This is a genomic window from Arsenicibacter rosenii, from assembly GCF_001870735.1.
In the GTDB taxonomy this organism is placed as follows: Bacteria; Bacteroidota; Bacteroidia; order Cytophagales; family Spirosomataceae; genus Arsenicibacter; species Arsenicibacter rosenii.
In genome coordinates this window covers 1-57,671 of the sequence record NZ_MORL01000006.1, presented here as the reverse complement: position 1 = coordinate 57,671, position 57,671 = coordinate 1, and the positions used below count along the sequence as shown (strand labels likewise).

At 51.1% G+C, this 57,671-nt stretch carries 44 protein-coding genes and 1 tRNA gene (1 of these 45 running past the window's edge); 22 read left to right on the top strand and 23 right to left on the bottom strand.

What is annotated here, in order from left to right; translation table 11 throughout:
- The 4 genes from BLX24_RS13210 to BLX24_RS13195 form a co-directional block, all read right to left on the bottom strand.
- Positions 1-1,912 carry the 5' portion of a tetratricopeptide repeat protein gene (locus BLX24_RS13210; RefSeq protein WP_083421958.1) on the bottom strand. It extends 26 nt beyond the left edge of the window, so 1,912 of the gene's 1,938 nt are visible here — the first part of the coding sequence; its start codon is at positions 1,910-1,912; the stop codon falls past the left edge of the window.
- A 66-nt stretch (positions 1,913-1,978) separates the two neighbouring features.
- Positions 1,979-3,322 carry a dihydrolipoyl dehydrogenase family protein gene (locus BLX24_RS13205; protein ID WP_071503631.1) on the bottom strand — a complete coding sequence of 448 codons (1,344 nt, stop codon included), beginning with the start codon at positions 3,320-3,322 and terminating at the stop codon, positions 1,979-1,981.
- 13 nt (positions 3,323-3,335) lie between these two features.
- A complete protein-coding gene (locus BLX24_RS13200; protein WP_071503630.1) occupies positions 3,336-3,707 on the bottom strand; it encodes a DMT family protein in 372 nt (123 codons plus the stop codon).
- Between the two features lie 95 nt (positions 3,708-3,802).
- A complete protein-coding gene (locus BLX24_RS13195; RefSeq protein WP_071503629.1) occupies positions 3,803-5,434 on the bottom strand; it encodes an ABC-F family ATP-binding cassette domain-containing protein in 1,632 nt (543 codons plus the stop codon).
- 420 nt (positions 5,435-5,854) lie between these two features.
- On the opposite strand from BLX24_RS13195, the gene BLX24_RS13185 reads away from it, so the two are divergent.
- The gene (locus BLX24_RS13185; RefSeq protein ID WP_083421957.1) at positions 5,855-8,140 is read left to right on the top strand and encodes an IPT/TIG domain-containing protein; all 2,286 of its coding nucleotides are present in this window, start codon (positions 5,855-5,857) and stop codon (positions 8,138-8,140) included.
- Between the two features lie 88 nt (positions 8,141-8,228).
- On the opposite strand, the gene BLX24_RS13180 is transcribed toward BLX24_RS13185, so the two are convergent.
- Together BLX24_RS13180 and BLX24_RS13175 are read right to left on the bottom strand one after the other, a co-directional pair.
- A complete protein-coding gene (locus BLX24_RS13180) occupies positions 8,229-9,332 on the bottom strand; it encodes a vWA domain-containing protein (protein ID WP_071503626.1) in 1,104 nt (367 codons plus the stop codon).
- A gap of 101 nt (positions 9,333-9,433) precedes the next feature.
- On the bottom strand, positions 9,434-10,780 hold the full coding sequence (locus BLX24_RS13175) for a neutral/alkaline non-lysosomal ceramidase N-terminal domain-containing protein (RefSeq protein WP_071503625.1): 1,347 nt from the start codon (positions 10,778-10,780) through the stop codon (positions 9,434-9,436).
- A 144-nt stretch (positions 10,781-10,924) separates the two neighbouring features.
- Between BLX24_RS13175 and BLX24_RS13170 the strand changes: the two genes are divergently transcribed.
- The 10 genes from BLX24_RS13170 to BLX24_RS13125 all read left to right on the top strand — a co-directional run bounded on the left by BLX24_RS13170 (position 10,925) and on the right by BLX24_RS13125 (position 21,912).
- On the top strand, positions 10,925-11,500 hold the full coding sequence (locus tag BLX24_RS13170) for a Dps family protein (RefSeq protein ID WP_071503624.1): 576 nt from the start codon (positions 10,925-10,927) through the stop codon (positions 11,498-11,500).
- A gap of 244 nt (positions 11,501-11,744) precedes the next feature.
- Positions 11,745-11,984: a YtxH domain-containing protein gene (locus BLX24_RS13165; RefSeq protein WP_071503623.1), complete on the top strand. Its 240-nt coding sequence runs from the start codon at positions 11,745-11,747 to the stop codon at positions 11,982-11,984.
- A 91-nt stretch (positions 11,985-12,075) separates the two neighbouring features.
- The gene (locus tag BLX24_RS13160) at positions 12,076-12,450 is read left to right on the top strand and encodes a YtxH domain-containing protein (RefSeq protein ID WP_071503622.1); all 375 of its coding nucleotides are present in this window, start codon (positions 12,076-12,078) and stop codon (positions 12,448-12,450) included.
- A 129-nt stretch (positions 12,451-12,579) separates the two neighbouring features.
- Positions 12,580-13,125, top strand: a complete 546-nt coding sequence (locus BLX24_RS13155) for a CopD family protein (protein ID WP_071503621.1) — start codon at positions 12,580-12,582, stop codon at positions 13,123-13,125.
- 653 nt (positions 13,126-13,778) lie between these two features.
- On the top strand, positions 13,779-14,456 hold the full coding sequence (locus BLX24_RS13150) for a response regulator transcription factor (RefSeq protein ID WP_177225842.1): 678 nt from the start codon (positions 13,779-13,781) through the stop codon (positions 14,454-14,456).
- Positions 14,457-14,462: 6 nt separating this feature from the next.
- On the top strand, positions 14,463-15,818 hold the full coding sequence (locus BLX24_RS13145) for a HAMP domain-containing sensor histidine kinase (RefSeq protein WP_071503619.1): 1,356 nt from the start codon (positions 14,463-14,465) through the stop codon (positions 15,816-15,818).
- Between the two features lie 106 nt (positions 15,819-15,924).
- Positions 15,925-17,178: a glutamate-5-semialdehyde dehydrogenase gene (locus BLX24_RS13140; RefSeq protein ID WP_071503618.1), complete on the top strand. Its 1,254-nt coding sequence runs from the start codon at positions 15,925-15,927 to the stop codon at positions 17,176-17,178.
- A 206-nt stretch (positions 17,179-17,384) separates the two neighbouring features.
- Positions 17,385-18,203: a sterol desaturase family protein gene (locus BLX24_RS13135; protein WP_229201795.1), complete on the top strand. Its 819-nt coding sequence runs from the start codon at positions 17,385-17,387 to the stop codon at positions 18,201-18,203.
- Between the two features lie 151 nt (positions 18,204-18,354).
- A complete protein-coding gene (locus tag BLX24_RS13130) occupies positions 18,355-20,298 on the top strand; it encodes an ATP-binding protein (protein WP_071503616.1) in 1,944 nt (647 codons plus the stop codon).
- Positions 20,299-20,400: 102 nt separating this feature from the next.
- Positions 20,401-21,912 carry a T9SS type B sorting domain-containing protein gene (locus BLX24_RS13125; RefSeq protein ID WP_310590779.1) on the top strand — a complete coding sequence of 504 codons (1,512 nt, stop codon included), beginning with the start codon at positions 20,401-20,403 and terminating at the stop codon, positions 21,910-21,912.
- On the opposite strand, the gene BLX24_RS13120 is transcribed toward BLX24_RS13125, so the two are convergent.
- Entirely contained in the window at positions 21,913-23,076 is a 1,164-nt protein-coding gene (locus tag BLX24_RS13120) for an acetyltransferase domain-containing protein (RefSeq protein ID WP_071503614.1), read from the bottom strand.
- 376 nt (positions 23,077-23,452) lie between these two features.
- Between BLX24_RS13120 and BLX24_RS13115 the strand changes: the two genes are divergently transcribed.
- From BLX24_RS13115 to BLX24_RS13105, 3 genes are all read left to right on the top strand, one after another.
- Entirely contained in the window at positions 23,453-24,124 is a 672-nt protein-coding gene (locus tag BLX24_RS13115; protein WP_071503613.1) for a hypothetical protein, read from the top strand.
- Positions 24,125-24,482: 358 nt separating this feature from the next.
- Positions 24,483-27,677 carry a SusC/RagA family TonB-linked outer membrane protein gene (locus tag BLX24_RS13110; RefSeq protein WP_071503612.1) on the top strand — a complete coding sequence of 1,065 codons (3,195 nt, stop codon included), beginning with the start codon at positions 24,483-24,485 and terminating at the stop codon, positions 27,675-27,677.
- 24 nt (positions 27,678-27,701) lie between these two features.
- Positions 27,702-29,348, top strand: a complete 1,647-nt coding sequence (locus BLX24_RS13105; protein ID WP_071503611.1) for a RagB/SusD family nutrient uptake outer membrane protein — start codon at positions 27,702-27,704, stop codon at positions 29,346-29,348.
- Between the two features lie 51 nt (positions 29,349-29,399).
- Here BLX24_RS13105 and BLX24_RS13100 read toward each other — a convergent pair whose 3' ends face one another.
- The 3 genes from BLX24_RS13100 to BLX24_RS13090 form a co-directional block, all read right to left on the bottom strand.
- Positions 29,400-29,816 (bottom strand): DUF1801 domain-containing protein, encoded by a 417-nt coding sequence (locus BLX24_RS13100; RefSeq protein ID WP_071503610.1) that lies wholly within the window; start codon positions 29,814-29,816, stop codon positions 29,400-29,402.
- Positions 29,817-29,831: 15 nt separating this feature from the next.
- Positions 29,832-31,100, bottom strand: a complete 1,269-nt coding sequence (locus BLX24_RS13095) for an asparagine synthetase B (protein ID WP_071503609.1) — start codon at positions 31,098-31,100, stop codon at positions 29,832-29,834.
- A 158-nt stretch (positions 31,101-31,258) separates the two neighbouring features.
- Positions 31,259-31,693, bottom strand: a complete 435-nt coding sequence (locus BLX24_RS13090; protein WP_071503608.1) for a DUF5990 family protein — start codon at positions 31,691-31,693, stop codon at positions 31,259-31,261.
- A gap of 254 nt (positions 31,694-31,947) precedes the next feature.
- On the opposite strand from BLX24_RS13090, the gene BLX24_RS13085 reads away from it, so the two are divergent.
- The 4 genes from BLX24_RS13085 to BLX24_RS13070 all read left to right on the top strand — a co-directional run bounded on the left by BLX24_RS13085 (position 31,948) and on the right by BLX24_RS13070 (position 37,419).
- A complete protein-coding gene (locus BLX24_RS13085) occupies positions 31,948-32,274 on the top strand; it encodes a PadR family transcriptional regulator (protein ID WP_071503607.1) in 327 nt (108 codons plus the stop codon).
- Between the two features lie 2 nt (positions 32,275-32,276).
- Positions 32,277-34,988, top strand: a complete 2,712-nt coding sequence (locus BLX24_RS13080) for an FtsX-like permease family protein (protein WP_218160692.1) — start codon at positions 32,277-32,279, stop codon at positions 34,986-34,988.
- Between the two features lie 92 nt (positions 34,989-35,080).
- Positions 35,081-35,428 carry a hypothetical protein gene (locus BLX24_RS13075; protein WP_071503606.1) on the top strand — a complete coding sequence of 116 codons (348 nt, stop codon included), beginning with the start codon at positions 35,081-35,083 and terminating at the stop codon, positions 35,426-35,428.
- Positions 35,429-36,162: 734 nt separating this feature from the next.
- Entirely contained in the window at positions 36,163-37,419 is a 1,257-nt protein-coding gene (locus BLX24_RS13070) for a hypothetical protein (RefSeq protein ID WP_143092664.1), read from the top strand.
- 60 nt (positions 37,420-37,479) lie between these two features.
- Here the strand turns inward: BLX24_RS13070 and BLX24_RS13065 are convergent, their stop codons facing one another.
- The 9 genes from BLX24_RS13065 to BLX24_RS13025 form a co-directional block, all read right to left on the bottom strand.
- Positions 37,480-38,508 (bottom strand): glycerophosphodiester phosphodiesterase, encoded by a 1,029-nt coding sequence (locus tag BLX24_RS13065; protein WP_071503604.1) that lies wholly within the window; start codon positions 38,506-38,508, stop codon positions 37,480-37,482.
- A 180-nt stretch (positions 38,509-38,688) separates the two neighbouring features.
- Entirely contained in the window at positions 38,689-38,946 is a 258-nt protein-coding gene (locus tag BLX24_RS13060; protein WP_071503603.1) for a type II toxin-antitoxin system RelE family toxin, read from the bottom strand.
- Entirely contained in the window at positions 38,939-39,145 is a 207-nt protein-coding gene (locus tag BLX24_RS32125) for a hypothetical protein (RefSeq protein ID WP_071503602.1), read from the bottom strand. Before BLX24_RS32125 ends, BLX24_RS13060 begins: the two co-directional genes overlap by 8 nt.
- Before the next feature lie 153 nt (positions 39,146-39,298).
- Positions 39,299-40,564 carry a dipeptidase gene (locus BLX24_RS13050; RefSeq protein WP_071503601.1) on the bottom strand — a complete coding sequence of 422 codons (1,266 nt, stop codon included), beginning with the start codon at positions 40,562-40,564 and terminating at the stop codon, positions 39,299-39,301.
- Positions 40,565-40,732: 168 nt separating this feature from the next.
- On the bottom strand, positions 40,733-42,193 hold the full coding sequence (locus BLX24_RS13045) for a SusD/RagB family nutrient-binding outer membrane lipoprotein (RefSeq protein ID WP_071503600.1): 1,461 nt from the start codon (positions 42,191-42,193) through the stop codon (positions 40,733-40,735).
- 5 nt (positions 42,194-42,198) lie between these two features.
- Positions 42,199-45,300 (bottom strand): SusC/RagA family TonB-linked outer membrane protein, encoded by a 3,102-nt coding sequence (locus BLX24_RS13040; protein ID WP_071503599.1) that lies wholly within the window; start codon positions 45,298-45,300, stop codon positions 42,199-42,201.
- Positions 45,301-45,763: 463 nt separating this feature from the next.
- Positions 45,764-46,966: a hypothetical protein gene (locus tag BLX24_RS13035; RefSeq protein WP_143092663.1), complete on the bottom strand. Its 1,203-nt coding sequence runs from the start codon at positions 46,964-46,966 to the stop codon at positions 45,764-45,766.
- A gap of 278 nt (positions 46,967-47,244) precedes the next feature.
- Positions 47,245-48,762: a PKD domain-containing protein gene (locus BLX24_RS13030; RefSeq protein WP_229201794.1), complete on the bottom strand. Its 1,518-nt coding sequence runs from the start codon at positions 48,760-48,762 to the stop codon at positions 47,245-47,247.
- Positions 48,763-48,893: 131 nt separating this feature from the next.
- Positions 48,894-51,056, bottom strand: a complete 2,163-nt coding sequence (locus BLX24_RS13025) for a T9SS type A sorting domain-containing protein (RefSeq protein ID WP_071503597.1) — start codon at positions 51,054-51,056, stop codon at positions 48,894-48,896.
- Positions 51,057-51,173: 117 nt separating this feature from the next.
- On the opposite strand from BLX24_RS13025, the gene BLX24_RS13020 reads away from it, so the two are divergent.
- Positions 51,174-51,923 (top strand): hypothetical protein, encoded by a 750-nt coding sequence (locus tag BLX24_RS13020; protein ID WP_071503596.1) that lies wholly within the window; start codon positions 51,174-51,176, stop codon positions 51,921-51,923.
- A 40-nt stretch (positions 51,924-51,963) separates the two neighbouring features.
- Here the strand turns inward: BLX24_RS13020 and BLX24_RS13015 are convergent, their stop codons facing one another.
- The 3 genes from BLX24_RS13015 to BLX24_RS13005 all read right to left on the bottom strand — a co-directional run bounded on the left by BLX24_RS13015 (position 51,964) and on the right by BLX24_RS13005 (position 54,473).
- Positions 51,964-52,716, bottom strand: a complete 753-nt coding sequence (locus BLX24_RS13015) for a response regulator transcription factor (protein ID WP_177225831.1) — start codon at positions 52,714-52,716, stop codon at positions 51,964-51,966.
- A gap of 493 nt (positions 52,717-53,209) precedes the next feature.
- On the bottom strand, positions 53,210-54,037 hold the full coding sequence (locus BLX24_RS13010; RefSeq protein WP_083421955.1) for a M12 family metallopeptidase: 828 nt from the start codon (positions 54,035-54,037) through the stop codon (positions 53,210-53,212).
- A 31-nt stretch (positions 54,038-54,068) separates the two neighbouring features.
- Positions 54,069-54,473 (bottom strand): hypothetical protein, encoded by a 405-nt coding sequence (locus BLX24_RS13005; RefSeq protein WP_143092661.1) that lies wholly within the window; start codon positions 54,471-54,473, stop codon positions 54,069-54,071.
- Between the two features lie 143 nt (positions 54,474-54,616).
- Here BLX24_RS13005 and BLX24_RS13000 point away from each other — a divergent pair, with 143 nt between their 5' ends.
- Positions 54,617-55,060: a hypothetical protein gene (locus BLX24_RS13000; protein WP_071503593.1), complete on the top strand. Its 444-nt coding sequence runs from the start codon at positions 54,617-54,619 to the stop codon at positions 55,058-55,060.
- Here BLX24_RS13000 and BLX24_RS12995 read toward each other — a convergent pair.
- Complete coding sequence (locus tag BLX24_RS12995; protein WP_071503592.1) at positions 55,050-55,592, bottom strand: PAS domain-containing protein; 543 nt, start codon at positions 55,590-55,592, stop codon at positions 55,050-55,052. The genes BLX24_RS13000 and BLX24_RS12995 overlap by 11 nt on opposite strands.
- A gap of 328 nt (positions 55,593-55,920) precedes the next feature.
- Here BLX24_RS12995 and BLX24_RS12990 point away from each other — a divergent pair.
- Both BLX24_RS12990 and BLX24_RS12985 read left to right on the top strand, forming a co-directional pair.
- Positions 55,921-55,994 (top strand) — tRNA-Asp (locus BLX24_RS12990).
- A 301-nt stretch (positions 55,995-56,295) separates the two neighbouring features.
- Positions 56,296-57,456, top strand: coding sequence for a tyrosine-type recombinase/integrase (locus tag BLX24_RS12985; protein ID WP_143092660.1), 1,161 nt, complete (start codon positions 56,296-56,298; stop codon positions 57,454-57,456).
- The last annotated feature ends 215 nt before the right edge of the window (positions 57,457-57,671 follow it).

Sequence of the window (57,671 nt, the reverse complement as noted above, 5' to 3'; positions counted from 1 at the left end):
ACCGGGCTTCGGCGTAATCCGGTTTAAGGGCAATGGCTTTGCGGATGTCGGCAATGGCCCCTACCCGGTCACCGGTATTGAAACGACAGACACCCCGGTTGTGCCAGGCCGTCGCATCAGCTGGTTTCGCCTGAAGCACGGTGTTGTACTCGGCAATCGACTCCGGATACCGTTTGGCCAGCAGTAGCGCATAAGCACGGTTCGGTCGGATCAGGGTATCATTGGCCGGATCAAGCTGCATGGCTTTGTCGAAGTTCAGCACCGCCTCTTCCGGACGCGCACGCATGATGGTGATCCCACGGTTGTAGAACAAATCGCTCCGGCTCCCGTTCATGCTGATGGCCTTGTCGAACATCGGAATGGCCTTGTCCAGCTCCCCTTTCAGACCATAGGCATTACCCAATCCCTCATAGACATGAAAGCGCTCTGTGCCATCGGCTAAAGCCGCCGAAAAGTGTTCAATTGCCTTGTCGATTTCATTTCGTTTGCCGTAGTAATCCCCCAGCCCTTCATGAATCTGGTCACAGGCCGGATACTCCGTTAAGGCATGGGTCCAAAGCGTTTCAGTATTCTGCCAGACGGCTACCTGCCGCGTTGTCAGATAGAAACACGCCACGGCAAACGCGCCGGCGATTAACCGGAACGGCGTCTGTCCTGACGGATTCGCCAGCAATGCATTCGCCAGAAACGCGATGCCACCGAACAGCAAACCAAAATAGGGAAGGTAGCTATACCGGTCAGCCATCATCGCCGTACCGACGGTCATGAATTGCAGAACGAGTATAATCGTTACCAGAAAAAAACCAAGGCTGAACACCAGCAGACGTTTTTGGGTAAGCAGCCCCCAAACGAGCAGCCCGAGCGCCGCCGCAAATACCACAGGACCGATCCAGTAAACGCCCTCAACCGGCACCAGCGCCACACGGTCGGGGTACGGATAGAAGGCCGATAAACCTACCGGTAACACCAGCCTGACCAGGTACATGACAAAACCATAGCTGCCGTATACCAGCCAGCGCCACGAAAACGGCAGGGCGCTGACGGCGCTTTTCTGTTCCAGAATCTGTAGCATGCCATAAAAATCACCACCTTTCTGCACATCAACAGCGATCCAGCCGAAAAGCAATGACAACCCGAAAAACGGGATCTTTTCAGCGAGGGCTGCCGGAGAAAAGGCTTTGCGCGAATGGCTGCCCTCCTGCCAGTAGTCAATCAGGATCAGCACCAGCGGCAACACCACAGCCATCGCTTTCGACAAACAGGCCAGGGTAAACAGGCCAAGGGTTACCCAAAGCCACGTCCGGACGTTTTCGCGCCGGTAGCGCAGGTAGGTCAGGCAGGCCAGCAGGAAAAACAGCGTATACAATACATCTTTCCGCTCCGAAACCCAGATAACCGACTCAACATGCATCGGGTGTATGCCCCAGATCAGGGCCGTAAAAAAGGCAACCCAGGGCGTTTCAGCTAGTTTGGGCAGCGGTCCGGTCTGGAGCAGCCGCTGCCCAAACCGGTAAATCAGCAGCGTATTGGCAATGTGAATCAGTACATTGGTAATAATAAACGAGGTGGCCGCCGACCCGAACAGCTTGTAGTTCAGGGCCAGACTGATTACCGTAAGCGGATGATAATTCAGGGCAACAACGGTTTTCCATAGACTCCCCCAGCCATACACGCCCGGGTACAGGAACAGCGGATTTTCGACCACATATTCCATATCGTCCCAATCGACAAAGTCATTTTTGAAACCAAAAGAAAATGCCGCCAGGACAGCGACGGCCAGTACACCCATCAACACATAGCCGAAACCAGCGGTTTTTTCGGGCAATGTGACAGGTAAAGGTGTTTTAACAGAGGCGGGTTGTGCTCGTTTTTCGGGTTGAACAGATGTTTTCGACGGCTTACGCTGGGCCATGTTACGAAATGGTAAAGTTAGGCGAGCTAATTTACAATTTCCTTACCGAAATCAGCACCCAACCAACTAAAACATATACCGGATATCGGAACTGCGCGTCGGATAAGCCATAATGGTCTTTTCGAGCTGGCTGGCCGGAATATCGAACTTCATGGCCATGGCAAACAGATTAATTACCTCATCGCTGTGATCGCCGAACAGGTGTGCCCCCAGCAGCAGGCCGGTTTCCTTGTCGACAATGGTTTTATAGCCGGATATACCTTCGTTGATCCGCTTTGAGCTATACCAATCGCTGGTTTCGGCGCATGTAACGGTAAGATCCTTGCCGGTTTCGCGGGCCTTCTCCTCCGTCATGCCCACCGATGCCAGCGGTGGTATTGTAAACACCACCGACGGCACCGGTGCGTTATTGAAGGTCTCCACGTTATTTTCCAGAATGTTTTTGGCCACCAAGCGCCCCTCATAACCGGCCAGTGGCGTCAGTGGCAGGCCTTTTTCGGCTACATCACCGCAGGCATACACCGCCGGATTACCGAGGCATTGCAGGTAGTCGTTTACCTTAACGCCTTTCTTGCTATGTTCGATACCCGCCCGCTCCGGATCCAGTTCCTCAACAGCGGGCGCGCGCCCTGCGGCGTGTACCACAAGTCCGGCCTGTACTGATCCGGTCTGCCCGCCTTTCCGGTAGTCTACCTGAAAGCCCTCATCCGATGGGGTCACCTGAGCGACTGCGGCCTCCAGAATCACCCGTATACCGGCGGCTTCGGTAGCCTTTACCAACATGGCCACCAGATCGGCGTCGAAGCCTTCGAGCGGGCGCCTGCCACGATGCAGAATCGTTACACGGGCCCCGGCACGGGCTGCCATGTGGGCAAATTCAAAGGCGATATAACCGCCCCCGACCATGACCATTGACCCGGGCAGCGACTCCAGGGCCAGAAAACCGGTGCTGTCGATCAGCAATTCCTCGCCCGGAATACCCAGCTTAGCCGGTTTTGCACCGGTGGCCAGCACGATATGATCAGCGGTCAGTTTTTCCTCGCCGATCTGAATCGTCTGTTTATCCAAAAAGGTTGCTGTACCATGAAACATGGCAATGCCGGCATCAGCAAATTTTTGCTCCGTATTGGCCGGAATCTGGCCGGTAAATGTTTTTTTGAACGCCATCAGCTCCTGCCAGTTGATTTCCGGCCGGCCGGTGATGCCTTTACCGGCCATATGCTGCGCACGGGCGATAATCTCTGCGGCGCCAACCAGCACTTTTTTGGGATCACAACCTCGCTGCGAACACGTACCGCCAAACGGCATATCGTCGATAATGGCGACCTTTTTACCGGCTTCGGATAAGGTAGTGGCAACTGTTGATCCGGCGGAACCGGTACCAATCACGATGGCGTCAAAATGTTTCATAATACGGAGTAAGCTACCATTTCTTAAAGATAAAAAATACAGCGATGACGAGGAAGACAAATCCGATAAGGTGGTTCCAGGCCAGCTTGTCGGATTTAAACAGGTAGACGGTCATCAGGGTAAACACCGTCAGGGAAACTACCTCCTGAATAATTTTGAGCTGGAACAGGGAAAACGGCCCGCCCGTCTCATCTGAGCCAATCCGGTTGGCCGGCACCTGAAACACGTATTCAAAAAAGGCCAGTCCCCAGCTCAGGGCAATCACCCCGAAAAGCGATAATTTGGCCAGTTGCGGCCATTGTTTTACCTGTAGATGGCCATACCAGGCCAGTGTCATGAATGTGTTTGAAATAACCAGCAGTAATACGCAGTAAAAGCCTTTCATACGTGTTGATTAGAAAAGTAGTCATAAAAAAGCCTGTACCTCAACTCTCCGGCCATCGGGTTAGTTAAGGTACAGGCTAAATTACGTGTTATTATCTAGGCTACGGCGTTATACAACTCTTCCCGCTGCGCTTTCACACGGCTATCGGAGATGTAATCGTCGTACGTCATCAGTTTATCGATCGTACCGGCCGGCGTAATTTCAATGATCCGGTTGGCAATTGTCTGTACGAACTGGTGGTCATGCGACGTAAAGAGCACCGGTCCTTTAAAGTCGATCAGACCGCGGTTTTCGGCCTCAATCGATTCGAGGTCAAGGTGGTTAATCGGATCGTCCAGTACCAGTACGTTGGCGCCCGACAACATCATCCGTGACAGCATACACCGCACTTTTTCTCCTCCCGACAGTACGGTTGCCTTCTTCAGCGACTCTTCGCCCGAGAACAGCATCCGACCGAGGAAACCACGGATAAAACTTTCGTCTTTTTCGACCGAGAACTGCCGCAGCCAGTCAACCAGGTTCAGGTCAGACTGGAAGAATTTGTCGCGGCCGTTATCGTTCGGGAAATAAGCCATTGTAATGGTCACACCCCAGCGGAACGTACCTGAATCAGCCTTACGCTCGCCAGACAGAATGTCGAACAGCGCTGTAACAGCCAGGCCATCGCGGCTGTAGAAAAATACCTTATCGTTGCGGTTAATCGTGAACGACAGGTTTTCGAACAGTTTTGTACCGTCTTCGGCGGTATAAGTCAGGTTTTCAACGGTCAGAATCTGATCACCGACTTCGCGCTCAGGCTTGAAGTTGATGTACGGGTACTTCCGTGACGACGGCTGAATATCATCAATTGTCAGTTTCTCCAGCAATTTTGCCCGGCTGGTAGCCTGCTTCGACTTCGAGGCGTTGGCCGAAAAACGGCGGATAAACTCTTCGAGTTCTTTCCGTTTGTCTTCTACCTTCTTGTTCTGATCCTGGCGTTGTTTCAGGGCAAGCTGACTCGATTCGTACCAGAACGTGTAGTTACCCGAATACATCTTCACCTTGCTGAAGTCGATGTCGACGATGTGCGTACACACCTGATCCAGGAAGTGGCGGTCGTGGGATACGACAATGACCGTATTCTGGAAGTTGGCCAGGAAGTTTTCCAGCCAGATCGACGATTCAACGTCAAGGTTGTTGGTCGGTTCGTCAAGCAGCAGGATATCGGGGTTACCAAACAAAGCCTGCGCCAGCAAAACCCGTACTTTTTCAGACCCGTTGAGGTCCGCCATTTGTGTGTAATGCAGGTCTTCGCGGATACCCAGACCCGACAACAGCGTTGCCGCATCCGATTCGGCATCCCAGCCGTTCATTTCCGCAAACTCGGCCTCCAGCTCAGCGGCGCGCTCCCCGTCGGCATCTGTAAAATCAGTTTTTGCATACAGCACATCCTTCTCCTGCATGATATCATACAGCCGCTGGTTACCCATGATGACCGTCTGCAATACCGGGAATTCATCAAAGGCAAACTGATTCTGTTTCAGTACCGACATCCGTTCGCCGGCGCCGATTGACACTGAACCGGTTTGTGCTTCTATTTCACCGGATAAAATTTTCAGGAACGTTGACTTACCGGCACCGTTGGCCCCAATCACGCCATAACAGTTACCGGGAGTGAATTTAATGTTGACATCGTCAAACAGCACCCGCTTTCCGTAGCGGAGCGAGACGTTGGATACAGTTACCATTCAGTAATACCGGCAATCCGGTTGTATTTCGTTGATAAATAATGCACAAAGGTACGGAAATTTATGCAGATTCGGGAAGCCGGGCGTTATGTTCCGGATACTGTTGTTCGGGATGTTCTGGATGCCGGATACTGGTTGTTCTGGATCCAGAATGGTTCTGATGATATCATAGATACCGGATGGTTGAATACCAGCTAATAGATACTGAGTGTATCCATCATCCGGCATCTGGTATCAAATATCTGACATCAAGCTCCCTATACAAAGCATCTGGCATCAAGTCCTTGGTATCAAGCTCCTGATATCAAGCATCTGGTATCAAGCTCCTGGTACCAAGCATCCAACATCAAAGCCATCCGTTCGGCTAAATTCCCTAACTTTACGACCCACACCGATTACACTGCTGGACGATTTGTGCTTATGAAATCTTTGTGTACGCTTTGTTGGCTCGTTTTGCTGTCAGTTTCTGTGCTGACTTGCCGGGTTAAACAATACCCCCCTGAATTAACCGCCGTAACCCCTAAAACGGCTACCATCGGACAAGACGTGATCCTGACCGGGTTTCAGTTCGGCAATGACCCCAACGTTACGTTCGGGCAAAGCGGAACGTTTGTCGCGGCTTCCATAAAAAACAATACCGATCAGGCCATGACTGTCACCGTTCCGCGCATGGAAACGGGAGCCACTCAGATACAGGTCATTAATCAGGAAGGTACGTCTGATCCGGTAGCCTTTACAGTCTTACAGCCGATGCCCGTCCTGACGCTTGTCACGCCGGCCAACGGATTACCGGGCGCGTCTGTTATCATCACCGGCGACTTTCTGGATCATCTGAAAGTAATCCGTTTCGGCGTTATTCCCGCCACGCAGACTACCGTTGTAAACCCGCAGTCGGTATCTGTAACGATACCGGCCAATGCACAGCCTGGTCTCCAGAAGCTGTATCTGGAAACAGAAGGCGGTTCGGTAACGGCCGATTTTATTGTTGCCGGTACGCCGGAAATCACGTCTTTTTCGCCCAAGCGCCCCCGCATCGGGCAGGAGCTCGTGATTCAGGGCAAAAATCTGGCCAACGGTGTCGTTAAAATCAACGGCGTTACAACGACTCAAACACAGGCAGGCGACACGGAAATCCGTACGGTCGTACCGGCCAATGCCTCGTCAGGTAAATTAACCATTACTACATTTGACCGGCTGGTCGCAACCAGTGCCGATAGTGTGATTCTTGCCTATCCACCCATTGTAGATGCAAGCGGCCTCAGCATAACCGAAGGTATTCAGGGGGATAAACTGCTCCTTACCGGCCGGAATCTGCGCGATGTCGCCGAGGTTAAAATCGGCAGCACCACCGCTTCCTTCCGGATCGTCAGCGATACGCAGCTGGAGGTCACCATTCCGGCCCTGGCCCAGTCCGGTGATCAGCCGGTAACTGTCAGCGGCATCGGCGGTACGACAACAAGTCAGCAGACATTTCTAGCCATCCTGACGCCCGGCAGCCTTTCGGTGAGTCCGGCCCGTCAGATCAGAGGACGTGAACTCGTTATTACCGGCCCCAATCTGCACCGCATCACCGAGGTAAAAGTCAACGGCAAAACCGCCGCTATCTCGGCCCGTACCGAAGGTTCGGAGGTTCGCGCCATTGTACCGGCCGACGCCACCTCCGGCCCTGTTGTGGTCAGCAACCGCGCCGGAAACAGCAATGCCCGGAATATCATTGTTGTGCTGCCGCCGGTAGTTACGTCATTCACAACCCGCCAGCAGGTTGCCGGACGGGTAGCCATCCAGGGCGATTTCCTGCTGGATGCCAGGGTATTTTTTACGGGCAGTGCGGGCGGTGCGGTAAACGACGGCAAAAATACCGACGAAGAAATCTGGGTAAAAGTACCATCGGATGCGCAGACCGGAGCTATCAAAATCGTGAATGATGCAGGCGAAGTATCAACTCCAACCGCCTTTACCGTTCAACGGGCGCCGTCGGCTATCACCTTCAGTCCTGCCAGCGGCAGCATCGGCAGTTCGGTAACCATCAGTGGCCAGAACTTACAGGATGTGACCGAAGTACGGTTTGGCAGTGGCAAGTCGGCAGCGGCGACGTTCCGCGTGTCGGGCAATACCCTGGTCGTTACGGTTCCGGCCAGCGCCACTGACGGAACCATCTGCGTCACCAACAGCGTCGGGACAGTATGCTCCGTAGCAGCCTTCAATGTGCTGCTGCCTCCTTCGGGAGTGGCCCTGGCTCCGGCCAGCGGGGCCGTACTGTCTAGTCTGACCATTACGGGACAAAATCTGGCAAGCACGAAAGAGGTGCGGTTTGGCAACGGCAAATCAGCGGCGGCCAGCTTCCGTGTGTCGGGTACTTCGCTGATTGTCACCGTACCGGCCGATGCAACGGATGGCCCGATCTGCATTACCAACGATGGTGGCACGACCTGTTCAACCGCTAGTTTCAACGTCACGATTTTACCGGCGGGGCTGAGTTTTGCACCGCTGACGGGCAAAGCAGGTACCGAAATCACCCTGACCGGTCAGAATCTCAGTACCGTGAAGACCGTTAAATTCGGGGGAGGGAAATCGGCCGCAGCCACGTTCCGCCCATCAGGTACCTCATTGATTGTCACCGTCCCCGCCGACGCCACCGATGGTCCGATCTGCGTTTCCAACGACGGCGGTACCGTCTGCACCGGCGACGATTTCAAAATTCAGTAGAGACGCAATATGTTGCGTCTCAGCATCGTCCGGAAAACAATAAATAACAGGGCAAAAAAAATGAGACGCAAGATGTTGCGTCTCTACGTTATTTGATGTTTTTCCGGCGGTTACGCTGAAAATCTTCGAACATCATGTTGCCCAGTCCCTGCAAACCACTGTAATAGGCACGGCCGTTGTTCACTTTCGTAAACTCCTGCACAAACTGCTTCAGATAAGGGTCTGTAGCAATCATGAAGGTAGTAATCGGAATATCCAGCCGACGGCACTGCGCTGCCAGTGTCAGGGTTTTGCCTACCACTTTCCGGTCAAGGCCGAAGCTGTTTTTATAATACCGGATTCCTTCTTTCAGACAGGTCGGTTTTCCGTCGGTAATCATAAAAATCTGCTTGTTCTTATTCTTCCGGCGTCGCAGCAGATCCATGGCCAGTTCCAGACCGGCCACCGTGTTGGTGTGGTAAGGACCGACTTCCAGATAGGGCAGTTCCTTGGCCTGAATCTGCCAGGCGTCGTTGCCAAACACCACAATATCGAGCGTGTCTTTCGGGTATTTCTGCTTCACCAGCTCCACAAGGGCCAACGCTACTTTCTTGGCCGGTGTAATCCGGTCTTCGCCGTACAGGATCATCGAATGGCTGATGTCGATCATCAATACCGTCGAGGTCTGGGTTTTCTGCTCCTTCTCGGTTACCTCAAGATCCCGTTCCATCAGCCGGAAGTCGTCAAGGCCGCTGTTAATCTGCGCATTCCGGATCGACTCCGTCATGGAAATCTGCTCCAGGGTATCTCCGAACTGATACGACCGCAGATCACTGCTCAGCTCGTCTCCCGACCCGGTATACGGCGTCTGATGATTTCCTCCGGCTTTTGACCGCTTCAGCTTACCAAAAATCTCATCCAGTGCACTCCGGCGAATCGTCTGCTCACTTTTCGGGGTCATTACGAGACGGCCCTCCTGATTTTCTTCCGTCAGATATCCCTTCTGCTTCAACTCCTCGAAGAAATCGCCCATCCCATATTTATCGTCAGTCAGGCTGTACTGCCGGTCAAGCTGATTCATCCAGGCCATGGCTTGCTCGACATCGCCGGAAGTAATCAGCAGCAACTGCTGAAATATATTCAGCAACTGATCGAATTTGCTGCCGCTCTTTTGCTCCGGCGGCACATACTGAGAAAAATGAAAGCCTTTCATAAAATCGCCAGGGTTATTGGTATTTACTGCTGATGAAGAAACAGCAACTTCCCGGGATTTGTTCGGTCTGAACAGCCCCGGCCTGTACTCTTTCTGTATGCCTAGAACTTCCGGATCAGACCCGACATCATCTCCACAAAATAATCACCGTTCTGCGGCCCGAACCAGTTCATGTCATTGGTCTCGTAGCGGCCCAGATGATAATACTGATCAGGCGTTATGTAGCCGATATAGCCCCCGTTAAAGCTCGTCACTACCAGATTCAGTTTTTTCTGGCGGGCAACCGGCTGCAAGGCAGGCACCAGCATGCCCGAAAAATCGCAGGGTGTGCCGACAAATACCGTTTTCCCGATCTGCAACGCCTTCAGCTCCGACGGATAGTCGCCGTAAACGGCATAAAACAGCCACGGCCGGACCCGCAGGCCATCACTGATCCGTACATGCGGGTCGCGCAGGGTCAACGGCAGGGTCAGCATACCCAGAGCCGAATCGGGGGCCGGCTGTATTGCCTTCAGAGCCGGTATAATCCGGCGGCTCAGACTATCAGCATATTGTGCCATGGCTGCAAGCCGGTCCGGTCCGTCAATTTTCGGGCCGGTACTCCCCACGGCACCGGCCACAAACAAGGTAAAGCTACCGGTTTCCTTTTCGAGCTTATCGACCAAAGCCCCCGGATAATCCCGGCTCAGGTACTGATACTGCTTCATATCGATCACCGTTGCATGGCCACCGTACGCGCAAATTACGGCCGACTCTCCCGATGGTTTCTGTAGTTTGAGCAACTGAATATCACCGAAAACCGGGCCGTTTTCAATCAGCCGGTTATACACCAGCGATTTGCCATCGGTCTGTGTATAGCCAACCGTTACGGGAGCCAGCTGCTTTTGCGCACGGTCAATGGCTTTCAGGATCCGGTCGGTAATCAGCGGCACAACGCGCTCGTCATACTCACCGGCAATGAGCCCCCCGACGAGGCCGGGCGCCCAGGCGCCGATCGTATTATGCGAGTGAATCGCTCCGGTAAAGACATTTTCCCACCGGAAGCCAATCTCCGGCAGGCGCTTTTTCAGCGCTTCGGCCACGGTCGGTGGTGTAATGAGCAGGTCGAGGGCCACCAGCGCGACCCGATTGGTACCGTTGTCTAGCACAATGGCTTTTACATAAACCGAATCGTGGACGCTGGTCCAGTGCTTTCCGCGCCGCGCTCCATAGCCCCCCGTCGGTGTCGTAAAGGAAGGCGTCAGGTTTTCGCGCGCCCAGCCTGCCCGTAGCGGCGTCTGCGCCGGTGCCGGTCCGGGCAGTGCCATGAGCCGGTTCCGGGTTTCGTTATAGAAGTCAGCCTGCTGATACGGGGTGTTATCGACCGGTATGATATTGAGCACCGTAAACAGAACAACCAGGGCAATCAGCCCAAGGCATATTTTCAGAAAAATCCGTACGTATTTCATAAGCTTGATCCATCAAACTTACGCGGATTTTCCGGTGGGTCAATGGCCCGGCCGGCTAAAAATAACTATCCTGCTCCTCCAACAATCTTCCATATTTACAGGTTATCTCTGGTGATTACTTATCAACCAGATTAAACTCACGATATGAAAACCCAGGAAGTAAAAATCGACGAAAAAATCAGAGAAGCCAAAGAGTATGCCGACAACCCGGTTGGTCTCAGCAAAGAGACCGCAACGGCCATGGCCAAAGAACTGGACCGGCACCTGGCTACCTTCATTACCCTGCATCAGCAATATCACAAACACCACTGGCTTGTTGAAGGACCGCAGTTCCGCGACCTGCACCTGTTCTTTGAGGGCAATTATACGGAGGTCCACGAACAATATGATAAACTGGCCGAGCGTCTGACAGTGATGGGCTTTGCACCAACCTGCCATCCCAACAATGTCTATAAACTGTCGTATATCGAACACGAAGAAGAGGGTGTATTCCGTATCCGGGAGTCACTGGAACGTGATATGGCTGCCGAGAAAAAGATTGCCATTGAGCTTCGGAAATCCATTAAAAACGCCACCGAGCGGATGGATTATGCGACTGAAACGCTGCTGAAACAGATACTGTATAAAGTCGAAGACCGCGCCCACCACATTGAGCATTTCCTTGGCGCAGACTCCGTTCTGCTGTCAGCACAGGAACGCGAAGAGCTGGTTAAGCACTAATGAGTTATTGACTAAGCAGTATACAGAAAAGGCTTGCCGAATGGCAGGCCTTTTCTGTTGCAGCCTGAGGAATAGCCGGGTATAAATGTGGAAAATTATACCCGGAGATCAACATATTAAATTCCACAATTCAAAATTAATTAACTGAAATACAAATACTTGAAAAATAATTTTGGTTGTGGTACGTTTTTTTCTCTGAGGTATTACGATTGATTGACACACAATCTTTTAAACAACAAGAACCATGAAATCATTACCAGGAATCATAATCGGTATTGCAGCCGGCGTTGCGCTGGGCGTCTTGATCGCACCCAAAAGCGGTAAATCAACACGTAAAAAAATTGCTGACGGGACAGATTCATTCTTTAATGATCTGCAGGATCAGTTGCAGGACGGCATCGAAAGCATTAAGAAGCAGTACAACGAGTTTGTAGATGCTTCGGCATCAAAGGCTAAGGATGTAGCCGGCAAGATCAGTAAATAATCAAATACATTAAACCGGAGCAGTGGAGAACCGATTGTAGCAGAGGGCTCCGGTTTCACATTCATCTTTCACAGTAAAACCAACAACCATTATGCGTAGTACAAGAGATTTTCTGACTGGTTTATTAACAGGTGTTGCTATCGGTATTTTAACTGCCCCACGTAGCGGTAAAGAAACACGCCAGCAAATTGCAGACGAAGCTAACAAACGCTCACAGGACCTCAAAGACCAGTGGGAAAAAGGTGTAGAGCAGGTTAAGCAAGGCTATGACCAGGCGAAAGCTCAGGTTAACCAGTACGCAGATAAGGCAAAAGAACAACTGGATACGATTCAGAACCGTGCCCAGAATAAATACGCTTACGACAAGGAAGAAGTACGCGAAAAATACAACGACAAAGTCGACGAACTGGCCGATAAAACCAAAGACGGTGTAGAACAGGCCAAAGATGCCTTTAAAGTAGGATAATATCCGCTTTTCTTTTCGATTGCACAGATTACCAATATACTCAACGCTATGAAACAAGAGCCCCGGCCTATCCACAGGTCGGGGCTTTTTTTGTAATCTTGCAGCTTATTTCAGCAACTATCCGGCAGTATGACTTTTTTATATTTCAAGGCGCTTCATATCATTTTTGTAGTTACCTGGTTCGCAGGTTTATTTTATATGCCCCGGTTATTCGTATATGTTGTCGAGTCGGCAGCGCTGCCCGAATCCGGGCAGACCGTGTTGCGAAACCAGTTGCTGCTGATGCAGCGCCGCCTCTGGTACGGTATCACCTGGCCATCGGCGGTTATCACCCTGATCATGGGCTTGAGCACGTGGTACAATTACGGCGCCACCCCGGGATGGCTGATCTGGAAACTCTGCCTGGTTGCCGGTCTCTACGTTTATCATGGCCTGACACACCTTATTTTTCGTCAGCAACAAACAGGAAACCTGCGATATTCGTCTAACCAAATGCGGATATGGAATGAAATTGCAACAATTTTTTTGTTCGGAATTGTTTTTTTAGTTGTCCTGAAAGACACATTAAGCCTGCTTTGGGGGCTACTCGGTCTGGCCATTTTTATACTTCTCTTACTCTTTTCTATACGATTCTATCGTACCCTACGGCTCAAAAAGCAACAAAAAAGAAAATAACTAACTTATAATGAGAACACTAACCTGGTTATCCACACAAAGTAACCGATAAGAAACCTTAAGAATACATAGTAAAAAAACCGACACTTATTCACATTTTTTATTAATCAAGTTTTTTTTTAGCAATTGGTCTGAAATTTTTTGATTTAAATTTCATGTTATATATTTGCATCATCAAACAGCAGTGATAAGTCGGGTACATTATTGTACTTTAAAGATATAGCGCTTCTGTAGCGCAAAGGCAAACAGCCAACAGGCTGTTTTAAATGGTGTGGATATAGTCGGAAAGCTATTCGGGTGTTCCCGGGTAGCTTTTTTGTTGTGCTTTATTATAAGCAAATTTTAACATACCCTTAACTTCGTTTTAATCTTACAGGCTCACCTTTGTACCATGCAAACGCACAAAAGACTACGTGCAGAAGCGTTAAAACAGACATTGAATACGTAATTCATAAAGATCCTTTACAAGGGAAGGTTGAACATCAAAATGGGTTTATCGCCATCAGATAAGCCGCATTTTGAAATGGTGTGGATAGAAGCAGAAAGCCGCTCCGATTTTCGGGACGGCTTTTTTGATACCAGCAGTCATTTTACAGGATAAGTAAATCAGTCAGTCACTTTTAAAATTTGCGCCAACGATGTATGTTGCAGATATGAAAATTCTGGTAGTAGAAGACGAACCAAAACTGGCCTCGTTTATCAAAAAAGGACTGGAAGAGCAGTCGTGTGAAGTTGATGTCGCATTTGACGGGCAAATTGGCCGCGCAATGGCCATCAGTAAACCGTTTGATGTGATTATCCTGGATGTTAACCTGCCTAAGATGAATGGATTTGATGTAGTCCACTCACTGCGGCAGCAACAGGTAAAAACACCGGTGCTCATGCTGACTGCCATGGGCTCTGTGGACGATAAACTGACAGGGTTCGACGCCGGTGCCGATGATTATCTGGTTAAACCTTTTGAGTTCCGCGAACTGATGGCCCGGCTGAAAGCGCTGCACAAACGCGGCAGCGACTCAGGACCGCAGGCCAATGTGCTTAAAATTGCTGACCTCGAACTCGACCTTAACGAGAAAGTTGCCCGCCGTGCCGGCAAACGCATTGAATTAACGGCCAAGGAATTTGGCCTGCTGGAATACCTGATGCGCAACCGCGGCCGGGTTGTTTCCCGGATCGACATTGCCGAAAAGGTCTGGGATATCCATTTCGATACCGGTACCAACGTGATTGATGTCTATGTCAACTTTCTGCGGAAGAAGATTGATAAGGATTTTCCTACCCGTCTCATCCATACCGTTATTGGTATGGGATATATGCTGAAAGAAGAATAACATTCCATGAATATCCGGACCCGGCTCACACTGCTCTTCGCTTTGCTGGTAGCATCCATCCTGTTACTGTTCTCGGTCTTTACCTACTACCAGTACAGCCAGTTCCGGGAAACGGAGTTTCAGCAACGGTTAGTCGAAAAAGCGACGACCACGGTACGGCTGCGGGATGATGTCGGGGAAGTTCCCGGAAAAGACCTTCCTGTCCTGTCAGACGAACAGGTAACGATCTATAACGAACAGAACAAGGTCGTTTATAACAGCAATACCGTCCGCAACATTGCTCATATCGGAAACCTGCTGACCTACATCCGGCAGCACAAGGTCTTTTTCTTCAAACAAAGCAGCTTCGAAGGCGTCGGCATCACCTTCCGCGACCACAACAACCAGTTGCTGGTTGTTGTGGCGACGGCCTATGATCGTTATGGGTTTTCAAAAATTGACCGCCTGCGGCAAATTCTCTTTCTGGGCTGGCTGGTAGGCCTTATCATCGTCGGAATTTCGGGCTGGCTTTTTGCCAGTGATGCGCTACGCCCCGTTTCCGAAATTATTACGCAGGTGAATGCAATTTCGGCAACCAATATACACAAACGGTTGCGTGTCGGCCGTCAGCGCGACGAACTGGCGCAACTGGCGCATACCTTTAACCAGATGCTGAATCGGCTGGAAGAAGCGTTCATCTCCCAGAAAAGCTTTGTTTCTCATGCGTCTCATGAGCTGAGGACTCCGTTGACGGTGATGATGGGACAGATCGACGTGACACTTATGTCGCCGCGTTCAACGACTGAATATGCGGCCACCCTCGAAAACGTACTGGAAGAGGTCCGGAAAATGATCTCCCTCACGAACGGGCTTCTTGAACTGGCCCATATTAATGCTGATGCCGCTACCATTGATATGCACGCCGTCCGCGTTGATGAAATGCTCTGGCAGGCCCGTACCAATATCCTTCATAAACAACCTGATTATCAGATTGATATTGAGTTCGACAATTTTCCTGAACAGGAAGAAGACCTTACCTTAACCGGCGAAAGTGCCTTGTTAACGACGGCCTTTCAGAATCTGATGGAAAACGGATGTAAATACTCGCCGAAACACAGTGTCCGCGTCGTATTGTCCTTTACGGCCGAAAAAATCAAACTCCAGTTTATTGACCAGGGATACGGTATTTCAGATGCTGATCTGCCCCATATTTTTGAAGCCTTTTACCGGTCCGAAAACACCATGCAGATTCAGGGACACGGGATTGGTCTGGCTTTAACCTACCGGATTATCCAGTTGCACCACGGTCAGCTACGGATTCATTCTGTCCTGAATCAGGGGACTACCATTACGCTGTATTTCCCTGTTCAGGCGCAGCAGTAACGACTCAGCATACGACGTTCTCCGTCAACAAAAACAACCGGCAGCAGACCAGATATTTATCCGTATATTTGGCCCCTTAAACACGACGAACGTTGTCGATTTGCCAATGACAAATACCATCACTCCTTTGCTACAGCAGACCCAACAGGCTGCTGCAACGGTTCGTCGACTGAGTGATTCGCAAAAAACAACCTTGCTGAATCGCCTGGCCGATGTATTACTCGCTCACACCAGCCAGATTCTGGCCGAAAACCAGAAAGATCTGGACCGGATGCCCGACACTGACCCCAAAAAAGACCGGTTACGCCTGACAGAGAAGCGCGTTGCTGACCTGGCGGACAGCCTGCGGGCCGTAGCCATTCTCCCGGACCCCACCGGTGAGGTATTGCTGGAGCGTACCATTGAACAAGGGCTGACACTACGGAAAATCGCTGTACCGCTGGGAGTAGTGGGCGTCATTTATGAATCACGACCGAATGTAACCGTCGATGTGGCATCACTTTGCCTGCGTTCGGGCAATGCCTGTGTGCTGAAAGGTGGCAAGGAAGCAGACTTGTCGAACCGGATTCTGGTCGGCCTGATTCAGCAGACCCTGGCGGAGTTTTCCATTCCAGCCGAGGCCGTGCTGCTGTTGCCGCCTGACCGTGCTGTCGTGAATGAGTTATTGACGGCCACCCGGTACGTCGACATTATCATTCCCCGTGGCTCCGACGCGCTGATTCAGTTTGTCCGGAAAAATTCGCTTGTACCGACGATTGAAACCGGTGCCGGTGTCTGTCATGGTTATGTCGAAGCCACGGCCGATCTGATCAAAGCCCGTGATATTGTTGTTAACGGCCGCGTGTCACGCCCTTCCGTGTGTAATTCACTCGACTGTGTGCTGGTCGATGCAGCCATTGCAGCCACATTCCTGCCCATGCTGATTCCGGATTTCACGAAGTGGAGCGTAGAAGTCTTTGCCGACGAAGCTGCCTATACGATACTGAGCGAGGCCGGCTATACCAACCTGCAGCCTGCGCAGCCGGGCGATTTCGGACGCGAGTTTCTGGACTATAAATGCGCTGTTAAGGTAGTTTCCGGTCCGGACGAAGCCTTGTCGCATATCCAGAACTATTCATCCCGCCACTCGGAGGCAATCGTGTCGCAGAATCAGGCTGTGATTGATCGTTTCTTAACAGAAGTCGATGCGGCGGCGGTATATGCCAATGCGTCAACCCGCTTTACAGACGGGGGCGTTTTCGGTCTTGGTGCCGAAATCGGCATTTCAACCCAGAAACTACACGCCAGAGGCCCGTTTGCGCTGGAAAAACTGGTTACCGAAAAATGGGTCGTTACCGGCGACGGGCAAGTCCGCTGGTAACCAGATAGCGTTAGAATTTTATTAAAATTGAGATATCTCATAGTCGGAGTCTGCAAATAACACTTATTTGCAGACTTTCTTCCACCAACTTGGCTATGGTCAGCGCGCGCGAATCTATACTAATGATGATCACGACGCCCGTTTATGCGCTTGTGATCGGCACTGAGATTCTTCTCAGCTATTTACATCACCGTCATCTGTATTCTGTGAAAGGAATTTTGCAGAATGTGTACTTAACGATTCTGAACGCCAGTCTTGATTTACTGGTACGCGGCTTTTACGTCGCCGTTCTGTTCTGGGTATGGCAGCATCGGTTAACCGAAATCAGTAATCCGTGGGCTTACTGGATCGGCCTGCTGCTGCTCGAAGATTTTGCGTTCTACTGGTTGCACCGGGTCGATCATTTCTGCCGGTTATTCTGGGCCGTGCATGTAACCCATCACTCGTCAGAAGAGTTTAATCTGACCGTTGGCTTCCGGTCTTCTGTTTTTCAGCCACTTTACCGGTTTGTTTACTTTTTACCAATCGCTCTTCTGGGTTTCCGCGCAGAGGACATTGTGTTTATGTACTCTGCAACCCAAATCTGGGGCATTCTGGTACATACGCAATATGTCGGCAAACTCGGCGTGCTGGAGTGGTTTATGGTAACCCCGTCGCATCACCGTGTTCACCACGCGTCAAACGTGCGGTATCTGGACCGGAATATGGGCATGTGCCTGATTATCTGGGACCGGCTGTTTGGTACATTTGCCGATGAGGCACCGGAAGATCCTGTCCGCTATGGACTAACCACAAACATTACGGATCAGTCACCGGGTAATCTGGTTTTCCACGAATGGAAAAAACTGGGTGAAGATCTGCGGAAACCCGGGCCGCTGGTGCAGAAACTCCGCTACCTGCTCGAACCGCCCGGCTGGAGCCATGACGGCTCGTCCCTCACTGCCGACGAAATGCGCGAAGTCATGGGATTGAGCAAGAATAATACCAGAGTAACCAAAAAAGATGATAAGCTCGTTGAGTACTGACATAAATTAAAGCAAAGCCCTCGCCAACCAACATGTGAGGGCTTTTTTGTGAAAATTGCCAGAATTTACCTACCTTATCGAACAACAAACGCACTATATCTACACTAACTTTATATTTTTACCTTGAAATAGTAACACTCACCGTATACCAATGAACTTGACAATGCACCCAAACAGTGTATTCGTACAACGCATCCTGGATGCGACACAGAATGGCATTGTTGTATACGAAGCGATACGATCTGAAACAGGCATACCGATTGATTTTCAGATCAGTAATGTCAATGCAGCTTATGCCAGGCTAGCCGGTAAGCCTGTTGATCAGCTCAGTGGTTCCAGCCTTCGCGACGCCTATCCGGTCCAGGTCTGTCAGACACTTACTGACCGGTATCGCCAATGCCTCCAGACCCGGACCGCCGATCGGTTCGATATTTCCTTCCTGCATCCGCAAACCGGTCAGCATGTCTGGTATAACGTTTCGGTGGTTTCTTCCGATGAACGGCTTATTGTTTCCATACAGGACAATACCGCCAGTATGCTGCTGCAGGCACAGCTTAAACAATCCGGCCTCATTTGCAGTGCCTTTCAGGCATCGCTGAGCGGTATCACGGTCTTTGAACCGGTTTTAGATGAAACCGGAGAGCCGGCTGATTTCCGGTTTATCATGATAAATGATGCAGGACTGACAATGAGTAAAACCACAGCAGATGCTCTTCTTGGCCGCACTATCAGGGAATTTTACCCGCAGACGGAAAACAAAGGGTTATTTCAGGCCTACGTGCAGGTGTACAAGACCCGGCAGCCTTTATCCGGAGAACACTATTACAGTGATCACCAGGTATGGCGGCAGTATAGCATCATGTATACAGACGGCAATATCATGGTATCTTACAATGATATTACGGATCAAAAACAAATGGAGCTTGTACAACGCAAACAAACCGATTTTTACGAGACCATTTTTGCCAATACACAAGTAGGTCTGGCCATTTTTGCCCCCCAGACCAGTGCAGACAGCATTGCGATTACCGATTTTACCTATGTTTTTGCTAACCCCGCCACAGCTTCGCAAGTGAACCGGCCGGTTGACGGGTTAATTAACCAAAGCCTCTGTACTCTTTTTCCGGGTATTGAACAGACAATTCTGTTTCAGCACATGATTACGGTTGCCCACAACGGGCTGACCAAACGCTTTCTCTTTCCTCATTTCGGTGAAAAAATCAAAGGCTGGTTCGACTGTACCCTGGCCAGAATCGGGCATGTCATTCTGCTCAGCTCGATGGATGTCTCCGACAGTTATCATCATCAGCAGCAGCTTGAGCTGGTCAACCGCGAACTCCGGCTGGCCAATGACAATCTGCATCAGTTTGCCTATGTCGCTTCGCACGACCTCCAGGAGCCCCTCCGTAAAATCCAGTCATTCGGCGAGTTATTGGTCAATCAATACAACGACCGCCTGGACACGACCGCGCTCGACATCATCCGGCGGATGTATGCCTCTTCGGAACGCATGTCTGTGCTGATTCATGACTTGCTGGCTTATTCACGGATTTCGACCCACCGCGACCCTTTTGAACTGATAAATGTGGCCGACATCCTCGCAGCCGTTACCGAGGAGCTAAGTATTCAGATTGAACAGACCAATACCCAGCTCGACATTGGAAAACTACCTGACATACTGGGCGATGTCACTCAGTTGCACCAGCTTTTCAAAAACCTGATAGCCAACGCGATAAAATACCAGCGACCCGATGTTAGCCCCGTAATCATGATCAGCAGCCGGCTGGTTGTCGGCACAGAGCTGGATGAATATCCGCTGGCTGAAATCATCATGGAATCGAAGTTTACCGATGGCCGGCGCAGGGCCTATCATGAGATCACTATTGCTGATAATGGTATCGGCTTCGACGAACGGTATCGCGACCGGATTTTTCAGGTCTTTCAGCGGCTCCACGGCCGCAGCCAGTACGAAGGTTCCGGCATCGGGCTCGCTATCTGTAAAAAAGTAGCCGACAACCATCGCGGAGCCATTACAGCTTATAGCCAGCCAGGTCAGGGAAGCCGTTTTGTTGTTTACTTACCTCTTCAACGTTAGACCGGCAGGAGCAACCGTTTTCACCTTTTTTACGTAGTTTAGTAGTGCAATTTTATCTTCGGATACTACCAGGCTATGCATTCTTCCGGTAAACTAATTCGTTTGGGTTTAACCTGGCTGCTGACAGTGTGGGTTAGTTGTTCGGGAGTTTGCGCGCAGGAGCTTATTCCCAACGGAGGGTTTGAAAAGTACACTATCTGCCCCTATCAGGATAATTTATTGGCAGAAGCAGTACCGTGGTATAACCCTAACCGCGCCACACCGGATTTTTATCACCGGTGCCAGCCGACCAACCAAATGCAGCTGCCACCACACAGTGGCCAGGGCCTCGGCCGGTTATTCATGGACCAGGGGTGGGCCGAGTATTTTGGCACTCCGCTTGTCTCCCCGCTTGTGGCCGGCGAGGCCTATCAGTTTGAAATGGCACTGGCCGCCGAGTTTCCGGCACGTTATCCCTCCCGCAGCTTCGGGGCGTATTTTTCGACCCAGCCGCTGACCTCTACCGATAAGCTTCTCTTTCCCGTACGGCCGCAGGTCTATGATACACAGGTCAAGACCTTTACCAAAGCCCTCACGTGGGAAATGATCGGCGGCTGTTTTGTCGCGAAAGGAGGCGAGCAATTCGCCACAATCGGCAACTTCAACGAACTCCCTCCTTTTCTGAGCTCCTACTACCTGTTTGCCGACGACATCTCGCTGAAACAGATCAAACTGAACCTAGGCAACGATACTACCTTATGCGGACGGAGCAGCCGTTACCGCCTGAGCGCCCGCACTCCCGGCGCCACCGACTATCGCTGGAACGATGGCAGCACCGATTCGGTCTTTGTGGTAAAACGGCCCGGCAAATACTGGGTAACCGTTAAAACGCCCTGTAAGGTATTGAGTGACACCATCGTGGTAAAGTATCGCCTCGACTTCAGCCTTGGCAACGACACCACGCTCTGTACCGGCGCAACGCTTGCCCTCAGTGTTTCCACGCCGGCTTCCGGCTATCAATGGCAGGACGGTTCTACGCAACGGACGTTTACAGTCCGGCAACCGGGCACTTTCCGGGTCCGGGCCAGCGAACCGGGCTGCTCGGCTTCCGACACTATTGCCGTCCGCTACATTGCCCCGCCGCGCCTCAGCCTGGGGTCGCCGCTGGAACTGTGCGGAGCCGAAACGCACCTGCTCAAACCGGTCTTTGCCGAAGGAAAATTCAGCTGGGTCGATGGCTATCCGGCCACAGACCGACTCATTACCAGTTCTAACACCTACTACGGCCAGGTTGTCAATGATTGTATGACGCTTATTAATTCGGTAAAGGCCGATTACGGCGAGTGTGGTTGCGTCTTGTACACCCCCGACCTGTTTACGCCCAATAATGACGGTATAAACGAATGGTTCGAGCCATTTGCCTGCGGTGATATTACCATCACCGGCTTGTCGGTGTTCAACCGCTGGGGCGAGGTTATTTACCAGACCAGTAATGCACCCTTCCGCTGGGATGGCTCCTATAAGAACCAGCCCTGCGATACCGACATCTATGCCTGGGCCATTACCTATTTGCTTAACCAGCAGGGCCGGATCAGTCAAAAGCAGAAACAAGGTTTGCTGCGGCTGGCGCGATGATCAGATATACCGCAGCCACCAGATTTGTTTATGGCGTCGTTTATACTGCCAGTACCACCGGCACGGGAAATACAGAAAAACGACAAGCCCCAGCCAGATCAGGTATGTTGCGGGCAAATCCACGCCCGAGGTTTCTTTCGGGCGGCCAAACTGAAACGGCCCGAACACAAACTGATCCGGTGTGAACCCTTGCAGAAACAGCATTACCAGCATCAGGCTATGAATCAGATACCAGTGGATGAGGTAGTAGAACATCGGCACCCTGCCGTAGACCGACAGTGCTTCCGTAAACCGGTTCTGTATCCCATCTACCAGGGCCATTACGGTAATGGTAATGCCCAGCGTCATGGTCGTGTAGAGCAGCGAGGGCGGGTATTTGGTGGTATTGATAAACGACAGCAGGGTAAAACCCGGCGTCGCCTGTGCCGACCAGGGCGCAGGATCGCCGTAGCTATTAATCAGGCGAACCACCACAAACACAGCCAGTGAACCCAGCCCTGCCAGCAGCAGCGTCCGGCGACGGCTATTGTCAGGCCGTTCAAAGAGCAGACCGGCTCCGTAACCGGCCAGCATGATGCCAAGCCACGGCACCCACGGATACAACAGCCCGACCATAAACTGCGGCGTTACCGGAAAGACGTCCGGACGGAAGAAGAGCGACCAGATCACCCGCAGCGGGATAGTATCGGTAAAGGTCACGCCCTGCACCAGATTATGGCATACGATGATCGCTACGCCCAGCAGGCCGACGGTACGGGCCGGAGCTTTCAGCAGGAAAGACAATACCAGAAACCCCGCGCCGATGGCCGCAATCACCTGAAAAATGATGGTCCGGAAGGAAAGGTCGAACCAGAGCGCAAAGTTAACGACAGTAATTTCGAGGAAAATCAGCCAGAGCCCGCGTGACCGCAGAAACCGCTGATTGGCCGATACATCGCCGCTGTTTTTCAGCGACAGGTAGGCAGACGTACCCGAGAGAAAGACAAAGGTCGGGGCGCACAGGTGTGTAATCCAGCGGGTCATAAACAGCGCGCCGGTTGTGGTCGACAGGTCGGTCGGGCTCTGGGTTTGTGAGGTCACGTGCATGAGTTCCCGAACGTGGTCGAGAGCCATAATGACCATCACCAGGCCACGGGCAACGTCAATTGACGGAATGCGTTTCATGTGTTTCAGGAAGAGGAGGAAGAAACGCAAGTTACAGCAATTCAGGCATTAATCCGTCAGGTTTATGGCTTGCGGGTATATTTGTAGGCAAGCCCCGCGCTAAAGCACGGGGTTGTTGAGTTGAAGGCAAACACTCTGTTCTCGCCCATACGCTGCGCCCGGGGCGGTACGGATTCCTCACAACAATGGCATAAATCCGGTGCCATAGGAATACCCTGTCTGCCAAACGGAATATCATTCCGTTCTACACCTCACACTGCCCTTCCGGTTGATAACGCTCTTTTGACAAATCAACCCACACGCTGAACAGTTCAGGCAAATCCTCCTCCCGATAAACGTCCGGAGGCCGTAGCTTTATCGCCACAACAACTACACGATGAAACAACTCATAACACTCACCCTGCTGCTGCTCGCCCTAGGCAGCAGGGCCTACGGGCAGTATGCGCCGCTGGGAGCCATCTCGTCATGGACCGACGGCTATGTGATTACAACGGCCAACGATACCATCACGGGTCAGATCCGGATTCCGACGCTGATCAACGATGCCCCGGCCAGCGCGGTTATCAAAACCCCGGACGGCCGGAAACAAACCGTCAAGGCCGAAGACCTGCTACAGATCGCCCAGCGGATTCCGGATTACGCCTATGCAACCGGCAGCATCCCGCGCGAACGGCAATATATCTTCTTTGATAAAGTCCCGAATCCGCGCCGGCACCAGAAACCCATGTTGCTCGAACGGCTAAGCCAACCTGGCAAGGTGGTCTTGTATTTTGACGCCAATGGCTGGAAAAAGACGACCGACTTAACCTTTGGCGCCCTGACGGTCACGCTCGATCATAAGGATTTCAGCTTTGTGGCCGTAAAAGACGGCAAGACGGCCAGCATTCTGAAAAAAAGTAACCTAAGTGAGCAGACAGGCGCGCTTTTCGGAGATTGTCCTGTTTTCATAAGTCAGCTGAACGGACCGGATAGCATTGCATGGAAGCACCTGGACCGGATTCTGACACTATATCATCAATCCTGTGTAATAGGGCCTGTTACTCGTTAGAGAACGATCTTACTCCTGTTTCTAAAATCCCGGGCCGTTTCTTAATGGCTCAGGATTTTTTTTCAAGTTTCTATAAAATTATTCACACAGCAATCTTTAAGTCCCTATAAATGCACTTAATAGACACTTAAGGTATTATTTCACTTTTCTTGTATATTTTTAAATTAGTTAAAGGTTAATCTTATTTTAATACAAACCTAGCCATGTAACATACAATAGACAAGAATTTTATTTTGGTAACACCGAAAAACATAGAACAATATTTTATCTATTTTCATTTTAATAGAATTTTGAATTGCATTCTTCATGATATACTTTTGTTTCATATCGTACGCTTTGAAACCTACTAAATCATATCATGATGAGAAATGTACTATTAAGTTTTCTTCTGTTCTGCGCGGCGTTGGGCATAGCCAGCGCTCAGGACCGGAAAGTTACCGGCAAGGTAACGTCCGCCGACGACAACAGCTCTGTCCCCGGCGTATCTGTAGTAGTTAAGGGCACTACTATCGGCACCATTACCGATGTGAATGGTTCGTTTGCACTCTCCGTACCCGCTTCCGGTGGTACATTAGTATTCTCCTTTATCGGCATGACGACCAAAGAAGTACCGCTCAGCGGCAGCTCGGTATATGATGTCAAAATGGCAACGGATACGAAGCAACTGTCTGAAGTAGTGGTTACCGGGGTTGGTGTCGCTACTGACAAGCGTAAGATTGCGATTTCGGTTGAGTCGATCTCGGCCAGCCAGCTGCCACAAACGTCGCAGGCATCAATTGATCAGGCCCTGATCGGTAAGATCCCGGGCGCGCAGATTACCAGTAAGAGCGGTACACCGGGTGCAGACGTAAACATCCTCCTTCGCGGGATCAACACCCTGAACCGCGGTACATCGCCAATGATCCTGATCGATGGTATCCAGATGGGCGCCTCCGGCCTGCAAACGGTCGACCTTAACTCCATTGAGCGCGTCGAAGTAGTGCAGGGTGCCGCTGCGGCAACGATCTACGGGGCACAGGGCGCAAACGGGGTTATCCAGCTCTTCACGAAGAAAGGGAAAGCCGGTGCGCTGCGGGTCGATATCTCTTCGAGTGTGGCCCAGAATACCTATCTGAACGTAGGCGGGCTGAGCAAGGCACAATTCCACGCCTTTGCTACCGACGCCAGCAACAACGTTATCGGTTCTTCGGGTAAACCAATTACATTCGACCTGACAAATGGGGTCTATACCGAAAACGTTCAGTATAACTCGACTGACCCGACAGCCAAAAACGAAAAACCCTACAACGCCAACCTGCAATACATCGACCACTTCGATTTCTTCTTCCGGCCGGCCAATACGTTTAATAACAGTGTGGCTATTTCGGGCGGTGGCCCTAAGTCAGACTTCAGCCTCTCGGCATCTAACAGCCATCAGGAAAGTAACGTGATCAATAACGGGGCATGGGAACGAAGCAACCTGACCGGTAATCTCGGTATGGAACTGGCGAGGGGCCTGACGCTGCGCTCAATTACCCAGCTGGCCTACACCAAAAGCACGCTGAAAACCAGCGACCGGACCATCGTATACGGCTTGCTGAACGCCTATCCGTTTGCGGATTTCTCGCTGAAGACAACCGACGGCACAACGCCCTTCAACCTCAATCAGACCATCGGTATCAACGCGTCGAACCCACTCTACTACCAGGATTACACCCGTAACAACGACAACAAGGTTGACATTATCCAGAACTTCAACCTGCACTACGACTTCCCGAAATTTGTGTCACTGGACGCCAAATACGGCCTGAACTACCAGACCCAGAACCGCGATCTGGAATACCTGAACCAGTCGAACAACGCCAACATCAAGTACTGGCAGGCCCAGAGCACGACCCGTTATATCTCAAGCTACAACACAAACAGCACGGGTGATCTGACCAAGTACAGCAACAGCAAAATGTTCCAGAACTTCCTGGCAACGGCTACGTTCAGCTTCGACCTCCAGAAGGATTTTGGCCTGAAGTTCCCGCTGAAGTCGGTCACGCAGACGGCCTTTGACTGGCGGAACAGCATGATCAAGGAATACACGAGCACCGCCATGGGCCTGCCATCAGCCTATGAACCTTACACAGCGGCCAACACTACCTCATGGCGGGTATACCGTGACTATAAGGAACCGTTTATTACCTACGGTTATCTGATTAATCAGCGCTTTGAGTACGGCGATATTGCCGGTATCTCAGGCGGTTTCCGGAGCGACTATTCGTCGGCGTTCGGTCGTGGTTCGAAGCCGTTTACGTTCCCGCGCGGTGATGCATACCTACGCCTGTCGGCCCTTAATTTCTGGAAAAACAGCCCGGTCAACAACCTGCTGGCCGAAGCCAAACTGCGCGCGGCTTACGGACAGGCCGGTATCCAGCCGAAACCATTTGACCGCTACGTAACCATCACGCCGACGACCGTGGGTACCAGCACGGCCTTCTACTACGCCAACGGACAAAGTAACCCGGATCTGGGCGTAGAAGTCTCGGAAGAATTTGAAGTAGGGACCGACCTGCTCTTTACGGTCTCGAAAAATACGCCGTGGGCCAACGACATCGCCCTCTCGGCAACGTACTGGGACCGGAAAACCAAAGACGCCATTTATCCGGTTGACGTAGCGCCGTCTATCGGCCTGGGTACGCTGATCGATAACGCCTTTACGCTGGGATCACGCGGTCTGCAACTGTCGTTAGGATCGACGATCTACAACGGCACCAACCTGAAATGGAACACGACCGTAAACCTGGGTAAGCAAACGTCAGAAATCGTATCGATCCGCGGCAATCAGGAAGTGATTATCCTGTCGAGCGCCGGTAGCACCAACTACGTACTGAAAGCCGGTGACAAGGTTGGCCAGTTGTATGGCTACCGGATGCTGCACAGCGTAACGGATAAAGACGAAGCGGGCAATTTCTACATTCCGCAGGCAGAGCAGGAAAACTACACGGTGGCCAGCAACGGCTATGTGGTCAGCAAAACCACGAAGCAGCCGTATATGTCGGCTGGGAAGTACAGCTTCGGCGACCCGAACCCTAAGTTTAACCTGTCGTTTATCAATGACCTGAGCTACAAGGGCTACCTGACATTCTCCATGCAGTGGGACTGGGTATACGGCAGCCACCTGTATAACCAGACAAAGGAATGGATGTACCGCGACGGTATCCACAGCGACTACACCAAGCCAATCACCATCAACGGAGAAACCGGTGCGTGGACAGCCTTCTACCGCGGAGTATATGCCCAACGGACGGCCAATGGTACAAAGGATTATTTCTACGAAGATGCGTCGTTCCTGCGGCTGCGGAATATCTCAATTGGTCTGGACTTTGCCAAACTGTTCAAAATTCCGGCCACGAAGCGGGTACAGCTTGTACTGTCGGGACGCAACCTGCTGACGTTCACGAAGTACACAGGCTTCGATCCGGAAATCAGCTCCGGTACGACCAACTCGGCCTGGGACCGTGGTACCGACCACAGCACCATGCCTAACTTCAAAACGTATCAGGCATCGCTGAACATTGGCTTCTAATTCACCCGCTAACTTCTGACTATCATGAATAAGATAAAGATACTCGTTTGCACATTACTCCTGAGCGGCTTCCTGGCCTCGTGTAAGGAAGGACTCGATGTAAAAAACCCCAACCAGCCTTCATCACCGGCACTGAAGACCGAGAGTGGTCTGGTATCGTTCGGGCAGGGCTTTTATATCACCGGTTTTAAGGATGTTAAATACTATGACGGTGTACCGGGTTATTTCTGGTCGGGAGCCATCGGTAACCACGAACTGATGGGCGATGTGATTGGCACCGACATTGCCAACGTCTTCATCAACCAGGTCGGCTGCCCGGATAAGGTAACCCTTGACGACGGCACCGTCCTGAACAACCCGAACTCGCCGAGCAAACAATATGATTTTCTGCGGATTACGGCCAACGTAAACTCAACCGGTTATCAGAACTCTACCTATTACGAGTGGGCTTACATGTACAACCTCAACAACGCAGCGAACACCCTGCTGGCCAATATCGACGCGACGACCTTCACGGGCGATGCGGCCGCGAAAAAAGGTGTCCTGCAGGCATGGGCCTACTGGTGGAAAGGCTATGCGTACTCGCGGATCGGTTCGATGTATTACGCCGGTGTGATCAACAACAAAGCCAACGGCGAATTCCTGAACGGCACCAGCAACCAGTATGTCTCGAAAGAAGATATCATCAAGGAAGCGAACCGCAATTTCGACGAAGCCGCGAAGGTGCTCGGTACACTAACCGCCAACGCCGATTACATCGCTACCTTCCAGGGCCTTGTGCCGGCCTTCAACCGGGTGGGCAAAGGCGGCGTGCTGACGCCCATCATGTGGATTCACTCGATCAATACGATGAAAGCCCGGAACATTCTGGTGAATACCAAAGTGGAGGCGATGACCGCAGCCCAATGGAACGAAATCCTGACGCTAACTCAGAACGGCGTGGCAGCATCGGACTTTGTCTTTACCGGTCGCACTAACACAACCGGCGATTTTCTGGCACCGACAACCGGTACGGTCTCGGCGAAAACCGCCGGTACATCGACCTATAAAATCACCGAACGGCTGATTCAGGATTTCAAAACCGGTGACCTCCGGTTCACGAATAACTTTAAGCGCCGGGCCTCGACCTACATTGGCGAAGTCGCCCGTGGCAACTCGTTCTTTACCCGCTGGGAGCTGGTCAACCGCGGCGCAGCGGGGTCTGAAGGCAGTGCGTCGGTTATCAGCTATGCTAACCAGAATGCCGGTGGTTACGAACTGTTTATGGCCAGCACGTATGAAGAAAACCAGTTGATGCGGGCCGAAGCGCTGATCTATACGGGTAAAATTGAAGACGGGCTGGCCCTGATTGATGAAGTACGGAAAGCGCAGGGAGCGGGTCTGACGGCGGTGGCCGGTACGGGCTTAACCCTCGCGCAGGCCAAAGAAGAACTTCGCCGCGAACGCCGGATCGGGTTACTGTTCCGTGCGCTTTCGTTCTATGACGCCCGCCGCTGGGGGGTGATCGAAAACGGCCGTACGGGTGCCGTTGCGCTGAGCCGGACCGGTGTGGTCAGCACCAATGCAACGATCACTTACAACTTCCTCGACTACTGGGATGTACCGGACAATGAACTGGTGTACAACCCGCCTGCATCAGGAAGCGCCCCGGTAAAGAATCCGAAAAAATAACGCGTAGAACATATACAATGACAAAGGCCCGGTTTGATAAGCCGGGCTTTTTTACGTTTTCAGGAGTTTCTTACGGGCCAGCTCTTCGTCGACGACAACGGCTTCAAACAAAAACGTTTTCAGGAGGTCGACATTGATTTCCTGCACACTCGTAAAGTCCCGGCAATAGACGTGTTTGCGGGTGCCTTTTTCGAGGTAATTCAGTTCGTCGGACAGCAGATACCCGTTTGAAAAGCCCAGACGAACCCCTTTTTTGACATTTCCCCACGGCACCGATGCCGGCCAGATAAAGCAAATCCGTTTCCGGCGGCTATAAAACGGCACATTGTAGGCTAATTTCTCACGGCATCCGGGTAGACAACTGAAAATGATGCTGCGTAAGGCATCAACAATTTTACGCTCATGATCGGGCAAATACTCTAGCAGCTCGCCGACATCCCGAAAGTGAACAGGCTGTAATGGATTCATAGTAATACGTACGGCCTAGGTTTTACGCTTCTTTTTACGGGCAGACGGGAATAAAACGTTGTTCAGAATAAGCCGGTACCCTGGCGAGTGCGGATGCAGGTTCAGGTCGGTCGGCATGCGCCAGTTGCCGCGCTGCCCCTCGGGGTCGTGGCCGCCATAGAACGCAAACTGCCCGATGCCGATTTCACCGTAGATATAGCGGTGCGAATTCACGCTTTCGCCCATGACCAGTGCACTGGGCTTCACGGTATTCTTTTTAAATGATGAGGTCTGGCCGTGGAATTCCTTAATCACCGACTCGTGGTTCTGGGTCAGCATCGCCGGAATAACATCCCACTTGGCCGAAAAATCAAAGAGTGTAAAGAAGGTACCCGACTGGTCATAGCCGCCGAAGCGGCCGGACGAGGCATTAATATCGGAAAACGACATCCCCCGATAGCCGCCGCTGAGATCGAGCGTGAAGTTGTAGAAGGCCACAGTTTTGTTGAAATCGAGTTTCAACTGCGCATCACCGTCGATGCCGTCGCCGTCGTACTGGCTGTCGACAATATCGATCCCTTCGGCCGCCAGGGCAATGTCAAACGTTTCGGCTCCTGAGCACATGGCAAACAGGTAGTGACCGCTGGCGCAGAAGTCCTTGATCGTTTTGGCAACGGCCAGCTTCATGTGTGAAACTTTTTTGTAGCCCATGCGCCGGGCGATATCTTCCTGCACCCGGATGTCTTCCGACGACATCCGCTGCATATTCCGGCCAAACTGCCCCGTAAAGTCTTCGTGGTGCAGGTGGAGCCAGTCGTACTTCATCAGTTCACCTTTCAGGATTTCTTCGTCGTACACGACCTCATACGGAATTTCGGCATAATTGAGGGCGACCAGCACGGCGTCGGTATTTTCGAACTCCGATGGACTGACCTTCACCGGCGAATACACCGCGATTTTAGCCGCTTTCAGGAGCTTTACGGCGTCCATGTTGACATCAGGATTTGATATCTGTTGCAGGATGCTGCCGGCCCGTGAGTCGGACAGGGTTTCAAAGGATACCCCTCGTACCCGGCATTCGGTTTCAACGGCTGCGTTCTGTTTAATAAGGAAGCTTCCGCCGCGGTAATTCAGCAGCCATTCGACTTCCATGCCATCCTTGAGGGTTTTATAGGCGATGCCGTAGGCTTTCAGGTGGTTGGCCTGTTTCTCGTCCATCGGAATCAGAATGGACGCGGCCCGACACACTCCCACGCCCAAACATACGACCAGTAGCAGCACTATTCTCACGTTGACCGAACCCATGATTTCCTCCGTTTATATGCCTAAAATACAGTTAATTCCCTGCATTCCAAAGCCTGTACGGCGGCATGGTTACTCTTCCGGCGGTAAAAGTTATTGAGCGTACCGGTTCAGAGAGAAAAGGAGTTCGTGGTAGCCCGTTCCCGGACTACAGCGTACACCTAAAGCCCGCTTCGAAACCATCCGCCGAATGGCTTCACAGTGGCAAAGACAGGTTTTCCATTCGCCGTGCTACCCGGTACGGTACAGGACCAGCTACAGGAACTGTCATCAGTTAACGCGTCCCGGAAGTCTGCTTCAAAAAGAGGGACTTTCAGGCGGCCACTCCACAAGGATCCGACCTGTCCGGCAGAACTGCCGATGCTGATGTAGACGAAACGGCCACCGACAGGCCCCTGCACAAACGGCCCGCCAAGAGATATACCCGGACCATTTGCCTGCTTTACCTGAACGGCAAACGCAAAGGTCAACGCCTGCCCGTTGCCGGGTTGTATCTGCACAATCCCGTAGCCTGATCCTTTCCCTTTTTGCAACCCATACCACAACCCGTCAACCGGATTTTCCAGCACTATCGTTAGCTTAATTTCTTTTGACATAAAACGGAATCGTAGGTTAAACGCCGGCACCTACCGTTCCCGGTGATTGCATCCGGCTGGTTTCAGGCGCGCAACGTGTTAAGTTATTACTTAAATTTCACACTACCATGTCCGCATCAGTACAAACCCTGTCCGTTTCTGGACAAACACAAATCCGCTCAACGCTGAAAAACAGCCCTTTTGGGCTTAGAACAGCTCTTTTACAAAACTGGCAAGGCATTTGTTTAGCAAATAACAAGGAAATACATTTTACCATGGGACGATCGTATCTGGGGGAGTTTGAAGAGCTCGTACTACTGGCCGTGGCCGTACTCGACGGCAATGCCTACGGGGTGGCTATCGCGGATGAACTGAAACAACGAACCGACCGGACAATCAACCTGAGCGGCATTCATGTAGCGCTCTACCGGCTGGAAGAAAAAGGACTGGTGGTCTCCGAACTCGGCGGCGCTACCGCCGAACGGGGCGGACGCCGGAAACGGCTGTTCTCTATTACACCGCTGGGCAACAAAATCCTCAGCGACATGCGCGCTGTACGTAACCAGCTCTGGGAGGCTATCCCGAAGCCATCTTTTTTGTAATCATGCCCCAAAACAATCTGCCCCCCGCCCCGCCCGTCTGGGCCGACCGGCTCTTCGGCTGGATTTGTCCGCCCGGGCTCCGCGAAGAGCTCCAGGGCGACCTGCACGAACAGTTCGCCGCCGATGTCAGGGCGTTTGGTCCGGCCCGCGCCCGATGGCTGTACGTCCGTCAGGTGCTGACTTTTTACCGGCCCTATTTCCTGAAACGACGGGTGGCCGCCGGGCAGCTGTATCCGGCCCTGACCGACCCGTTTCCTCCCGTTCAACAACCGTCTTTCTTTCGCATCGATATGCTCCGGAATTACCTCAAAATTGCCCTTCGTACGCTCTGGAAAAGCAAGGGCTATACGACCATCAACGTGGCCGGGCTGGCTGTGGCCTTCAGCGTCTGCACGTTTCTGTTCATGACCATTTACCGGCAGCTCACCTTCGACTCGTTCCATGCCGATGGTGACCGCATTTTCCAGACTTATTATTTTGCCAATTCGCCCGATAAGGCGAGCCGGTCAGGCATCATGCCACTGCCGCTCGGCCCTGCCCTTAAGGCCAGCTTTCCGGAGCTGGAAGGCGTTACCCGTGTGCGGGTCGGCACCAAAAGCCTGGTGGCCTACAAAGACAAGTATTTCGACAAACACATCGCCCTGACCGACCCGGACTTTCTGCGCATCTTTTCGTTTCCGCTCATCAAAGGCAACCGGCAGCAAGCCCTGCAAAACCTGAGCGGAATCGTCATGACCGAGAGTATGGCCAGAACCATTTTCGGCAAACAGGACCCGATGGGCAAACAAATCCAGCTCGGTCAGCCCGGTCATCAGAAAAACTACCTCGTCACCGGTATCATGGCCGACCTGCCCGATAACTCCTCGATCCACTGCGACGCGCTGATCCGCGTCGAAAGCACGGACAATTACCGGCAGGATATGAAAAACTGGGACGGCAACTCGTATACGGTTTATCTCAAAACGCCGGCAACGATTGATCAGGCTACACTCGAAAACAGGTTACGGTCCTTTGCAAAAAACCATTTTGCCCGCACCATCGCCGACCTGAAAAAGGAAGGTGCCAAACCCGATGAGCGGGGCGATCTGTTTGCGATCCGGCTGCAAAAACTGAAGAATGTCCATTTTGACCGCGAAATCATGTCCGGCAAGGGAGCACCGGTTGCGCTGGTTTATGCCCTGGGCGGTCTGGCCGTTTTTATTCTGCTGATTGCCTGTATCAACTTTATCAACCTGACGATTGCCCGTTCGTTTACCCGGGCGCGGGAACTGGGCGTACGAAAATCCCTGGGGGCATTACGGCATCAGTTGTTTATCCAGATCTGGGGCGAAGCACTGGTGGTTTGCCTGACAGGCTTCTTACTGGGGACCGTACTGGCTTACAGCCTGATGACCTCCTTCAACGCCTTCTTTGACGCCCGCCTTGACCTGTCGCACCTCTTGAAACCAGGTTTTATCGGCCTGATGCTGGTCATCTTTCTGGTAGTTTCACTATTGGCAGGCGGCTATCCGGCCTGGCGTATGACCACCCTGAAAGCCGTTGATGTGCTGAAGGGTAAAATTTCCATCAAACGCCCCGGCCTCCTCCGCAATTCCCTGATCATTACCCAGTTTACCATTTCCTGTCTGTTGATCTGCTGCGCCCTGGTCGCCACCCGGCAGATTGATTTCCTCCGCGAACGGCCGCTGGGTTTTTCCAGCGAGCAGGTCATCAGCATACCGGTTGGCAACCGGACCAATGGCCGGATGATGCTGCAACGGTTCCGTGATCAGTTTAAACAGGACCCGGCCGTTGTCTCCATCACCGGCAGCAGCGTAAACCTCGGCCGTGGCAAAGACCGGGTCACGTCGCGCAGCATGACCGGTATGGATTACAAGGGCAAAAACATTCAAACCGACTGGCTGCTCGTTGATTACGATTACGTAAAAACACTGCATATTAAACTGTTGGCCGGCCGCGAGTTTGACCCGACTTATGCCACCGACTCCATTAACCGGGTGGTTATAACCGAAAGTATGGCGAAAGAGATGGGGGTTAGCAATCCGGTGGGTCTGTTCTTCGGCTCTGATACCAGCGGCACCCGCTCCCAGATCATCGGCATGGTGGCTGATTTCCACCTGTATGCGCCCACCGACAAGCCAGCGCCGGTGACCATGCACCTCTCGCACCATGAGCCGATCAATTATCTGTTTGTCCGGGTAAATACCCCGAACCCGACCGCTGCGATGACTAAGCTGCAAAACTACTGGCAAAAGGTAGCCCCGCAGGCTGAGTTCATGGCGTCATTCCTTGATGAAAACGTGGATGCCTGGTTTCAGAATGAGCAGATGATGTCGCGGCTGTTCAGCATCGCCTCAGGCATTGCGATTTTCCTGTCCTGTCTGGGTTTGTTTGCTGTCGCCTTGCTGGCCATTGAACAGCGTACGAAGGAAATCGGCATCCGGAAAGTAATGGGGGCCAGTGCAGCCAGTATCGTGGTGCTGCTCTCGCGGGATTTTGTCAAACTGGTTCTGATCGCGCTGGCGATTGCCTTACCGCTCGCGTGGTTTGGCATGCAGCAATGGCTGAACAACTACCCCTATCGGGTCAGTATCAGCGTCGGAGCGTTTGCGCTGGTTGCTGTTGGCGCCATTCTGGTCGCCCTTGTCACGGTCAGCTACCAGACCATCAAAGCCGCGCTGATGAACCCGGCGAAGAGTTTAAAAACAGAGTAAACCAAGCTATACCGTAGTGGTGGCACGACTCAAAGTCGTGCCACCACTTAATGCATACCAATTAATCTTTATAAACAACAAATCTACTGACGATGAACCGATTACTAACCGGCAGTCTGCTGCTCCTGTTGTGGGCAGGGCACCCGCAAGCCACCAGGGCCGACTCTATGCGGACCAGCATTACCGAAGATGGAACCTTTATGACCATCACCCTCGATGGCTATGTCGACGACAAGCCGGTACATTTTTCCCATACTGCCGATGTGGCGGGGAAACACGCCCTTCAAAAAGAACTGATTGTGTATAGAGCCTTCAAACGCGTTGGCAGCACGCCGCCGCTTCACATGATGTCAGGCCTTATTACGACTGGCCTCGGTCTTTTCGGTGCAATCGTGACCGCCGCCCTGTTTTTGTGGAAAAAGAAAATGAGGCTGGCGTAAAAATAGCATCTCTGGAAAGAACAGGCTCTTTCAGAAAGTACAGCAAACGTATTATTCCGTCGGCAACAAGCCCGGTTACTCTGTTTCCTTTTTGACTGACAGTATAACCGGGCTTGTTTATATATCTTTCAGGATATCTATTCTTCTCCATATCTGCCATTCCTGCACCTTATCAAGAAGCTCCTGCTAACCAAACGGCTATACATTGTTACCAATAGAAAAACAAACCCCTACCTTATAACTATATCTATACTTAATTGCGATAAAAACTCCCTTTTCCTCCTTTTTGCTTAGTTAATTAATCCTATAATAAATAATATATTACTCAATTAAGTATATAAAAACCATTCAATAATAAGATTAATCTTCAGTAGATCTCCGCACAAATTCATACAATAACCAATATACATATCTGTTTAATAATATATTCCATTTTAAACATTTATGCTATGACTATACTATCTAATAGATCATTCAAAACAAAAATAATTCATGGAAAACAATCAGACGATAATGAGTATTTCAATAAAACGATCATTATATCAACTCTTTTAACAATTCAACTACCAATCTATATATTTATTACAGGATATTTAAAGTGGTATTATACACCAGCAGCACTCTTACTGAGTACATGGCTGATATATTCTGATATTAAGTCGTTTAGGTATAGTTATCATAGTCAATTTATAAAAAAGAGTATTAGAAAGAATAGAACAACTATCCTTATGTCTATGCTTGCCAGCATAGCTGGCTTCTCCCTGTCTGGCATTGGAGGCATAGGTTACCGCCACCATGACTGGCACATGACCAGTACCACACTTTTCCATCTGATTAAAGAGCCGTGGCCAGTCTGGTTTACGCCTGAGTACTTAGGCAGCGAATTCGGTTTCAAAGAACCCAGACCGTTTATTTATTACTTCAGCTATTATCTGCCAGCAGCCGTAATAGGTAAACTGTTTGGCTGGACCGCCGGCCGGCTAGCCTTATATGCGTGGACATGCTTTTGCAGTACACTGCTTTTTATACTGATTATCAACTATATAAAAAAACAAAAAGCCTCTGTTAAACCACTTTATTATACCCTGGTACCGGTCTATATATTCCTGATGGGGGGCCTCGACTGGTGGGGGCATCCCCTGTATCATACCGGCAAAGACCATCCTGATCTGTGGACATTCCCGTTTGTGTTATTAACCAATCTGAGGGTACTTTACTGGTCTCCTCATCACTGCCTTCCGGTCTGGCTTATCGCGATGGTTATTTTGCATAATGTCCATTCTACAACGGTGATAAAACTTTTCCTCCCAACCTGCGTCGCTTTACTTTTCTGGACGCCCTTTGGTACAGTAGGGTTGGCTCCCTTTATAGCCTGGTATTTACTATCTTTATTTATCCATGAAAAAGTAACAATTAATATAGCAGCTGTTGTATTAAGTATATTTTTCGTTGTTATAATTAGTACGTTCTTATTTTCTCATTCTTTATCAATTCCAATACAATATACGTTAACAGCAAACTGGATTACTGATAAAAGCAAACGTTATCTGCTTTTTATAATTACCGAACTTGCCATTCCTCTTATTTTATTATTAATAACCAGTGATAAACTAAAAAGAACCGAAGTAATGTTTACCGGCATTGCCGTCAGTATTATAATATTGGTTAGTCCTGCTCTGCGGCTCGGTTTCTGGAGCGACTGGTGCTCGCGCACAGGTATGGCTTCTCAGTTTATGCTATATGTATTAGTGCTTAAAAACGTATTGACAATGAATAGATCCGGCCGTAATTTCTATATCGCTACATCACTCATTGTTATTTCGTGTTTTACCAGCCTTGGCGAATTAAATCGTGCGATAAACGAATTTAAATTTGATATGAGAGAGCTCCCGCCCGATATCCGGGCGTATGGCGGGGGGACTTACGTAACCAATCAGGTATTTGGTAAACCAGATTCGTTTTTCTTTACGTATCTGGCGCGCAGGCATTAGCCATCATACACCCTCCCCGGGGATTAACTCCCGGGGAGGGAAAACGTTAAACCACAAACCTTACTTTACTTTCGTCAGCAGCGTCTCCGGCTCATCGGTGGTGATAAAATCGACGTTTTTACCCAGCAGCCAGTCCATGATGGCCGGATCATTGACCGTCCAGGCGTTGATGGTCAGTTTTTTCTGCTGTGCTTCGTCGATCCAGCTTTCGTTTTTCTTCAGGATGCTAAAGTGGTAGTCAAGGCCGAAAAGCTTGTCGGCCGCCAGCAGTTCAGGCGCTTTGTCGCCGGTCAGGTAGGCCACTTTGGCGTATGGGTCCAGTTCTTTAATGCGTTTGCAGACATCATAGTCGAAGCTGATGTAATCGACCCAGCCCTGTGCCTGATGGGCTTTTACCATACCAACCACCTTGTTGGTCAGGGCCAGCGACCGCTCTTTACCGAGCTGCGACGCCTTGATTTCCAGAATCAGCCGTGTTTTATTTTGCGCCGTGCCGGCATCCAGATAGGTCCCGAGGGTGGGCATATTTTCGCCGTTAGCCAGTTTCAGACTGGTTAGTTGCGCCGTTGGTGTTTTCTCAATCAGAACGCCCTGATGCGCGTGGTCGTGGCTGATGATCAGGCCCGAATCAGCCGACATGTGTACGTCGAACTCACTGCCCATGCATCCCAGTTTGATGGCCTGTTGCAGCGAGCCGATTGAGTTTTGCGACGCGCCGGTATGTTTCCACGCGCCACGGTGGGCAATGACTTTATTTTTCAGAAACTGATCGTTCACAATCCGGAACGGTACTGATACCTTACCTTCAGGCGTCCGGCCCCGGATTTCCACCGCATATGACACCGCGCCGGCGTCTGCCTTGCCGGGGCGCAGCACCAGCCGTTGCTGGTCATCAATCATAAACCGGCGGGCATCCGGTCCTTTAACCGAAAGTTTCTGCGGGGTGGCTCCATTTTTCGTTACAATCATGCCGACCACCGGCTGGTCACCGGCTACCGTATAGTTGGTTAATAACAGTTGCTGGGCGTGGGTCAGCGATGCCGACAGCATCAGTCCAGAAAGCATTCCAAGGGCAAAGCGTTTTTTCATAGTGAGTCAGTAGGCCGGGCGGCCGTCTGTCTGTTAATCTGGTATAAAAGCGGATTGATTGCCCAAATCTCCTGCTTTGCGGCCAAACTACATAATTATGAAATCGTGAAGGGCGCAGTTCTGCCTTTATTCATTACCATTCTGAGAAATTGGACCTAACTGAATACCAGCAAGCTACACCTACTCATAAATATCCTTCCTGTGTCCTACAGCAATAACATCAATAACAAGTTCGGTATCGAAAATTTCATAAATAACCCGATAACGTCCAATCCTGATCCTGTACCCATCTCTGCCTTTCAATTTTTTACATCCGTCCGGGCGAGGATCGTCGGCTAACTCCGCAATCGCATTTAAAATCGGATTAGCGACCAGATCAGACAGCTTATCTAACTGCTTTTGAGCTTTACGGGATAAAAGGATCTGATAGCTAGCCATTTTTTGCTTTACGTCGACTCAGGTAATCAGAAAAAAGCATCCGCTCGCCGGTATCTTCTTTCTTAGCTTTGTCATACAGACGAATATCTTCCAGTTCTTCCAGCTCCTGAATAATGGACTCAAACTCAGCCGCCGGCAAAACGACCATTGAACGCTTTCCGCTTGCGTCTTTAATATATTGAGGATGAAGAGTCAACATAGCTATTGTTCTGTTTTTACAAATATACAAATACTATTCTGAAGCTACGATCCGGCAGTCAACACTTTGGCCGGACACGTAAAGCCCAAACCGCCCTGACAATGACTGGCCCAAAACAATCATTATCAGGACGTTTATATGCTAAGTATTCGTTTAACGCAAGGCGACTTCTTTCGCCGGTGCCTTGGCCTTATCAACGGCTTTCATCACCCGGAAGAAATTACCGCTCCAGATTTTTTCGATGTCTTTCTTCGAATACCCGCGCCGTACCAGTTCAACCGTCATGTTTTCGTACTGACTCACGTCGAAACAGTCGGCCAGTGCACCACCGCCGTCAAAATCAGCGCCCATACCCACATGGTCGATGCCGATAAGCTTCACGATATGATCAATGTGGTCAACAGCATCCTTGACGGTTGCCAGCTGGACAGGGTATTTTTTGTTGATATCCGCAAAGTCGGCACGTGCTTTTTTCTGTTCTTCTTCCGGCAGGGAGGCCATGCCCATCCGGCTTTTTAGTCCGTATTTCGCCATGAGCGCATCCATCGCCGCCGTCCGCTCCGGATTGGCAGGGATGGTTTTCACATAGTCGCTCAGCAGGTTCAGCTGTACTACCCCGCCGTTTTTGGCCAGCGCCTTCAACATGTCGTCGGTCAGGTTACGCGGATGGTTACAGACGGTCCGCGCACCCGAATGCGACGCGATGACGGGCACTTTCGATAACCGGATCACGTCATAAAACGTAGAATCCGACACGTGCGAGACGTCTACCATCATGCCCAGCCGGTTCATTTCGGCCACGACCTGCTCCCCCAGCAGACTGAGTCCCTGATATTCAGCCCCTTTCGGATCTGTCGATGAGTCGCAGATGTCGTTGTTGCTGGAATGGCAGAGGGTCATGTAGCGTGCGCCCCGGTCATAGAACGTCTTCAGCAACGACAGATCATGGCCCATGGGATAGCCGTTTTCGACACCAATGTAGATCACCCGTTTGCCGGTTTTGCCGATGCGGTAGCCCTCCTCAGGCGTCGTCGCCCGTTCGGCTTCCGACGCCGTGGCCTTCAGTGTATTGTCGATTGCGTCAAAAATACCCAGCGCCTTTTTCTTCGCCGCCTCGTGGCCTTCGGGTGTGCGGGGCCCCTGCCCCAGATACACCGCCCAGAAAATGGCATCGAGCCCGCCACGGCGCATTCGCGGATAATCGACCTTGCTGTTGGACGTACGCGCATCGTTGTCTTTCGTAACGTCAAAGCCACCGCGCGACAGCAGCATCGGCGTATCGGCGTGCGTATCGACCGTAAACGCCTTTTCGTGAATCTTGTGCGCCTTTTTCAGCAAGGCTTTGTCATCCTGCGCCACGACCGGCAACTGACTGGCTGCCAGACACGCCAGCAGGGTTGAATACATATTTTTTTTCATAATAAACTATGTACGGGCGACCCCACGTGGTCGCCCAAATAATCACCCATGTAATCGCCCCAAATAATCGCCCAAATAATCGCCCATGTAATCACCCAGGTGGGCGACCAAGTAATCGCCCAAATAATCACCTAGGTGGGCGACCACGTGGGGTCGCCCGTACGGGTTTTATTTAGCAATCCACAGCTTCGATTTCATGTCGTTGGCAATGGCCTGTTTCGTTAAGGCATCCTTAAAGTTCGTATAATTCAGCGATTCTTCGGAGCCCGGATACGGCAAACGGGTCGGAATAATACCCGCATTTACGTTAATCACCGACGGTTTCAAGGCCGGAATACCGGTCCGGCGGTACTCAGTCCAGGCTTCCACCCCCTGCCCGAACAAGGCTATCCACTTTTGTTCCATAATCTGCGTGTAGCCGTCAGCACCGCTTTTCAGCGCATTGGCTGTCAGGTAAGCCGGTGATACCGTCAGTTTGTACTGGCTGTGCGAAGCCGTGATGCCGCCAGTGTAGTTAGTCGCCACATCGCCCGCGGCGGTGATGCCTTTATAGGCCAGTTCCGCCTTGATAAACAACAGTTCGGCATAACTGATGAGCACTCCCGGTGCGGTGGCCGACACGAAATACGCGCCAACTTTCGAGGTTTTCGACAGGCCGAGCGCATTGGCGTCTGCGTTTGAGAGGCCGTTCGGTACGCCTTTGTAATCGCCGCCATCGGCTGGTTTATCGGCATATACCGCCAGACGGGCGTCGCTCAGCGCCTGCAAACGGGTCACCAGCGTTGCGCTCACGCGGTGGTCATCACGCGTTTTGCGGTTCTGGTTAATCGGGTTGTTGTTGTTGGTAGCGTCCAGGTAATTCAGCTGAATGTTGTCGGTGTTCGACGTCAGCACCGGATATTTGGCAGGGTCAGCCAGAATCCGGTTAATTTCGGCCTTTACATCAAAACCGGCATCCGTTTTCGTCGCAATCCGGTTCAGCAGGCGCAGACTGAGCGTGTTGGCAAATTTCTTCCAGCGCGTCAGGTCGTTACCCAACAGGATATCGCCCGCAATGGCTTTGGTTTTGTCGGTTACGTCGATCATGTCGTTGGCAGCCTTCAACTCCTTAATGATGCCCGCATACACCTCTTTCTGAGTGTCGTATTTCGGTTGTACAATGCCCTCAATACCCTGAATAGCCTGCGCATACGGGATATCGCCGTAGATGTCGGTCAGCAGCGAAAACACCCACGACCGCATAATCATGGCCACGGCCTGATAATTCGGATTCTTGTTTTCAACGCCCAGCTTGTAAATACGCTGATAATCGCCCAACGCTTCTACGTAAAATGTCTGCCAGGCACCGCTGTAGATGTCGCTGGTAATGGTATACTGGTCTACGTCGGTATACTGAATCCGGGCCCAGTACTGCGAAATCAGGTCGCCGATGTCCATCCCCAGCGAACCGCCCCAATAGGCGTCTACCGCGCTCTGAATACCATGCGGCAGAAACAGGTCAGCCGTAGCTGTCGACGGCGCATTCGGGTTGGTGTTAATCTGGTCAAAATCGCCCGTACAGGCCGAGGCAGCCAGCAAACCGGCAACTACCAATGCTTTATAGCGGAATGAAGCTAAGATTCGTTTCATAGGGATTACAGATTGAAGCTGATGTTGAAACCAACGGTACGGGTGGTCGGGATCTGACCATTTTCGAGTCCCTGCAGGTTGCCGTCGTTGTAATAGCTGGTCTCAGGGTCAATATGGGGCACCTTACTGTGCAGCAACGCCAGGTTACGGCCCACCACCGACACTGCCAGATCGCGGAACGGCAGACGCTTGATAAACTGGCCCGGCAGCATGTAGGTAAACTTCACTTCACGCAGCTTCACAAAACTACCGTTGAAGATCGTCGCTTCGTTGTTGGTCAGGGAGTAGTATTTTTTGTGCCACTCTTCCGAGCTAATGCGGGTTGTGTTCGGTACATAATTTGGTTCGGTTGCCGTCCCCATGTTCACGACCCCCTCGCCCACAATGCCGGTTTCACGACCCAACGCGGTTTCTTTCAGTACACCTGTGTATCGACCAATGTTGACACTCTGTGAGAAAATATCGCCGCCCTGCTTCATGTCAATCAGTGTACTCAGGCTGAAGCGCTTGTAGCTGAAGGTATTCTGCAAGCCACCAATCCATTTAGGGGTAAAGTTGCCCAGAATCCGGCGCGTCGGGTTAATCTGCGGATAGCCGCTCTTGTCGTATACGATGTTGCCCGCCGGATCGCGCAGAAAGCCCTGCCCGAAGAACGTACCGTATGGCTGACCCACCCGTGCCTCAATCGACATCCCCCGCATCGTGCCAAGCGTGTAAGTAGTCAGTCCCTCGGCCAGTTCAATGACCTTGTTGCGGTTCTGCGCCCAGTTCAGCGCCATATCCCACTGAAAGGCATTTGTTTTTACCGGTGTTACACTCAGCTGCACCTCAACCCCCTTGTTCTCCAGACGACCGGCGTTCAGCAGTTTCGACACAAAACCGGTTGCCTGTGAAATGTTTACGTCCAGAATCTGGTTAAACGACTGCTTGTTGTAATACGTCACGTCGATGCCCACGCGGTTATGCCAGAGCTTCACCTCAGCCCCCACTTCGTAGGAGTTGGTCAGTTCAGGCTTCAGTGTGGCGTTCAGCATGGCGTTATTTTCGGACAGGGTCGGTGTACTGCCCCACGGGTTTTCGTACTTGTAGGCCTGTACCAGCCGGTATGCATCCGTATCGTTCCCTACCCGTGCTACACCGGCGCGGACTTTGGCAAACGACAGCACGGGCGAGCTGAGGTTGAACATATCGGTCAGCACTGCACTAACCGCCGCCGACGGATAGAAATAGGAACGGTTGCTCGACGGTAAGGCACTCGACCAGTCATTGCGGGCCGTCAGATCAACGAACAGGTAGTTGCGGAAGCCCAGGTTAGCTGAGGCATAGACGCTGTTGACGACTTTTTCGGTAAACGAGTTCTCGGCTACTTTCGCCTGCCGTGAGTTTCCCAGGTTCCAGACCCGTGGAATGGCCAGTTCGGTAGCACCCATGTAATTCCGCTGGTAATAATTGCGGCGGTGATTGCCCCCGATATTAGCCGTTACATCAATATCACCAAACTTGTGCGTAGCGTTCAGCAGGAAATCAGAGTTTGATTCACGTACAAAAATCTGCTCTTCGTTGTAGCTGTCATACTGCTTGGCGCCGTTGAGGTTATCAATCCGCGCGGCATTGCGTGTTTTCCGACGGTCCTCATATACGTCAGTACCGGTACGGGCGGTCAGCGTCAGCCAGGGCGTGAATTTGTAGGTCGCCGACAGGTTGCCGTATATCCGATCCCGTTGATTAGCCTTTGTGCTGAGGTTCAATACATAGTACGGATTTGTCCAGTAGTTATAGTTCCAGTTGTACTGATAGATACTGCCCGGGGCCTGGTAGTTGCGTAGTTTGTCGATATCGACCTGACGGCCGAACCAGATGAAATACAACCCCCAGTTGGTGCGGTTATCACTGCCATCAACGACGTAGTTGCCCGTTGCCCGGACACTCAGTTTGCTTGTCAGGTTCCAGCCCGCGTTGAGTGAAACGGTACGGCGTTTATAATCCGTGTTCGGCAGAATACCCGTCTGATTGAGGTCGGTGAATGATAGCCGGAAATCGCCTTTGTCACTGCCACCCGTAATGGCGATATTGTTGGTCAGCGTACGGCCCGTTTCAAAGAAGTTCTTCACGTTGTCGGGATGCGCAACAAACGGGGTCGGTGTACGCGTTCCGTCGGCCGCGATTGGTGAATCAAACTGCGGAATCAAACGACCGTCCATTTTCGGGCCCCAACTTTCGTCAACCCCGTCATTAACGCCTTTGCCCGTGCCGTCTACGAACGAAAACTGACCTTTGTTGCCTTGTCCGTACTCATTTTGCCATTCCGGCAGCCGGAACGGCGTATCAAAGGCCGTGTTTGAGTTTACCGACACCCCGATGCCTTTGCTTCCCTTACCGCTCTTGGTGGTGATCAGGATAACCCCGTTAGCGCCACGCGAGCCATACAGGGCAGCAGCGCTCGGCCCTTTCAGTACGCTTACATTGTCAATATCGTCGGGGTTCAGCGAGGCGGCCCCGTTGCCATAGTCGATGCCCGTGCCTGAGCCGTAGTTGCCGTTGTCAATCGGCACCCCGTCGACTACAAACAGGGGCTGATTATTGCTCCCGATCGAGCTAGCCCCCCGAATCAGAATACGCGACGACGCACCAGGGGCACCGTTTGAGCCGGTTACCTGGACACCGGCAATCTTGCCCGACAAGGCATTGACGAAGTTAGTCGCCCGCGCCTGCGTCAGTTGTTTACCGTTCAGGTCCTGTACCGAGTAGCCCAGTGCTTTTTTCTCGCGGGTGATTCCGAGGGCCGTCACTACCACCTCACCCAGCAGCGACGCATCTTCTTCGAGCGTTACCTCTACGGTCGTTTTCGTACCGATCGGGATTTCCTGTGGCGTATAGCCAATAAACGAAATCACCAGCACCGCATTGGTCGGTGCCGAAACCGTAAACTCACCGTTTGCATTTGTGGTGCTGCCACGGTCCGTGCCTTTAATCAGCACATTGGCTCCGGGCAGGCCAGCGCCATCCTTTGCCAGGATGCGCCCTTTAACAGATCGGTCCTGTGCATAGCTGATCAGGCTGAACAACATAGCTATACACAGCAGGCAGGCTGTACATGTCTTACGCATAGATTAACAGAAGGTAGATTATAGAATAATATATTTAGTACTTTTTTAATACATATTCTTATATTCAAAATAGCAGCGCAAGCCAATCAGATAGTCATTTAAAACTATTTTGACTACTTGACATATAAAAAACAGACTATTCCGCTATTTTTTTAACATTTTATGCTCTATAAATCTCAACACAAAAAATGATTAATTCAAAATTAAATTTGACATATACAAAATATTACAATAATTAATTGCTTAAATTTTATTATTTACAGTAAATAATACCAACAAATCCATTCTTTGCAGTACATCAGCTTAAAAACCAGCCCTCACCAAGGCTCCCTATGCAAATTTTTATAACTATTTTTATATTTTGCTTTAATAGTTAATTAATAGTATACCTAAAAAAAACGAGGTTCTGTCGGGCGCTTAATTGCCGACAGAACCTCGCTGCTAACGTATAATCGATTATCGGCTATATTACCGGCACTTTCACCAGAAACTCACCGCTAAGGCCCGGCCCGCTGTTGCTGCATCCGTTCGCCCGTGGAATCAGGGTTCCGGTCAGGCTGCCTTTTACGACCTTATTTTTTGTATACTGGCTGATGGCCACCTGTCCCGTTGCGTAACGCAGGCCCATGCAATCGCCGCGCGTATCGAACCACTCCATGTTGCTGCCCGATGGCCGGCAAACGATCAGACCACTACGGTTATCAAGTGCCACATAGTCGCCGAATGGCAACGTACCGGTACCGGTAGCGCGGAAGGTCAGGTTGACGGGTGTAGTATCGCTCGCCCCGAGAATGGTTGAGTAACTGTTGCCGGACTCTTTCAGGCTAACCGTTGTACAGAGCGTGGTTTTGCCATCGAGCGTATAGCGGATATAGCCCATTCCGACATAGACCGGACGGCTGAGGGTAACCACCGTACCGGCTTTAGCGGCTGGAATGCTGACCGCAACCGTCACCGGATTCTGTTCCGGATGGTAGGCCGGTGCCACGTAGGTGCCGGCCAGCCCGCTGCCGGTCATTTTGCCGTGACCGGACAGATTCCAGCCAATTGACGCCGATGTAGCCGTTATGCGGCGGAGCGGCTCTCCGTTATTGACCGTCATCGGGGCCAGCTCCGACACCAGCAACCGCATGGTTGCGCCATAATAGGCCACCCAGTCGCTTTCCATGCCCGACTCATCGACAAGCGCGTACTGACGATACAGCGCGATATCGCCCAGGGTTGTTACGGGAGCCGTTACGGTACGGTATGCTCCGTCTACTTTCTGCCCGACAGACGTATACCACACCTTATCGGCTTTCTGCTGGGCCATACCAATCATATCGGCGGTGTTTCCGGCCAGTTCGGCGTTGGTGTAGGTAATGCTGAGGGATGCCGCTTTACCCAGTTTGAGGTCTTGCGGCAACAACCGGTAGCCGCTACCCATGCCGTTTGGAGCCGGATTGGTAATCGGTTGAATCGTAAAGGTCGTTTGCTTATCGACCGCTCCTGCCGGAATCACCAGTGTGGCTTTACCGCCGCTGACCGTAATGGTTCCTCCCTCCGGCCCGATGACCAGGCTCACGGCAGTACCGATGCCCACACCGGCATCCGTTGCCGTACCTTCACGCGGATATTCCGGCGAATTTGGATTAATTGTAGACGTCTCCGACCGGCAGGATGCCATGAGCCATAACAACGAATAAGAAAATAAACAGTATAGGTTTATACGCATATATTCATTCAGCTTGTACCAAAGCCTATTCCGTTCAGAATAGTGCAATAGGATCAAAGTTGGCATTCGTTTTTGACATACAGGTTAGTTTTCTTCTTAAATGGGCGTTTGTTTCTACCGAACGGCACTTTAAAAAGCATAAATATGATTTTACCAATAAAAAATGCGTATCAAAAAAAACGACAGACCGTTCTTTCTGATACGCGGTTCGGGTATAAAAGCGTTGCAGACTATTCTTTCAGGAGACTTCCCTGCATGTTTCCATCAAAGGTATTGACGGTATTAACATCGGTATTTGCCTTGGCGCCATAGGCCACAAAGATGCCATAGCCCCCGCTGCCGCTAATGAGCGACTGTTTAACGGTAAAAGCAGACTGATTCCCATAAATCGCCAGATTGGCCTTCTTGCCCGACACAATTGCCGTGCTGCCGGCATTGCTCAGCTCGGCATTTTCCAGCACATTCTGGCTGCTGGCAGAATAACAGATGATACCGCGCCAGAATCCGGCCGTCCGGGTGGCACCGGTGATAACCACCTTACCGGCTGCTGTTCCGATCGCCGACAGATAGCCGCCGCTGTTGATCATCATGCTTGCATCCCGGGCAAACTCCAGCACAACGCCGGGGCTCAGTTTAAAGCCGGTATCTACCGTCAGGCCGTTGCCGGTTACCCGATACGGGGTTTTGTCGGCAAAGCCAGCCCATACAATCTCGGGACTGCCTTTTACCGCAGAGGAGCTGATCTCAACCACATTGCGTCCGTTCCCACCGGTAAATTTTGAAGCCGCATCCAGTTTGGCAACATTTTCGGCATTCAGTAAAATACCGGCTTCGGTGTTATTGCTGCAGGTATTGGCTACAAATTCGCGCAGAATACCGCCATCCTGCACATAGATACCATAGCCGTCGTTCTGGGTAAAGACCGTATTTTTCAGCGAAAGCTGTGCTTTTGATGAACCAAAAAAGGCCAGACCGGCTTTGGTCGCACTGAGCATGGTACGGCTCCCGGTATGCATCACATCGACATAGTCAAACACGTTGGCGTTGCTGCCCGAATACAGCATAATACCCGCCCAGAAGCCTTTCGTTTTCTCAACGCCCACGAACCGGATCCGGTTGCTGGCCTCACCTTTTGCGATGATGATGCCGCCGTTATCATTCACATCCAGCCGCGTATCCCGTTCAAAGGCAATCACCACACCGGGATTGATGGTCAGTTCGTGGTTGACCGCAATGCTTTTGGTGACGATGTAATCCGGCAGCTCAGGGTTAAGAACGCGGTCGGTCAGGACCGTTTTAACGGTAATGTTGGCCGTAATCGCCAGCGGTTGTGCTACACTCGCGGTGATGAGTACCTTATCGGTGCTTTTGCCGGTTTCGCTCGACACGGTCAGCTCCAGTTCATAATCACCCGTTTCGTCGGGTGTGAAGGTCGGCTTCAGGGTTGTCGGGCTCTGGAGGGTTGCCGTACTTTTAGCCGGTTTCCGGACAAACGTCCACTGCGCCGTCAGCGGCTTTCCTTTGCTGTCCGTTGATGCGGTGCCGTCGAGCACTACCTGCTGACCGACCTGCACTTGCTGGTCGGGGCCGGCAAGGGCCGTTATGGTACCGGCCGGCGTCGGTTCGTTTTCTTTCTTGCAGGCCGTTGTTAACAGTGTCAAACCGGCCAGTAAGGCCATAAATCGGGTAGCAAGGGCCAAATGCAGCCCGTGCGGCTGGCGCAGCAGCGCCTTTACAGTAGAGGTCATGAGCAGTTTTTTTGTTGTTTACTGCGTCAAAATTGCCTCATCGCCGCTTCCCTTCCGATCTCATTCCGGCCCAAGTGTGTTTTTTGTAATTTGAACTGGCAGAGAGTCTGTGTGAAACGCGTTTTGTCTCGTTACAGCTTCACGACCTTCACCGACTTGTGCCGGGTTGGGGTACTGGCCTGTATCAGGTACGTACCGGCCCCGGCCTGCAACGGCATCTGCAGCCAGATAGCCTGCTGCGTACCCTCTACCGTTTTTGATCCGATCAGCTGCCCCAGTATAGTGTGTACCGATATCGTCAGCGGCTCCTGCCGGATGCCGTCTATTGTCAGTTCAACCAGATTCTGCTGCACCGGGTTACCAAGCACATGCACGGTCAGCGCTCCGGTTTCCTGGTCGATACCCGACCGCGGTGCAAGGCCGCAGGCCGCTTTGGCATCCCAGCGATATTGCACCAGCGTGTATCCGCCATCCGTGTTCCGCTGCCGTGCAAATAAGGTAAAGGGCACAACGCCTGAGCCGGGTTGCTGAATATCCGCCACCAGATCCGGACTATCCAGGCGGTTGTGGCAATTAGTTGTCCAGCCGGTAATGCCGACACTCATAAATTCCACCGGGTTGCCATTACCGCCTGACACCAGAAACTGAATGGCCCCGGTCTGGCAGTCATAAACCGGTGGCAGCAACATCAGCGGCTGTCCGATGGCCGGTGCAGGGCTGCCGCATTCGGCCGTGTTGACCGCCGTCGTCGACGGAGGGGCTGTTTGAGCCGTACAATTGTCAGGGCAGGTGGCGGTGTAATTCCACGTTGCCGTTACAATTGCCACCGGATTGCCCGCCTGACGTGCACGCAGGATAAACGGCTCTACATCGCAAAAAGGCTGTAGCCGATGCGGTCCTTTTTGGGCAGTCCAGCCGGTAATACCGACGGCCATATAGGTTACCTCGCTCCCGTCGCCGCCCCTTGATAAAAAGGTAAACTGCTGCGTTGCGCAATCATAGACCGGTGTCAGCAGGGTCAGCGGCTGTGGCGCTTCGGTTGCCAGTTTCAGCACCCCGATGCTTCCGGTCAGGACCAGCCCGCCGTCGCCGGCCACGCTGATGCCCGTCAGCCGTTCCGGCGGATAGGCCGATTCCTGAAAGCTGTACGTCCGCTCGCCCACCAGCGACAGCGACGCCGGATTTCCGGCCAAACCAGGGGCCGTACTGATTTTCATCACGCGGTAGTCGTAGTTCGGCGCACTCAGGTCGGTATTGCCAAGGGCATAATACGTTTGCCCGTCGGTGGCGGTGTAGGAAGCGATATAGCCGGGTGTGGCATCCGTCGGATATACTTTCGACCGTTTCAGGTTGCCGTTCAGATCAATTTCGACCAGTACGGTATGTGGAGGCGCCTGTACCAGCGATGAAAATCCGTAGCCGATACCAGCCAGGGCATACCCGCTCCCGTCCGGAATGGGCACCACATCAGTAATGATATTGGTTGATAACACCGCCCCCGGATCGCCCCCGGACAATGCATTCGGAAACGGAAAACCACGCATCAGTTTCTGCCACTGTACGTTGCCCTGCCCATCCAGTTTAGCCACCCAGCCCGACGACGGGGCTGTCGTACTCAACGGATCGCTGGTTACCCCATACGGATTGTAATAGCCCACCAGCAGAAAGCCCCCGTCTGCCGTTGCGATCATCCGCTCGGCCTTTGTTACGGTCCGGTCGGGATTGGGGGGCGAGGCATTCGGGTAGTTCAACGTTGTCTGCCAGCCCTGACTACCTGTCTTTATCACGGCGGCGCTGGTCAGCGAGACCGATGACGGTATGGTTGTACAAAAAACCAGCTGATCGCCGGGCAGGCTGATTAGCCCATCAAAGCTACGCCCATTGGCCGTCATCCCCGCCGGCACCTGGTCTAATAACCCGGCTTCCTGCTGAACACCAGCCTGATTGATTTTGCCTAATGCCCGGAAATAATACATATACCGGGGAATGTATCCGCTAAACACCCCCGCAATACCGCCCTTTGCGTCGGCACTGAGTACCAGCGTACTCTGCGGAAAAGCGCCGGAGACGTTGATGATTGACGACCAGCGAAACACGCCTTGAGGTGTATACGAGCGTACCTCGCCGCCGGCAGCTACGGCAATGTTGCCGTCAGCCGTTACAATAAGTTTCGAATTGATGGTCGTCAGACTCCACTGACTGTCAGGAAAAACTTGTCCTTCGGCGGGCAGGCTTGTAAAAAGGCCTAAACAAAGACCGGTAATGGCTTTCAGGGCAGAGGTTAACGTTGACATAACGATCAGGTGTTTTATTGTCAGCAAGAATTTCCTGTTTAGACAATACTTTTTTGTAAAGGGTTGCGTTACAGCAATGAACACTTGTTCAGGATCCACCTTAAATGCATATCCCACATGAAAGCACGTTTTTACACACTGCTCTTTTTGTTTATTCCTGCTCTGTCATTCGGTCAGAAAACCGAGATGATGCTCACTCTTGAATCCGGCTTATTTTCGTTCCGGGGCCATTCTGCGGAGAGTACCTCTTTCCTGAATGTGTATAACCGGGGGAGTTCTTACGAAGGCTATACCAACAACGCCTTCGGGTCAAAATCGGGCATCAGTCAGGGGGGTTCGTTTCAGATTCAGCGGATTAACAAGCGAAAGCTGTTTGCCGGCATCGGGATCGGATTTGAAAATCTGCTCAGTAAAATTGATTTGCTGGATGTGTATGTGTCTACGCCAGTTACAGGGGGAAGCACAGTGATTCATACGGGTGCTAATCCGAATCTGCCGGTCATCGGCCACACGTATCTATCCAACCGCTTTGTTACCCTGAATCCCTACATTGGCTTTCGTTTTCCGACAGAATTTGGCGTAGCCATTGATTTTCAGGCCGGATTTGATGCGGGCTATTTGCTGAGCGCACGGGAAAACGGCCGGGCCGAACTCAGTAACGGTACGGTTTATACTACATCGACAGACCGTAAATACATCAGCCTGGATATACGGCCGCGCCTGCAGGCTACCCTTCATTACCGCAAGATCGGGCTCTTTGCCGGTTACTCGCATGGACTTGTCAACTACAAGGAAGGCTGGATAGGCGGCATTAATGAGGCCTACAGCAAGTACCTGCGGTTCGGGGCACAGTATCGCCTCCGGTAAGTAAATGGTTTATGGCGCCGGGCTTTGTCTCCGTCGCTTCCTATGCGTTTTTTTTGTCTAATTGCCGGAACCGGTACTGAATTGGCGACAAATGGCTGCTCTCTTTAAAAATTCGCGAAAAATACGAGGCACTGCTGAAACCACACATACGCGCTATATCATCAATTAAGTGATCACTCGACCGGAGCAGTTCTTCCGCTTTTTTGAGGCGATACGCTCTGACTACCGAACTAAAGTTGGATTGATAATATCGGGTAATTTTCCGCTGCAAAGCCGAAGCACTCATATTTACTTTATCGGCCATATCTTCCAGCGATAAGCCTGGATTGCGGTAATTATGCTTCAGGGTTTCTTCAAACTGCGTTTTAAATACAAAAGCCACCGACTCTTCGGCAGGGCTATCTGCCCGGACCAGTAAAGGTCTGTTTAGTAGCTGAATAATATTGTTAATTTTATACAGCAGTTCTTCCAGCATAAAGGGCTTAATCAGGTAATCAATTGCGCCGCGCTGCAGGCTATGCAATTTGTCGTCCGGATCTCTTATGCCAGTCATATAGATAAACGGAATACACCGGTACTGATCGTGTGCCTGTACGGCCTGTAGAAACGTTTTACCATCCATCCCCGGCATAATCATATCACAGACAATAATATCAGGTGGCTGTTGTGCGAGTAGCCGCATAGCATCAATTCCGTTGGACGCAACCTGAACCTTGAAATAATTTAACTCCAGAAATTCTTTTAAATTATCATTTAGTTTATAGTCATCGTCGATAACTAACACCCTTGGCATACCATCTCTTATCATATACAATTGCCATAAACATTTCTCAAATATATATATTCAGGTAAATTTATTACAATATTTATATGTACATCTATAATTAGTATCTATAAGTTTACTATTTCAAAAACTTAGTTTTATTATATCATGTAGTTCATATGCATTCAGCAAAATGTATCTCCCTAAGACATACGGCATGAGTGAATAGTACTTTTGTACTATTCACTTTCCTGAACGGCTATTATTTTTTTACAAATAAGTTAATCGCCGGAAAAGACAAAAAAAAATTAACACAGCAGAAAAATTGATCATTTTCCGGCCAAACAGAGACTGATTAAGCCAAAACATTACTGGCAGGACACCCGGCCTATATCATAGAAACACCCTACATAGGGTCAAAAGCGCCGGACAGGCAAAAGACAAAATATAGTTATAAATAACTACAAAAAGCCATACTGATCCGAAAATCAGTACGGCCCGGAAAGTAGTCATAAACGGTATATCAGGGATACATTGCCTTGATGGTAGCGATATCGAGCGGAGATAAGCCATTCCGCTGGATCGTATACAGAGACCCGTCGCGCCGGGTTATGGTTGGAAGTCCGTTTTTCGAAAAGTCATAAGGCCCGTACATCATTATCGACGAAAGATCGAGCTGGTTGCCATAATCAAAACCGTCATATCCCTGGACAATATACGTATTAAAATCGTAGCTGTAACCCGGCACAATATTATCGTAATTTACCCGGATAAACTGGTCGCGGTCGGAACGGGTATGCTCGTGCCACAGGCCGATTGTGTGTCCGATCTCATGGATCGCATTGCCCACCGTACAGCCTCTGCCCAGGTTGACATATTGCAGACTGCCGGAGTACCCCACATTTGCCGAGCAACCGCTGCTGTTCCGAAACAGTACATAACCACGTTGCGTTGTCCTGGCCACAAAACGGATCGGCGTGTTAGCTTCAATATGGGCCATGGCCGCATATACCCGGGTCGGGTTGGGTAAGGCCGGATCAATGGCATAATACACAATTTTGTCCGGCCATTTTGCCGTCAAACGCGTTCTGCCGGTTGTCTGTGCGATCGATGGCTCTGCGGTAATGTCTTCCGGATGCAGGATGATATCTCCCTGAAAGACAGCGGCGCTGTTCACCGTCATATAGCGCATATACACCCCCTTGACATAACCCGAGTCCGGCACACCGGCTACCCCGGGACAGGCACGTTCCGTATGGATCTGCTCTGGTTGCGGGTCAGACAATTTTTGATTTTCAGAATGGCAGGCGATTAGGCCGATCCAGCTAAGCAACACCAATACACGTTTCATAAACGCTACATTTAAAGGTTAGTGAACTGATTCAGGTCATAACGTTGATTTTTCGGGCGCTTATAGGTTGACTTGCTTTATAGAGACATACCGAGTGGCAAACGCCTTCGCCTTTGCGCAGCATTTCCAGGCATACGGCTAAACGGCCACTCATTTCATCGATTGCTTCCTTATGTCTGATCAGGATATACTCAATGGCTTTTCTATTGACAAAAGCCATATTATCCTGCGTAAACCGCTCGATTGTATTTACTTCATTTTCAACTTCCTGCAGCTTCTTTTCATAATCTTCCTTAATCATGTAGATAGCGCTTTGTGAACACATGCCCTGTCTGGCATAATATTCACAGATCAGCTGAAAATAATCTTCAAAACGGGTCATGCTATCCGACCATGCCATCAGTAAAGCTTGAGGTACATGCATATTTTCTAACATAAGTTTCGTTACGGCGATGATTAATTAACAATACAAACAAAACAGTATTCATTTGACTTTACAGGTCTGTTTTTTTACTTTTTTAACATACTTATTTATCAAAATAAGTTTTCACAGTCAAAATAGCATTCAGATGTACTGATTTGATCCAGGACCGACCGGATGTGGCAACCAGGTGTTTATCAATCCATGCGGCTGAGCACGGTCGGCCAGGCCGGCACCGCCGCCGGTTCACTGGCGTCACAACGGTAAAAGCCGGTGTTTATGATCCGGTGTTACACAGCGGTTTTCTGGCGCAGGGAGTGGAGCCTGCGGCTAAAGCTGCCGGATCGGCGTTTGAAGGGGTAAAGCAGGAAGAAGGAGGCACCTGTTACACCGTAGGCGACACGCGGTTTGTTGTGCCCCTTGTGCAGGCGGTTCAGGACTTACACGCCGAAGTGACCTGGCCGAAAGTACAGCGACAGGCCAATCAAACCAGGGATGAGCAGCTGGCCGCTCAGGTCAAGCGGCCGGCGTTGCTGCCCGGTGCCGCAACGCCGGCGACACGGCAAGCGGTGTCGGCTGGCCGTTGGCGGATTAATGAGTAGTTTCCCGCTCTACAGCCAGGAAATGGGTCAGATCGCCCTCCTGGTTGTGGAGCGGATCAATGTTGATGATGCACTGATAGGCCTCGCCGTTTTTACGGTAATTGGTCAGTTCGACACTGACCGGACTGGCGTTGCGCAGGTTCTGCCGGATATGGTCGGTGACGAGTGGGCTGGTGCCGGTTCCCTGAAAAAGGCGGGGTGTTTTACCGAGCACCTCGCGGGCGGAGTAACCGGTCATTGCCAGAATGCTGTGGCTGGCCCAGAGAATGGTGCGGGCGGTATCGGTCAGGATCAGCGTGGCACCGTTTTCCATCTGGTGCAGATACTGATTTTGCTGACGGCGGTTGAGGTCCCAGTTGAAAATATGGTTCAGGCGCAGGAAGAGGGCCTTTTCTTTTTCGGCGGCCTGTTTCCGGGCGTGCGACAACAGCATAATCTCAAAGCTGGCGACGGGGAAAGGGCGACTTCCCTCCTGCCAGGCCCGGTTATAGCTTCGTTGAATCATTTCTTCATACGCGTTATGGCTGTTCATTGTATGGTTTGTTGGCTATGTTGAGGGTAAACACACAAAAGCGACCGGATCATTCCTTTTTTTTACAATATCCCCACTTTTTTTCGGGGTACGGCTACGATACCGGTGCTGTAGGCATAACAGGCGGAGCAAAAAGTTGTTATTTTTTTTGAAAAAATTTAGCCACCAAAGCCCCTATAAATCAAGCAGAAGCAGATTTTTCTATTTTTTTCCGCCATTTTTTTTCAACTTTTTTTGGAGCGGCACTTGCGTCGTATCGGTTTGCGCTATACTTTTGCACCACGATTTCACTGAAACGGCAACGAAAAAATGAAATCCAAAAACAAACGGTTCGGTAGTTCAGCCGGTTAGAATACCTGCCTGTCACGCAGGGGGTCGCGGGTTCGAGTCCCGTCCGGACCGCTAGAAAGAGTCAAAAGCTCTTATAGAGATTGAAAGTAAAGCCAAAAGCCTGCTGATCAGCAGGCTTTTTTTATTTCCCCCTCTCCTTCACGCGTTTATAACGAGGTACAATTTGGGGTACAGCTGCCAACTGCTGGGGTACAGCATTTCAGCACTGTACAAGTATCCACTTTTTCAAGGGGGGTACATTTTTTTGTACACACTTCTATTAGTCCATGTATCAATGTTTGTATTTATTCACGGTTGGCAAAACACACTTTTTCCATCGTTAAATACAAACACCAATGTTCTACCGAAAAAAATGCGCGTCCTGTTCAGGCTCCGCCCCAAATCCACGGTTATTTACTGCCGCATCAAAGTAGATGGCGTTCACGCCAATGATTTCTCCACCTTTATCAAGCTCGAAAACAGGGACGAGTGGGATTCCGAAAGGCAACGGATCAAGGGCCGCTCACAGCGGGTCTGTGATGACAATACCCGTCTGGGCATAATCTCCTCTGAGCTTATGCAACTGCACATTGCCAATCCGGAATTCTCGGCACAGCACCTGGCAAACCTTTACACCCAAAAGCAAAAGGTTAACTACACGGCTCTGGAGATCATCCGGATGTTTGAGGAGCGCTGCGAAGAGATGTATGGCAATGAAGAAACGCTTGGCACCTATGCCCGCAGAATTGCCAATATCCGGCGTTTTCTGGAAGAGAAAAGCCTGGATAAGATCATGGCCGACCGCATCACGCTCGGCATGGCAGATGACTTTGTATCCTGGATGAAGGGGCAGCAGTACGATCATCAGTACATTGTCCGGCATGTTCAGGTTTTGAAGAACATCACCGAGATGGCCACACGTAAGGAAATTTTGCTGCGTGATCCGCTGGCGAGTTTCAAATTAAAGCGTAAAGAAAAGATTGATACGTCCCACTTAACCAGACAGGAAATCTTTACGCTGGAATCAACGACATGGACCGAAAATATTCAGATGGTTGTCGATCTGTTCCTGTTTTCGGTTTATACCGGCCTGCACTTCAAGGATGCCCAGACGGTAAAATCAAGTGAGATCGGTACCGGAATCGATGGCCGTCTATGGCTGTTCAAGCCCCGCGGGAGATACGAGAAAAGTACCTTCTTCAACGGAAAGGAAATGGTACAGACCGTGCCGCTTCATACCAAGGCGCTGCTGCTGATTGAAAAATATGGCAGCGTCAAGAACCTGCCCAAAATCAACAACGTCGAATTCAATGCGGCGTTAAAGCAAATCAAATTCATGGCTGACATTCAGGTCAAGCGCATGACCGTTTCAGTGGCCCGAAAAACGTTCACAGACATTATGCTCAATGAACTGAACGTTTCGACGGATACGGTTTCCACGATGCTGGGGCACAAGACCACCCGACACGTGAAGCACTACGCCAGAGCCGATGAACGTCGTATTGCTAAGGAAATGAGCAAGATAGATTGGTAAAACGAAGAAATCCCGGCACTGCTTTGTGCCGGGATTTACTGCATTAACTACCAACTAACAGCCTAAAAATGGAAATTGAGTCAATAAAACAGGCATTTTAAAAAAAGTTGCACTGTTTTGGAGGATTAACTATTTGATAAATAGCAACATCACACCAAAAACAATCAATTTTGACGCAGGTTTTTGTAGTCTGACCCCGCCCTTTAACATTTTTT

Coding starts and splice junctions, on each gene's coding strand:
- BLX24_RS13205 (WP_071503631.1), bottom strand. CDS start 3,322: ATGAAACATTTTGACGCCATCGTGATTGGTACCGGTTCCGCCGGATCA.
- BLX24_RS13200 (WP_071503630.1), bottom strand. CDS start 3,707: ATGAAAGGCTTTTACTGCGTATTACTGCTGGTTATTTCAAACACATTC.
- BLX24_RS13195 (WP_071503629.1), bottom strand. CDS start 5,434: ATGGTAACTGTATCCAACGTCTCGCTCCGCTACGGAAAGCGGGTGCTG.
- BLX24_RS13185 (WP_083421957.1), top strand. CDS start 5,855: ATGAAATCTTTGTGTACGCTTTGTTGGCTCGTTTTGCTGTCAGTTTCT.
- BLX24_RS13180 (WP_071503626.1), bottom strand. CDS start 9,332: ATGAAAGGCTTTCATTTTTCTCAGTATGTGCCGCCGGAGCAAAAGAGC.
- BLX24_RS13175 (WP_071503625.1), bottom strand. CDS start 10,780: ATGAAATACGTACGGATTTTTCTGAAAATATGCCTTGGGCTGATTGCC.
- BLX24_RS13170 (WP_071503624.1), top strand. CDS start 10,925: ATGAAAACCCAGGAAGTAAAAATCGACGAAAAAATCAGAGAAGCCAAA.
- BLX24_RS13165 (WP_071503623.1), top strand. CDS start 11,745: ATGAAATCATTACCAGGAATCATAATCGGTATTGCAGCCGGCGTTGCG.
- BLX24_RS13160 (WP_071503622.1), top strand. CDS start 12,076: ATGCGTAGTACAAGAGATTTTCTGACTGGTTTATTAACAGGTGTTGCT.
- BLX24_RS13155 (WP_071503621.1), top strand. CDS start 12,580: ATGACTTTTTTATATTTCAAGGCGCTTCATATCATTTTTGTAGTTACC.
- BLX24_RS13150 (WP_177225842.1), top strand. CDS start 13,779: ATGAAAATTCTGGTAGTAGAAGACGAACCAAAACTGGCCTCGTTTATC.
- BLX24_RS13145 (WP_071503619.1), top strand. CDS start 14,463: ATGAATATCCGGACCCGGCTCACACTGCTCTTCGCTTTGCTGGTAGCA.
- BLX24_RS13140 (WP_071503618.1), top strand. CDS start 15,925: ATGACAAATACCATCACTCCTTTGCTACAGCAGACCCAACAGGCTGCT.
- BLX24_RS13130 (WP_071503616.1), top strand. CDS start 18,355: ATGAACTTGACAATGCACCCAAACAGTGTATTCGTACAACGCATCCTG.
- BLX24_RS13120 (WP_071503614.1), bottom strand. CDS start 23,076: ATGAAACGCATTCCGTCAATTGACGTTGCCCGTGGCCTGGTGATGGTC.
- BLX24_RS13115 (WP_071503613.1), top strand. CDS start 23,453: ATGAAACAACTCATAACACTCACCCTGCTGCTGCTCGCCCTAGGCAGC.
- BLX24_RS13110 (WP_071503612.1), top strand. CDS start 24,483: ATGATGAGAAATGTACTATTAAGTTTTCTTCTGTTCTGCGCGGCGTTG.
- BLX24_RS13105 (WP_071503611.1), top strand. CDS start 27,702: ATGAATAAGATAAAGATACTCGTTTGCACATTACTCCTGAGCGGCTTC.
- BLX24_RS13100 (WP_071503610.1), bottom strand. CDS start 29,816: ATGAATCCATTACAGCCTGTTCACTTTCGGGATGTCGGCGAGCTGCTA.
- BLX24_RS13095 (WP_071503609.1), bottom strand. CDS start 31,100: ATGGGTTCGGTCAACGTGAGAATAGTGCTGCTACTGGTCGTATGTTTG.
- BLX24_RS13090 (WP_071503608.1), bottom strand. CDS start 31,693: ATGTCAAAAGAAATTAAGCTAACGATAGTGCTGGAAAATCCGGTTGAC.
- BLX24_RS13085 (WP_071503607.1), top strand. CDS start 31,948: ATGGGACGATCGTATCTGGGGGAGTTTGAAGAGCTCGTACTACTGGCC.
- BLX24_RS13080 (WP_218160692.1), top strand. CDS start 32,277: ATGCCCCAAAACAATCTGCCCCCCGCCCCGCCCGTCTGGGCCGACCGG.
- BLX24_RS13075 (WP_071503606.1), top strand. CDS start 35,081: ATGAACCGATTACTAACCGGCAGTCTGCTGCTCCTGTTGTGGGCAGGG.
- BLX24_RS13070 (WP_143092664.1), top strand. CDS start 36,163: ATGCTTGCCAGCATAGCTGGCTTCTCCCTGTCTGGCATTGGAGGCATA.
- BLX24_RS13065 (WP_071503604.1), bottom strand. CDS start 38,508: ATGAAAAAACGCTTTGCCCTTGGAATGCTTTCTGGACTGATGCTGTCG.
- BLX24_RS13060 (WP_071503603.1), bottom strand. CDS start 38,946: ATGGCTAGCTATCAGATCCTTTTATCCCGTAAAGCTCAAAAGCAGTTA.
- BLX24_RS32125 (WP_071503602.1), bottom strand. CDS start 39,145: ATGTTGACTCTTCATCCTCAATATATTAAAGACGCAAGCGGAAAGCGT.
- BLX24_RS13050 (WP_071503601.1), bottom strand. CDS start 40,564: ATGAAAAAAAATATGTATTCAACCCTGCTGGCGTGTCTGGCAGCCAGT.
- BLX24_RS13045 (WP_071503600.1), bottom strand. CDS start 42,193: ATGAAACGAATCTTAGCTTCATTCCGCTATAAAGCATTGGTAGTTGCC.
- BLX24_RS13040 (WP_071503599.1), bottom strand. CDS start 45,300: ATGCGTAAGACATGTACAGCCTGCCTGCTGTGTATAGCTATGTTGTTC.
- BLX24_RS13035 (WP_143092663.1), bottom strand. CDS start 46,966: ATGGCATCCTGCCGGTCGGAGACGTCTACAATTAATCCAAATTCGCCG.
- BLX24_RS13030 (WP_229201794.1), bottom strand. CDS start 48,762: ATGACCTCTACTGTAAAGGCGCTGCTGCGCCAGCCGCACGGGCTGCAT.
- BLX24_RS13025 (WP_071503597.1), bottom strand. CDS start 51,056: ATGTCAACGTTAACCTCTGCCCTGAAAGCCATTACCGGTCTTTGTTTA.
- BLX24_RS13020 (WP_071503596.1), top strand. CDS start 51,174: ATGAAAGCACGTTTTTACACACTGCTCTTTTTGTTTATTCCTGCTCTG.
- BLX24_RS13015 (WP_177225831.1), bottom strand. CDS start 52,716: ATGCCAAGGGTGTTAGTTATCGACGATGACTATAAACTAAATGATAAT.
- BLX24_RS13010 (WP_083421955.1), bottom strand. CDS start 54,037: ATGAAACGTGTATTGGTGTTGCTTAGCTGGATCGGCCTAATCGCCTGC.
- BLX24_RS13005 (WP_143092661.1), bottom strand. CDS start 54,473: ATGTTAGAAAATATGCATGTACCTCAAGCTTTACTGATGGCATGGTCG.
- BLX24_RS12995 (WP_071503592.1), bottom strand. CDS start 55,592: ATGAACAGCCATAACGCGTATGAAGAAATGATTCAACGAAGCTATAAC.
- BLX24_RS12985 (WP_143092660.1), top strand. CDS start 56,296: ATGCGCGTCCTGTTCAGGCTCCGCCCCAAATCCACGGTTATTTACTGC.